At 58.5% G+C, this 56,778-nt stretch carries 54 protein-coding genes and 1 pseudogene (1 of these 55 cut by a window edge); 43 read left to right on the top strand and 12 right to left on the bottom strand.

The window, feature by feature from the left end; translation table 11 throughout:
• Window positions 1-1,059: 1,059 nt before the first annotated feature.
• The 6 genes from B7E11_RS02960 (at window position 1,060) to B7E11_RS02935 (ending at window position 10,855) form a co-directional block, all read left to right on the top strand.
• A complete protein-coding gene (locus tag B7E11_RS02960; RefSeq protein WP_080832132.1) occupies window positions 1,060-1,455 on the top strand; it encodes a hypothetical protein in 396 nt (131 codons plus the stop codon).
• Between the two features lie 27 nt (window positions 1,456-1,482).
• The gene (locus tag B7E11_RS02955) at window positions 1,483-2,703 is read left to right on the top strand and encodes an acyl-CoA dehydrogenase family protein (protein ID WP_240353205.1); all 1,221 of its coding nucleotides are present in this window, start codon (window positions 1,483-1,485) and stop codon (window positions 2,701-2,703) included.
• 155 nt (window positions 2,704-2,858) lie between these two features.
• On the top strand, window positions 2,859-3,527 hold the full coding sequence (locus tag B7E11_RS02950) for a response regulator transcription factor (RefSeq protein ID WP_080832131.1): 669 nt from the start codon (window positions 2,859-2,861) through the stop codon (window positions 3,525-3,527).
• Window positions 3,528-3,766: 239 nt separating this feature from the next.
• Window positions 3,767-5,779 carry a sensor histidine kinase gene (locus tag B7E11_RS02945; RefSeq protein WP_080832130.1) on the top strand — a complete coding sequence of 671 codons (2,013 nt, stop codon included), beginning with the start codon at window positions 3,767-3,769 and terminating at the stop codon, window positions 5,777-5,779.
• A 587-nt stretch (window positions 5,780-6,366) separates the two neighbouring features.
• Window positions 6,367-9,780 carry a glycoside hydrolase family 44 protein gene (locus B7E11_RS02940; RefSeq protein ID WP_080832129.1) on the top strand — a complete coding sequence of 1,138 codons (3,414 nt, stop codon included), beginning with the start codon at window positions 6,367-6,369 and terminating at the stop codon, window positions 9,778-9,780.
• Between the two features lie 265 nt (window positions 9,781-10,045).
• Entirely contained in the window at window positions 10,046-10,855 is an 810-nt protein-coding gene (locus B7E11_RS02935; protein ID WP_080832204.1) for an SDR family oxidoreductase, read from the top strand.
• Between the two features lie 115 nt (window positions 10,856-10,970).
• Here the strand turns inward: B7E11_RS02935 and B7E11_RS02930 are convergent, their stop codons facing one another.
• From B7E11_RS02930 to B7E11_RS02920, 3 genes are all read right to left on the bottom strand, one after another.
• Entirely contained in the window at window positions 10,971-12,569 is a 1,599-nt protein-coding gene (locus B7E11_RS02930) for a hypothetical protein (RefSeq protein ID WP_080832128.1), read from the bottom strand.
• Window positions 12,553-13,275: an ABC transporter ATP-binding protein gene (locus B7E11_RS02925; protein WP_080832203.1), complete on the bottom strand. Its 723-nt coding sequence runs from the start codon at window positions 13,273-13,275 to the stop codon at window positions 12,553-12,555. Before B7E11_RS02925 ends, B7E11_RS02930 begins: the two co-directional genes overlap by 17 nt.
• An 83-nt stretch (window positions 13,276-13,358) precedes the next feature.
• Window positions 13,359-14,213, bottom strand: coding sequence for a pentapeptide repeat-containing protein (locus B7E11_RS02920; RefSeq protein WP_080832202.1), 855 nt, complete (start codon window positions 14,211-14,213; stop codon window positions 13,359-13,361).
• A gap of 191 nt (window positions 14,214-14,404) precedes the next feature.
• Here B7E11_RS02920 and B7E11_RS02915 point away from each other — a divergent pair, with 191 nt between their 5' ends.
• The 6 genes from B7E11_RS02915 to B7E11_RS02890 all read left to right on the top strand — a co-directional run bounded on the left by B7E11_RS02915 (window position 14,405) and on the right by B7E11_RS02890 (window position 17,704).
• On the top strand, window positions 14,405-14,881 hold the full coding sequence (locus B7E11_RS02915; protein ID WP_080832127.1) for a GNAT family N-acetyltransferase: 477 nt from the start codon (window positions 14,405-14,407) through the stop codon (window positions 14,879-14,881).
• 87 nt (window positions 14,882-14,968) lie between these two features.
• Complete coding sequence (locus B7E11_RS02910) at window positions 14,969-15,628, top strand: HD domain-containing protein (RefSeq protein WP_080832126.1); 660 nt, start codon at window positions 14,969-14,971, stop codon at window positions 15,626-15,628.
• A 14-nt stretch (window positions 15,629-15,642) separates the two neighbouring features.
• Complete coding sequence (locus B7E11_RS02905; RefSeq protein WP_139787050.1) at window positions 15,643-16,152, top strand: hypothetical protein; 510 nt, start codon at window positions 15,643-15,645, stop codon at window positions 16,150-16,152.
• A gap of 21 nt (window positions 16,153-16,173) precedes the next feature.
• On the top strand, window positions 16,174-16,623 hold the full coding sequence (locus B7E11_RS02900) for a PH domain-containing protein (protein ID WP_080832124.1): 450 nt from the start codon (window positions 16,174-16,176) through the stop codon (window positions 16,621-16,623).
• 3 nt (window positions 16,624-16,626) lie between these two features.
• Window positions 16,627-17,235 carry a class I SAM-dependent methyltransferase gene (locus tag B7E11_RS02895; protein ID WP_080832123.1) on the top strand — a complete coding sequence of 203 codons (609 nt, stop codon included), beginning with the start codon at window positions 16,627-16,629 and terminating at the stop codon, window positions 17,233-17,235.
• 112 nt (window positions 17,236-17,347) lie between these two features.
• Window positions 17,348-17,704, top strand: coding sequence for a hypothetical protein (locus tag B7E11_RS02890; RefSeq protein WP_080832122.1), 357 nt, complete (start codon window positions 17,348-17,350; stop codon window positions 17,702-17,704).
• A gap of 91 nt (window positions 17,705-17,795) precedes the next feature.
• On the opposite strand, the gene B7E11_RS02885 is transcribed toward B7E11_RS02890, so the two are convergent.
• Complete coding sequence (locus B7E11_RS02885; RefSeq protein ID WP_080832201.1) at window positions 17,796-18,845, bottom strand: NAD(P)/FAD-dependent oxidoreductase; 1,050 nt, start codon at window positions 18,843-18,845, stop codon at window positions 17,796-17,798.
• Between the two features lie 279 nt (window positions 18,846-19,124).
• Here B7E11_RS02885 and B7E11_RS02880 point away from each other — a divergent pair, with 279 nt between their 5' ends.
• From B7E11_RS02880 to B7E11_RS02800, 17 genes are all read left to right on the top strand, one after another.
• Window positions 19,125-19,682 (top strand): GNAT family N-acetyltransferase, encoded by a 558-nt coding sequence (locus B7E11_RS02880; RefSeq protein WP_080832121.1) that lies wholly within the window; start codon window positions 19,125-19,127, stop codon window positions 19,680-19,682.
• 89 nt (window positions 19,683-19,771) lie between these two features.
• Window positions 19,772-20,437 carry a GntR family transcriptional regulator gene (locus B7E11_RS02875; protein WP_176220579.1) on the top strand — a complete coding sequence of 222 codons (666 nt, stop codon included), beginning with the start codon at window positions 19,772-19,774 and terminating at the stop codon, window positions 20,435-20,437.
• 485 nt (window positions 20,438-20,922) lie between these two features.
• On the top strand, window positions 20,923-22,362 hold the full coding sequence (locus B7E11_RS02870) for a 4-hydroxyphenylacetate 3-hydroxylase family protein (protein ID WP_080832119.1): 1,440 nt from the start codon (window positions 20,923-20,925) through the stop codon (window positions 22,360-22,362).
• 80 nt (window positions 22,363-22,442) lie between these two features.
• Window positions 22,443-22,787, top strand: coding sequence for a cupin domain-containing protein (locus B7E11_RS02865; protein ID WP_080832118.1), 345 nt, complete (start codon window positions 22,443-22,445; stop codon window positions 22,785-22,787).
• Window positions 22,788-22,827: 40 nt separating this feature from the next.
• The gene (locus B7E11_RS02860) at window positions 22,828-24,222 is read left to right on the top strand and encodes a UbiD family decarboxylase (RefSeq protein ID WP_080832117.1); all 1,395 of its coding nucleotides are present in this window, start codon (window positions 22,828-22,830) and stop codon (window positions 24,220-24,222) included.
• 92 nt (window positions 24,223-24,314) lie between these two features.
• Window positions 24,315-26,210 carry a 4-hydroxyphenylacetate 3-hydroxylase N-terminal domain-containing protein gene (locus B7E11_RS02855; RefSeq protein WP_245809601.1) on the top strand — a complete coding sequence of 632 codons (1,896 nt, stop codon included), beginning with the start codon at window positions 24,315-24,317 and terminating at the stop codon, window positions 26,208-26,210.
• Between the two features lie 15 nt (window positions 26,211-26,225).
• A complete protein-coding gene (locus tag B7E11_RS02850; protein WP_080832116.1) occupies window positions 26,226-26,996 on the top strand; it encodes a carbon-nitrogen family hydrolase in 771 nt (256 codons plus the stop codon).
• A gap of 44 nt (window positions 26,997-27,040) precedes the next feature.
• Complete coding sequence (locus tag B7E11_RS02845) at window positions 27,041-27,712, top strand: DUF2848 family protein (RefSeq protein WP_080832115.1); 672 nt, start codon at window positions 27,041-27,043, stop codon at window positions 27,710-27,712.
• A 28-nt stretch (window positions 27,713-27,740) separates the two neighbouring features.
• Window positions 27,741-29,189, top strand: coding sequence for an aldehyde dehydrogenase family protein (locus tag B7E11_RS02840; protein ID WP_080832114.1), 1,449 nt, complete (start codon window positions 27,741-27,743; stop codon window positions 29,187-29,189).
• A 23-nt stretch (window positions 29,190-29,212) separates the two neighbouring features.
• Window positions 29,213-30,361, top strand: a complete 1,149-nt coding sequence (locus tag B7E11_RS02835; protein ID WP_080832113.1) for an iron-containing alcohol dehydrogenase family protein — start codon at window positions 29,213-29,215, stop codon at window positions 30,359-30,361.
• A gap of 24 nt (window positions 30,362-30,385) precedes the next feature.
• Window positions 30,386-31,477 (top strand): TRAP transporter substrate-binding protein, encoded by a 1,092-nt coding sequence (locus B7E11_RS02830; RefSeq protein ID WP_080832112.1) that lies wholly within the window; start codon window positions 30,386-30,388, stop codon window positions 31,475-31,477.
• Window positions 31,478-31,516: 39 nt separating this feature from the next.
• The gene (locus B7E11_RS02825) at window positions 31,517-32,035 is read left to right on the top strand and encodes a TRAP transporter small permease (RefSeq protein WP_080832111.1); all 519 of its coding nucleotides are present in this window, start codon (window positions 31,517-31,519) and stop codon (window positions 32,033-32,035) included.
• Window positions 32,032-33,309, top strand: a complete 1,278-nt coding sequence (locus B7E11_RS02820; protein WP_080832110.1) for a TRAP transporter large permease — start codon at window positions 32,032-32,034, stop codon at window positions 33,307-33,309. The genes B7E11_RS02825 and B7E11_RS02820 overlap by 4 nt, the downstream gene beginning before the upstream one ends.
• A gap of 100 nt (window positions 33,310-33,409) precedes the next feature.
• Window positions 33,410-34,837 carry an NAD-dependent malic enzyme gene (locus B7E11_RS02815; protein WP_281256470.1) on the top strand — a complete coding sequence of 476 codons (1,428 nt, stop codon included), beginning with the start codon at window positions 33,410-33,412 and terminating at the stop codon, window positions 34,835-34,837.
• A gap of 162 nt (window positions 34,838-34,999) precedes the next feature.
• Window positions 35,000-35,323, top strand: coding sequence for an ArsR/SmtB family transcription factor (locus tag B7E11_RS02810; RefSeq protein WP_080832109.1), 324 nt, complete (start codon window positions 35,000-35,002; stop codon window positions 35,321-35,323).
• A 4-nt stretch (window positions 35,324-35,327) separates the two neighbouring features.
• Entirely contained in the window at window positions 35,328-35,804 is a 477-nt protein-coding gene (locus B7E11_RS02805; protein WP_080832108.1) for an SRPBCC family protein, read from the top strand.
• A 33-nt stretch (window positions 35,805-35,837) separates the two neighbouring features.
• The gene (locus B7E11_RS02800; RefSeq protein ID WP_080832107.1) at window positions 35,838-36,116 is read left to right on the top strand and encodes a DUF2277 domain-containing protein; all 279 of its coding nucleotides are present in this window, start codon (window positions 35,838-35,840) and stop codon (window positions 36,114-36,116) included.
• Window positions 36,117-36,220: 104 nt separating this feature from the next.
• On the opposite strand, the gene B7E11_RS02795 is transcribed toward B7E11_RS02800, so the two are convergent.
• The gene (locus B7E11_RS02795) at window positions 36,221-36,589 is read right to left on the bottom strand and encodes a hypothetical protein (protein ID WP_080832106.1); all 369 of its coding nucleotides are present in this window, start codon (window positions 36,587-36,589) and stop codon (window positions 36,221-36,223) included.
• Between the two features lie 130 nt (window positions 36,590-36,719).
• Here B7E11_RS02795 and B7E11_RS02790 point away from each other — a divergent pair, with 130 nt between their 5' ends.
• A complete protein-coding gene (locus B7E11_RS02790; RefSeq protein ID WP_080832105.1) occupies window positions 36,720-36,857 on the top strand; it encodes a DUF3658 domain-containing protein in 138 nt (45 codons plus the stop codon).
• A gap of 187 nt (window positions 36,858-37,044) precedes the next feature.
• On the opposite strand, the gene B7E11_RS02785 is transcribed toward B7E11_RS02790, so the two are convergent.
• Window positions 37,045-37,809 (bottom strand): SDR family NAD(P)-dependent oxidoreductase, encoded by a 765-nt coding sequence (locus tag B7E11_RS02785; protein ID WP_080832104.1) that lies wholly within the window; start codon window positions 37,807-37,809, stop codon window positions 37,045-37,047.
• A 281-nt stretch (window positions 37,810-38,090) separates the two neighbouring features.
• Here B7E11_RS02785 and B7E11_RS02780 point away from each other — a divergent pair, with 281 nt between their 5' ends.
• The 7 genes from B7E11_RS02780 (at window position 38,091) to gdhA (ending at window position 44,869) form a co-directional block, all read left to right on the top strand.
• A complete protein-coding gene (locus B7E11_RS02780) occupies window positions 38,091-38,678 on the top strand; it encodes a TetR/AcrR family transcriptional regulator (RefSeq protein WP_240353585.1) in 588 nt (195 codons plus the stop codon).
• Between the two features lie 87 nt (window positions 38,679-38,765).
• On the top strand, window positions 38,766-39,533 hold the full coding sequence (locus B7E11_RS02775) for a MerR family transcriptional regulator (protein ID WP_080832102.1): 768 nt from the start codon (window positions 38,766-38,768) through the stop codon (window positions 39,531-39,533).
• Between the two features lie 208 nt (window positions 39,534-39,741).
• Window positions 39,742-40,377 (top strand): TetR/AcrR family transcriptional regulator, encoded by a 636-nt coding sequence (locus B7E11_RS02770; RefSeq protein ID WP_080832101.1) that lies wholly within the window; start codon window positions 39,742-39,744, stop codon window positions 40,375-40,377.
• A 16-nt stretch (window positions 40,378-40,393) separates the two neighbouring features.
• Window positions 40,394-40,876: a DUF4188 domain-containing protein gene (locus B7E11_RS02765; protein ID WP_080832100.1), complete on the top strand. Its 483-nt coding sequence runs from the start codon at window positions 40,394-40,396 to the stop codon at window positions 40,874-40,876.
• A 132-nt stretch (window positions 40,877-41,008) separates the two neighbouring features.
• Window positions 41,009-42,274, top strand: coding sequence for an EAL domain-containing protein (locus B7E11_RS02760; RefSeq protein ID WP_080832099.1), 1,266 nt, complete (start codon window positions 41,009-41,011; stop codon window positions 42,272-42,274).
• A gap of 188 nt (window positions 42,275-42,462) precedes the next feature.
• Window positions 42,463-43,446, top strand: coding sequence for a diaminopimelate dehydrogenase (locus tag B7E11_RS02755; RefSeq protein ID WP_080832098.1), 984 nt, complete (start codon window positions 42,463-42,465; stop codon window positions 43,444-43,446).
• A 46-nt stretch (window positions 43,447-43,492) separates the two neighbouring features.
• A complete protein-coding gene (gene gdhA / locus B7E11_RS02750) occupies window positions 43,493-44,869 on the top strand; it encodes an NADP-specific glutamate dehydrogenase (RefSeq protein WP_080832097.1) in 1,377 nt (458 codons plus the stop codon).
• 7 nt (window positions 44,870-44,876) lie between these two features.
• On the opposite strand, the gene B7E11_RS02745 is transcribed toward gdhA, so the two are convergent.
• A complete protein-coding gene (locus B7E11_RS02745) occupies window positions 44,877-45,668 on the bottom strand; it encodes an exodeoxyribonuclease III (protein WP_080832096.1) in 792 nt (263 codons plus the stop codon).
• Between the two features lie 302 nt (window positions 45,669-45,970).
• Between B7E11_RS02745 and B7E11_RS02740 the strand changes: the two genes are divergently transcribed.
• The 3 genes from B7E11_RS02740 (at window position 45,971) to B7E11_RS02730 (ending at window position 51,583) form a co-directional block, all read left to right on the top strand.
• Window positions 45,971-46,363 (top strand): hypothetical protein, encoded by a 393-nt coding sequence (locus tag B7E11_RS02740; RefSeq protein ID WP_080832095.1) that lies wholly within the window; start codon window positions 45,971-45,973, stop codon window positions 46,361-46,363.
• Between the two features lie 299 nt (window positions 46,364-46,662).
• A complete protein-coding gene (locus tag B7E11_RS02735; RefSeq protein ID WP_080832094.1) occupies window positions 46,663-49,710 on the top strand; it encodes an S-layer homology domain-containing protein in 3,048 nt (1,015 codons plus the stop codon).
• 412 nt (window positions 49,711-50,122) lie between these two features.
• Complete coding sequence (locus tag B7E11_RS02730; RefSeq protein WP_080832093.1) at window positions 50,123-51,583, top strand: CAP-associated domain-containing protein; 1,461 nt, start codon at window positions 50,123-50,125, stop codon at window positions 51,581-51,583.
• A gap of 98 nt (window positions 51,584-51,681) precedes the next feature.
• Here B7E11_RS02730 and B7E11_RS02725 read toward each other — a convergent pair whose 3' ends face one another.
• The 4 genes and pseudogenes from B7E11_RS02725 to B7E11_RS02710 all read right to left on the bottom strand — a co-directional run bounded on the left by B7E11_RS02725 (window position 51,682) and on the right by B7E11_RS02710 (window position 54,150).
• Window positions 51,682-51,870 (bottom strand): hypothetical protein, encoded by a 189-nt coding sequence (locus B7E11_RS02725; protein WP_080832092.1) that lies wholly within the window; start codon window positions 51,868-51,870, stop codon window positions 51,682-51,684.
• Window positions 51,867-52,730, bottom strand: a complete 864-nt coding sequence (locus B7E11_RS02720) for a hypothetical protein (protein ID WP_080832091.1) — start codon at window positions 52,728-52,730, stop codon at window positions 51,867-51,869. Before B7E11_RS02720 ends, B7E11_RS02725 begins: the two co-directional genes overlap by 4 nt.
• 41 nt (window positions 52,731-52,771) lie before the next feature.
• Window positions 52,772-53,257 (bottom strand): annotated as a pseudogene (locus B7E11_RS02715) (RNA polymerase sigma factor); the annotation flags it as partial.
• A gap of 116 nt (window positions 53,258-53,373) precedes the next feature.
• Window positions 53,374-54,150, bottom strand: a complete 777-nt coding sequence (locus B7E11_RS02710) for a 3'-5' exonuclease (protein WP_080832089.1) — start codon at window positions 54,148-54,150, stop codon at window positions 53,374-53,376.
• 138 nt (window positions 54,151-54,288) lie between these two features.
• On the opposite strand from B7E11_RS02710, the gene B7E11_RS02705 reads away from it, so the two are divergent.
• Genes B7E11_RS02705 through B7E11_RS02695 form a run of 3 tightly spaced genes read left to right on the top strand, consistent with a single transcriptional unit; the run spans window position 54,289 to window position 56,157 of the window.
• Window positions 54,289-54,675, top strand: a complete 387-nt coding sequence (locus tag B7E11_RS02705; protein ID WP_080832088.1) for a GntR family transcriptional regulator — start codon at window positions 54,289-54,291, stop codon at window positions 54,673-54,675.
• On the top strand, window positions 54,672-55,538 hold the full coding sequence (locus tag B7E11_RS02700) for an ABC transporter ATP-binding protein (protein ID WP_080832087.1): 867 nt from the start codon (window positions 54,672-54,674) through the stop codon (window positions 55,536-55,538). Before B7E11_RS02705 ends, B7E11_RS02700 begins: the two co-directional genes overlap by 4 nt.
• Complete coding sequence (locus B7E11_RS02695) at window positions 55,531-56,157, top strand: ABC-2 transporter permease (RefSeq protein WP_080832086.1); 627 nt, start codon at window positions 55,531-55,533, stop codon at window positions 56,155-56,157. The genes B7E11_RS02700 and B7E11_RS02695 overlap by 8 nt, the downstream gene beginning before the upstream one ends.
• A gap of 333 nt (window positions 56,158-56,490) precedes the next feature.
• Here B7E11_RS02695 and B7E11_RS02690 read toward each other — a convergent pair whose 3' ends face one another.
• Window positions 56,491-56,778 carry the 3' portion of a 2,3-diaminopropionate biosynthesis protein SbnB gene (locus B7E11_RS02690; RefSeq protein WP_080832085.1) on the bottom strand. It continues 681 nt past the right edge of the window, so the window shows 288 of its 969 coding nt (coding positions 682-969); the start codon falls outside the window, past its right edge; it ends in the stop codon at window positions 56,491-56,493.

The following is a 56,778-nucleotide window of genomic DNA, read 5'->3' as shown; positions in this document are numbered from 1 at the left end:
AAGCCGCAAGCCGCAAGCCGCAAGCCGACTGCGGTTTGCGGCTTTTGCACTTGCCTGAAAGGTTAGGGTTCTTTCACCCAAACTCCGAACCCAAACTCCGAACCCAAACTCCGAACCCAAACTCCGAACCCAAACCCGACCCCCTCCCTTCTTCGCCTTCGTTGGATTTTATCCAACCGGCAGAGCGAAAAAGGCGAGAGAAGCAGGCTACGCTGGATTTTATCCAACGGGGAATGGGGATTCCGGATAAAAAGCCCCAAAAGGCGTCCCTTGATTGGATGAAATCCAACCGGGGCGGCGAGGAGCCCGAAAACCTCTCTTTTCGCTGGACAAAATCCAACGAAGCCTAATCGGCGGCGGCAACCTAGTATATGGTCTCGAAATAGCGAACGCCGCGCCGCTGGGAGCTGCATGTGGTCCGAAAGGGGGATTCCAACGAGTGGCGGTACCTCTCTTTCCAATTGTAACGTGACGGAATGCGCGAGGGGCAACCGCACCATCCATCCGCTTATCCATGAACCCGTACGATTTTTCCTACAAAATCGCCCCGAGAGGCGGTTCTGCGTACACTTTTGTATGATATTTCGTACAAAACCCCTCGCATTTGCCGCTTCCCGGTGGCAACTGTACGATTTTTCCTACAAAATCGCCCCGCCAGGCGGTTCTATGAACACTTTTGTATGATATTTCGTACAAAACCCCTCGCATTTGCCGTTTCCCGGTGGTATTTGTACGATTTTTCCTACAAAATCGCCCCGCCAGGCGGTTCTGTGCACGCTTTTGTATGATATTTCGTACACCCTCCCCCTTCATCTGGTGCTTCCGTGCCTATGACGGTGCATTTTTTTATCGTACCGTATGATCCGAGCGAAAACGCGAAAACGCGAAAACGCTACTTGGGGACGAACCGCCAGTGTCCCCCTCCACCAGGCCACGTCCGGCGAGTTGCAACCCCCCGTGAATTTGAAGCGTCCATTTAAAGAGCAAATCTATACTGGTTAAAGAGCATATCTATTCTGGCGCGGGATGTGATCGGGGATCGAAAGAGTAAGGAAGATCTTGTTCAGGGTAACCGTCGGGCTGTGGGCAGCCATGGCGTTCGCGGGTTTTTGGGTGTATTTCGGGAAAGCTTATTACCCGGACCTTCCCTACGACGGAGGTTCGAAAAAGGAAGCGATTCAAAAGCTGGAAAATAGCGGAGGCGAGCTGATCGAATTGGCGTCGGACGGCAGCTTCTATTGGCTGGGCCACAAAGGGAACCGGCTGGACGGAAGAAACCGGGTGATCGACCATATGGAAAGCCGGGGATATACATATGATTACGATGAGGGCTCCAGCCTCTTTTTTCAAAAGAACGGGCGGACGATCGTAACGGGAACGAATTGGACGGCAAAATATGTTTTGTACAAAGTGCCGGTCGAGGCCCGCCTTGACGAACGACCGCCGGAGGTGTAGGCTCGAAATCGAATGAGTCCGGCTGGAATGAACGAGCCCTGCGGAACGAAAGGCGTGGTCATGCGGATGAACGTCAGCTTCGCGAAATCGGAAGCGCAGCGGGAGCGTCTCGAGCTGGTCGGAAGACTGGCGGATGAAATGAAGCGGGGCGCTCACGAAACGGATGAGGAAAACGGCTTCAACTTCGGCCATATCGAAAAATTGAAGGAAGCGGGGTATCCGGGCTGGACGGTGCCGGCCGAATACGGCGGAGCCGGGATTACGCTTTACGAGTTCGTGCTGTACCAGGAGCGGCTGGCGCAAGGCGATCCCGCGATCGCGTTGGGCATAGGCTGGCACCTTGGCATCGTCTACGATCTGGCGCACAAAAGGCCCTGGAAGGAAGAAGCGCTCGGCAAGCTTTTCCGGGCCGCGGTTTCAACGGGTGCCTTGACGAACCGGGCGGTTACCGAGAAAACCTCCGGAAGTCCGTCGCGAGGCGGGAAGATGCTTACGTCGGCCGTCGCGACGGCGGAAGGCTATGCGCTGAACGGACGCAAGACGTTTACGACGCTGTCGCCCGTGCTCGATCTCGTCATCGTAACGGCAACCTTGCAGGAGGACGGGACGAAGGCGGACTTCCTGCTTCCGATGTCGACGCCCGGCGTCTCGGTCGATCCGACCTGGAACATGATGGGCATGCGCGGCACCGGAAGCCACGATCTCGTACTGGAGGACGTCCGCGTGCCGGCCGAAGCGCTTGTCCATCGCTACGCGGATTCGGACGGCCAGTCCGCCAGTCCCTTCCTCCTGCATATTCCCGCCTGTTACCTGGGCATCGCGCTGGCGGCGAGGGCGGAAGCGCTCGCCTTTGCCGCGGATTATCAGCCGAATTCGCTGGACCGGCCGATTCTGTACGCGCCGAACATCGGCCAGCTGATCGGGGAGATCGATCTGGAGCTTTCCGCGGCGAGGCACTTCCTCTACTCCGTCGCTTCCCGCTGGGATGAGCCCGTCGCCGATTCTCGGCAGTGGATACCGGAATTGAACGCCGTCAAAGTATTCGCCATCCGGACGGCGCTGTCGGTCGTGGACAAGGCGCTTCGCATCGCGGGGGCTCATGGCCTCGCGTTATCCCACCCGCTGCAGCGGCTGTACCGGGACGTAAGGTTCGGTCTTAGCAATCCGCCGATGGAGGACAGCGCCCTCCGCGTGCTGCATCAGCACGCGATCGCCGAAATCGAGCGGGCGCGGGGGGAGCGGCCCTGAACGGACGGCCGCCCGCCGAATCGGCGGATGACGTCCCGTCACGATTTTTGTCATGGCCGTCACGGGATCGTGAATAGGGCTGTACGGGCAGATGACGGTTTGTTACACTTTATCTAGGAAATGGAGCGAACCGAGAGAGACAAGGTGGCGACGCGATGATATCGATTGTAGTTGCGGACGATCAGCGGCTGCTGCGGGAAGGATTGCAGACGATCCTTCAGATGGAAGAAGGTTTTCGGGTCGCGGCCTTGTGCGAGAACGGCGCGGAAGCGGTCGCCGCAGCCGGGCGGCACCGGCCGGATGTGGTGCTGATGGACATCAAGATGCCGGGGATGGACGGAATCGAAGCGATGAAAACCATCAAGCGCGAGCTCCCCGGCACCGTCGTCCTGATGCTGACCACGTTTGCCGAGGACCAGTTTATTGTCGATGCGATGGCGGGCGGGGCGGACGGCTTCCTGCTGAAAGACATGCCTTCGCGGCAAATCGTGCAGACGATTCGCGAGGCGATGAACGGCGGGGTCATCCTGCCGGCTCCGATCGCTTCGAGGCTCGCCGCCAAGGCGGCCGTCATGTCCGGCGGCAGGAGGGACGCATTCGACGAGGACAAGCTGAAGGAAGCGAACCTTGCATTCACGGAGCGCGAACGGAACATTATTATGCTCATGATCGAAGGCTATGGGAACCGCCAAATCGCCTCTTCGCTCAAGATGGGCGAAGGGACCGTCCGCAACTACGTGAGCGTCATTTACAACAAGCTCGGCACGAGCGACCGGCAGGCCGCGATCGCCATGCTGAAGCCGATGCTGAAGACCTTGCTTTAGCCAGACAGCCTCCCGTCGCGTTCGCCGCGATGCGGGGGCTGCTTTGCCTTGCTCTCCATTCCGCTATCGGAAGGGTGTCTGAACGTCGGCCGTCGTTTAGGTGACGGGAGTCATGATTTTTGTCATATTTGTCATGTTCTGCATGACAGCCTGCTTGTCCGGTGCGGTTCTATGTTAAACTGCATGTATGAAACGCGACGGAGCGGTATGTTCTCCGCGCGAAGGAGCCTGCGGTGGCTATGAAAAAAAGGCAACGCGTTTCCCTTCTGATCTGGTGCCTCTTCTGCGCCATTATTATCTGCGCCTTTCTTCCGGCGCTTCTGGTGGAGCGGCAAGACCGGATGACCGGGGACCGCAAAGCTTTTGTAACGCTTGTAAAGCATTGGGAGATCGCCTTCGGTACGGAAAAACCTTCTCCGGGCGACTGGACGCCCTTGAACGCCGACACGAGGGCCGCTATGGGGCAATATCGGGGGACGGTGTGGCTGCAGCGCAGTCTGCCGGAGCTCGACTGGCGCAGTCCGTATCTTTTTTTCTCCATGATGAACCGGTTTGAAGCGTATCTGGACGGGAACCTGCTGTACCGGTTTAACATGGACGAGAACCGGCGTCATATCAATGGCATGAAAGTGTTTCATCCCGTTCCGGTCAGTCCGCAGGACGAGGGAAAGACGCTGCTGATCCGGACGGAGTGGACGGCGGAACCCTTGTTCGGCAACGATCTGGCGCTTGCCGGCGAGCCGGATCAAATCCTGTATGCGCTCATCAAGGCCGAGCTTTCCTACATCGTCTATTCGATCCTGGGCATTACGGCCGGCATCGTCGGATTGGCGCTGTTCTTGCGAAGCAGGGAGGCGCTGTTCGGCTGGTTCTCTTTGTTCGTTTTGGCCATCGGCTTCAGCTTTTTGCTTTCCTGCCGCTCGTTGCAATGGTTCGTCCAAATGAAGGAGATCTATTACTGGCAGTTGATGCTGGTTCCGATCTCCGTATGGGCCGGCATCGGGTTTTACGGCAATGCGCTTCCAACTGTGGACAAGCGGCTTGTCCGGATCGCGCATGTCGCTTTGACGGTTTTGATTGCCAGCGTCGTCGTCTGCGCGATCGGGTTTCCGGAATGGTACAAGAAGTACACGTTCGCGGGCGTTGCGATTGCGGTGGTGATTATGTTTTCGGTCGTCTCGTGCGTGCTTGCCCTGCAATCCGGGAGGAAGGCCTGGGCCGCGATGAAGGAGGTGCCGCCCGGCATGCTGCTGGAGCGGCAATGGCTTATGCGGGGCTACTGGACGTTTATGCCGTTCGCGAGCCTCAGTCTTATCTCGAACTTGTTTCCCGATCTGCTGACCGTCTTGCTCAACTCGCGGACTTATCTTTACCGCATTATCGAAGGGTTGATGCCGAACAGCCTGTTTCTGTTCATAATCTGCATGGCGATGGTGCTGGTCAGCCGGGTGCGGCGGGTTCACCTGGAGGCGGAGCGCAGCGCGGCCGAGCTTTTGGTCAAAAATCAGGAATTGGAGCACTTCCATCGCAATCTGGAAGATCTAGTCGAGCAGAGAACGGCCGAGCTGGAGCAGGCCAACCGCACTTTGGCCGTCACGCTTCGCGAAAAGGCGGAAACGTTGGCGGAAATGTCGGTGCTGGAGGAACGGAACCGGATCTCCTACGAAATGCACGATGTGGTCGGGCATACGCTGACCGCCGCGATCGTGCAGCTGGAAGCGACGAAAAAGCTGACCGCCCGGGAAGGAAGCATTCAGCAGGAGAAGCTGGAGCTGCTAAGCGAGCTCGTGCGCAAGGGGCTGAACGACATTCGGAAAGCGGTCAGGCTGATGAAGTCTGACGAGGAGCAGCCGCTTCCGCTGGAGGCGTCGCTGCGCGAGCTGATCCAATATACGGAGGATACGATGGAAATCAAGGTGGACAGCGAGATTTCGCTGCCGCCGGAGCTGCCGCTGGGCAAAGTGACGGAGGGCGTGCTGTACCATGCGCTGCAGGAAGGGCTGACGAACGGAATCCGTCACGGGCGCGGCGAACGCTTCCGTTTTACGCTTCGAACGTCCGACGGGAAGCTGATGTTCCGGCTTGTCAACGACGGGCTTCCGTTCGGTTCGGAAACGCCGGGCTTCGGTCTGACCGCGATGATGGAGCGGGTGGAACTGCTGGGAGGCTCGGTCGCGATTCGTTCGTCCGCCGCCCCGGACGGCTCGCCGGCCGGCTGCGAGCTGGCCATCGTCATTCCGCTGTCAGCTTAGGAGCCAGCAGCTTTGATCGGCAGGCAGGAACGCGACCCGGAAAAGAAATGAACGGCCAATACGGCCGCAAGCCGAAAATCGCCGTTTTCGCGGCTCCCTGGCGGGAGGACGCGGAGCGGCTTTTTTTTGCACGAAGGATTGTTTAAAATCTTCACCGCTCGATTCCTGCGACATCTCCCCCATCCGCTCCGACAGCCGGCTCGGCCCTCCGCACGTCCGCTACGGGCTCGGTTGAGTCGTGGCGACTCATCTCGCCCCGCCATGTGCAAACAGCCGCGAGCAGTTGCGTAAAAATGACTCGTCTCGCCGCCTCCGCACGTCCGCTAACGATCCAGATGAGTCGTGGCGACTCATCTCGGCCCCGCCATGCGCATGCTTGAGCGGCCGACGACGGTCGCCTTTGTCGGGGGTAATTTGCTTGTTCTTAGACCGCCGTTTTGGCGCCCTTAAATGCAATCCGAGACATCGGCTCGTCGCAAGCTTATGACTCGGATGACAAAAAAGATGACGGTTTGTAACTATTGCCGCGGCCTGCGTTTTTTTACAATCAACGGGGTACAATCAATCGACGGAATGGAGTTCTGGACATGGGAGAGAGGATCGGGAAAGGAAGACGCCCGGTATGGGCGGTTGCTCTTATCGCGGCGCTGCTGCTGTCGCAATTCGCCATACCGGCAAGCCGCACGTTCGGTTCGCAGGCTGCGGAGTTGAGCGTTTATGCAGACGAACTGGCGGAATCGTTTTATAACTACAGCTGGTCGGGCGTAAGCCTCGAGGAAACGGAGACGGTGTATGAAGGAAGCCGTTCCATACGCTTCGAGGCAAATGAAGGACAGGCAATCTATCTGTACAAAGATCGCGTCATGAATGCCGGCGATTACGGCGAGTTCAGATTTTGGCTGCATGGCGGAGAGAGCGGCGGCCAATCGTTCGCGCTGGCCTTTACGTTGGGCGGACATGAAATCGTCAAGCTCGCTTCCGAAAGCCTGCTGCCGGACGGCGTGCCGGCGGGCGAGTGGACGGAAGTGATCGTGCCGCTTGCGGATGCCGGAGCGACAGGCTTGCTGGACGGCATCCAGATTTGGGGCTCGGGAGCGCAGTCGCCCGTTTTCATCGACCGGATGCGCTTTACCGGCGCGGCCGAACCGGGCGAAGAGCCGGGCGGCGAAGAGCCGGGTGGCGAAAACCCGGGCGGTGAAGAACCCGGGGGAGGGGAAGAGCCCGGAGGCGAAGATCCCGGCGGAGAAGATCCCGGACCGGTTGAACCGATCGAACCGATCGAAGGCGTTTATTTGTACGATGACCGGCTGGCGGATTTTGTCACCGATTACAGTTGGGGCGAGGCAAGTCTGGAGGAAAGCGAAGTCAGACGGACCGGCACGCGCTCCATCCGCTTTACGCCTGACGGCGACGAGGCGCTGTACTTGTATAGCAGCCAACTGCTGACCGTCAACGATTACGAGAAGCTTCGCTTCTGGGTGCACGGCGGAGAGACGGGCGGCCAATCCGTCACGCTTGTGCTAACGGCCGGAGGAGAAGCCGCCGCGACCCTTCCGCTGGAAAATTGGCTGCCCGACGGCGTGCCGGCCGGAAGCTGGGCGGCGGTCGAGGTCGATCTGGCCGAGCTGCAGCTTCCGGCCCGACTGTTCGACGGTTTCCGGCTGATCGGAGGCACCCCCGGGGCGCAGGAGCCGATCTATATCGACGATATTGCGCTTACCTCCCGGAAAGCCGCGCAAGCCGCCGTCGCCGAGCTGCGGCTGAGCCAGCCCCGCCTCGTCATGATGCCGGGAGAGGAACGGCGGATCGAGGCGGAAACGTTCCTCGTGTCCGGCGATACGCCGGTCGTAACGGAGGAAGCGGAATGGTCGGTCGATCGGCCGGAGCTTCTGTCCGTAGAAAATGGAAGGCTTACCGCATTGTCCGAGGGCATCGCCAAAATTACCGCTTCCTACCGAACCTTTACGGCGGAGGGCTATGTTCAGATTACCGGCACGCAGGAGGAGCCGGTGTACGTCGACGCGCTGGCGGAAGGATTCAACAATTTCAGCTGGCACGAGAAAGATTTCGCGAGCGTCGAACAGGCCCGAAGCGGCGTCTCGATCAAGTTCGAGCCGGACGGTTGGGACGGCGTCTGGATTTCCGGGGACGAAAAGCGGGACCTTGAACGCTATTACGGGTTCCGGTTCTGGCTTCATGGCGGCAGCGGCGGCGGGCAGGAGCTGCTGTTTCACGTCTATGACGGCAATCAGTCGCTTGGCGCGGTTCCCGTCGGAGAGCTGCTGCCGGGCGGTTCGATTCCCGCGGGGCAGTGGACCCAGGTGACGGTCAGCATGGCGGATTTGGGACTGGAGAGCGGTTCGTTCGACGGGCTCATCGTGCAGGCGGCCACCGAAGAGGATCAGGAAGCGGTCTACATCGACGATATCGCGCTGCTGGCCAATCCGAACCCGGGACGCTTGCCGGAACCGGAGCTCCCGCAAATTACGGTGACGGTCGACCAGGCGTCGGAGCGAAACCCGATCAGCGGCGATATTTACGGCATCAATTTCGACGATAACCATCCGACCAATTCGACGCTGCCGTTCCCGATCGAGCGTTGGGGAGGCAACCAGACGACGCGTTACAATTGGCAGCTGGATACGGCCAACCGGGCGGACGACTGGTTCTATATCAATTATCCTTACGACAATGACAACCCGCAGGACTTGCCGAACGGTTCGATGTCCGACCGGTTCATTGACCGGGTGCTGGGGCGCGGCGACAACGTGCTGATTACGGTTCCGACGATCGGCTGGACGCCGAAGGACCGGACGGTCAGCTACGGATTTTCGCAGGAAAAGTACGGTTCGCAGCTGGAATGGTCCCCGGATTTGCGGGATGCCGGCAACGGCGTTCGCCCGGACGGCTCGCTCGTCACGGGCAACGATCCGACGGATACGTCGAAGCGGGTCGGCACGGAATTCGCGACCGGCTGGATCCAGCATATCGACGAAAGAACCGATGGGAAAGTGCGCATGTACGCGCTCGACAACGAGCCGGAAATTTGGCATGTGACGCACCGCGACGTCCACCCGGAACCTCCGACCTATGACGAGCTCTGGGAAAAAACGGTTTCGTACGGTTCGGCGATCAAGCAGGCCGATCCGGACGCGCTGCTGTTCGGACCGGTGTCGTGGGGCTGGTGCGGCTACTTCTATTCTTCGGCCGACGCGTGCGCCGACGGACCGGACCGCCAGGCCCACGGCGGCACGCCGTTCCTGGAATGGTACGTGCAGCAGGTAAAAAATCACGAAGCGAATACCGGCGTCCGGCTGATCGATTACCTGGACATCCATTACTACTCGCAGGAGCCCGCGGTTCCGTCCGAAGACGAGAGCCCGCTGGCGGCCAAGCGGCGCTTTCAGGCGCTCAAATCGTTGTACGACGAAAACTTCGTCGATCAATCCTGGATCCAGGAACCGATCCGGCTGATTCCCCGGATGAAGGAAATCATCGCGAACAACATGCCGGAACTGAAGCTCGCGATCACCGAGTACAACTTCGGCAACGGCACGGGCATTACGGCCGGGTTGGCCCAGGCGGAAGCGCTGGCCATCTTCGGCAGGGAAGGCGTCGATCTGGCTACCCGTTTCGGCAACTTCCGGGCCGGCACTCCGATCGAGGATGCGTTCAAGCTGTACCTCGACTATGACGGCAACGGCTCGCGCATCGAAGGCAGCAGCGTGGCGGCGAGCTCGTCGCTCTTCGACGCCGTCGGCGCCTATGCGATCGAAGGGACGGACGGAACGACGTACGTGCTTCTGTTCAACAAGGATACGTTGACGAGGGATGTCGCCGTGAATACCGGACTGGCCGGCGGCGCGACCGGCGAGCTGTACCGGTTCGACGCCAAGCAGCGGCTCGGCGCGATCGGCGGGGCCGCCCTCGGCGCGGACGGGTCCGTTACGCTGGAGCTGCCGAAGCGCTCCGCGACGCTCCTTGTCGTACAGGGAAATTAAATAGGAGATCCAAATAAGGACAACGGCAACGTCCCTTCCGCAATCAAGCGGAGGGGGCGTTTTTTTGCGCAATCGATGGAAGTGAGCGCCGCCGTAGAGGAAATCGTTACGCCGCAGAACACATCACAGGCCAAGCGAACGGGTTGATGACGTTAGTGAAAACTTTCCGTTATAACCAGGACGACTGACTACGAATGTTTGAAAATGGACATAACGACTTATATTCAGGGTAAAGGAACCCAAAGGAGGGAACGGCGTGAACAACTTGGACAACTATCGGCAGGGAGAACCCGGCGAACTTCGGCTGAAAGGCAAAACAGCCGTCATCACGGGGGCGGGATCGGGGATCGGGCGCGCCGCCGCGCTTCACTTGGCCCGCAACGGGGCCGACGTCTGCCTCATCGATCTGAACGACAACCGGACCGAAAAGGCGGAACGGGAAATTCGCGAGATGGGCAGGGAAAGCCTGTTCGTCGACGCGGACGTATCGGATCCGCAGCGGGTAGAGAAGGCGATTCGGACGGCCGTCGACCGGTTCGGCCGCATCGACGTCGTGTTCGCGAACGCGGGCATTAACGGAACGCTCTCCCCGATCGAGGATCTGCAGCCGGAGGACTGGGACAAGACGCTGGCGACGAACTTGAAGGGAACGTTTCTGACCGTCAAATACGCGATCCCCCATATGAAGCAGGCGGGCGGAAGCGTCATCGTTACGAGTTCCGTCAACGGCAGCCGCAAATTTTCCGGTTTCGGCATGGCGGCATACAGCGCCTCCAAGGCGGGGCAGGTCGCCTTTGCCAAAATGGCCGCTTTGGAGCTGGCCCGCTACAAGATCCGCGTCAACGTCATTTGCCCGGGAGCGATCGAGACCCATATCGGCGAAAATACGAATCGCACGAAGCAGGTCGATAAAATCGACATCCCCGTCGAATATCCGGAAGGCAACCAGCCGCTGGAGCACGGGCCGGGGAAGCCGGAGCAGGTGGCGGACCTCGTGCTGTTCCTCGCCTCGGAGCAGTCCAGCCATATTTCGGGGACGGAAATCTTTATCGACGGCGCGGAAACGTTATTGTAGAAAAATAGTTGAAAAAGAAGCTCCCGGACCGCTAGCAGAGCGAAACCGGGAGTTCTTTTTCGCGATATCCGGAAAGCGTCCCGCCGCCGAAGGGCGGGTTTCAAACGCCTTGGCGTCATTTTACCCGGAACGTGCGGTGTCCGTATTTCCGGACGAGGATGAGGGCTGCGGTCAAATAGGCGAGCGATAAAACGAGTATCGCGATGGCGAACGCCTGGGCCGGTCCCCGATAGATAATGCTGAATCCGCTGGCCGACGATACGAGCGAGTTGATCACGTGATAGAACGGATTTTTGGAATTCAGTTCCGTCGTATACGGCTGAAAGATGTAGTACATGAACAGATGATGGACCGAATAAAAGACGGAAAACGACAGAATCAGAATCCACAGCAGGGGAAGATCCCGGTCCATCGGCACCCCGGCGGCCAAGGCGAACAAGGTCAGCGCGCTTCCGAGCGCGGCGGCCGTCAGCAGATTCAGGCCGAGCATCCGGGCAAGGCGGATCCGGAAATGCCGCGTGACGGCGTTCCGGTAGAAGCCGTAGCGCAGCAGGCTGAGATCGCAGTTATAGAACATCGCCCGGCACACCCTTTCTCCGACCGACAGGGCGAACATCGAAATCGCCGTGTAAGGGACAAGCGCCCCCAAGTCCAGCGCGGCGGCATGTTCGCGGTACGCGATTCCGAAAATGACGCCGATCGCGGCCAGCGCGCCGACGATGGCCAGCCGAACGTATAAGGGCTTGTTGACCAAGCTCCGATGCCTGGCGAAAAACAGCGCGTTCAGGTACGCATACCCTTCCTTGCCGTTAAACTTGTCGCTGCTCAGCGCCTTCGGCGAGAAGTCGCTTTCCTTCGTTTTGACTTCGTTTTTCTGCGCGTCCGCCATCATCTGCCCGATATTCAGCAGCGGGTCGTCCCGCTTCGCGGCGGCTTCCACCGCGCCCGCGTAATCGCGGTAGCGCGCGAGCCGAACCGTCGCGTATAAGCCTGCGGCCGCAATCGCAAGCGTTGCCGGCACATTGACGAGCAATGATCCGGTCGGCGGCGCGAACCGGAACAGGATCGGCAAATAGGCGGCCGCGTAGCCGAGGGCGATCGCCAGCCAAACGACCGCGTTGTTTTTGATCAGCACGTGTCCGGTTTTGTCAAACAGCTTCAGGTGAAGAAACTCGACGAACACCCGCCACAAGGCGACCGATACAGCCAGCAGGATACACGGCCAGAGGGTTGCGCCAAGCAGGGAAGCGAACAGAAACAGGGCCGGCACATACGATACGAAAAACAAGACGTACCGGTAGGTCAGCGACGTCCGCATGTAACGGCCGGCCGGCATCCTCATCAGCTTTACCGCGATGTATTTTTCCCGTTTCGGCTCCAGAACGGTGGCGCTGGAGAAGCTGACGACGACGAAGCTGAGCATGGCGAAAATATGGTAAAACAGCAGCAGCCGTTCCTCCTGCGGAAGCGTTTGCCCCCATAAGGCGACCGGCAAATAGACGAGCAGACCCATATAAGCTATTTTCGTCAAAAACGGCCACAGAAGGCTTAAAACGAGCATGACGACGGAAGCCGCCTTTTTCAGCTTCAGACGGGAATAAACGCCGTCCGACACCCGCCCGCCGACGAGCGGAAGCCGCTTGACATAATAGAAAAACCGGTTGGCGGCGGAGGACGTCCGGATCGCGAGCAGCGTATTAAGCGTCCTCAGCATGGCCTTCATCCTTCAGCAGCTCGATGACGCTCCGTTCGAATTCCGGGCTGCGCAGCAGATCGGACGGAACCGACGACAGGCGGCCGTTGTTCAGCACGACAAGCTCGTCGCACAAATCGGAAGCGAGCTGCAAAATATGCGTGGAAAAAATCAAAATATGGTCCTGCTTCATCCCGCGAAGCAGGTTTTTCATTTCCAGCGCGACGATGACGTCGAAGGACGTGAGCGGCTCGTCAAGCAAAATGACCGGCGGCTTCGTGATCAGAAACAGCAGCATTTGCAGCTTGTTTTTCATCCCGTGGGAATAGCCTTTGATCAGGCGGTGCCGGTCTTCCTTGGCGATGCTCATGATTTCGAAATACTCGTCGATGCTTTGGTTCGGCTGCACCTTGTCCCGGTTGATGTCCATGAAAAACCTGACGAATTCGTACCCGGTGAGAAACTCCGGCAAGATCGGCAGCGAGTACACGTATCCGATATCCTGCTCGCGGAGCTCTCTCGTTTGGCCGTTCTCTTCCAGCAGCGCTTTTCCTTCGTCCATCTTCGTCTCGCCGCTCAAGCAATTGAACAGCGTCGTCTTGCCGGCGCCGTTTCGGCCGAGCAGGCCGTAAATGTTGCCTTTCTGAAAGGTGAATCCGGCTCCTTGAAGCACCTTCTTGTCGCCGAATTGCTTGACGACATGGTCCAGGATCAGGCGCCAAATCATCTCCTCCGTTCGAATGCGATACTTCTTTTTACGGGACATCGGTCGATCGGTCGCGTTTATAAGGCGCGATACGCGGGACAACATTACCGTCTCCCGGTATCGGACCAGTGCGGCGGCCGCGCCAGCGACGGCGGCAGCTTCGTGCCGGCATCGCCCTTCGCGGCGTTGAGCTGAGCCTGCGTCAGAAAAAGACTCCCGGTCAAATCGGCTCCCCCGAGATCGGCGTCCCGGAAATCGGCCCCGATGAGGTCCGCCGCCCGCAAGTCGGCCCCTCTGAGGTCGGCCGCGATCAGGTACGCCCCCCGCAAATTGGCGCAGCGCAGATCGGCCCCCTTCAGCTTGGCTCCGATCAGGTCGGCTCCCCGGCGGGCCGCTTTCGGATTCCTCAAAGGCTCCTTGAACCTGCGCCGGGCGTCTTCCCGCGCAAGCTCGCTCGCCTTCAGTAGGAGGACGTTCGTCTCCGCGCGGTGCGCGGAGACGTCCAGCTTCAAGATCGAGCCGGGGTCGAGGAAGGTGAGGCGTTCCGTCGCGTCGAACGCGGCGCGAAGCTCGTCATGGATGGAGCGGGCCGGCTCCAGCGCCAGCGCTTCGGCCAAATACCGAAGCAGCTCGTGCAGCTGAAACATGACCGGAAGCACCTCGAACATTTGCTTGGCCGTTTCCGGCGCCTGCCGCCAGTCTTTTCCTTCATACGTGATTTGCGATACCTTCTGCCCCGCGCCGAAGCAGTCGTAAACCGTGCACCCGCGAAACCCGCGCTGCCTGAGGGTGTCGTGCACGCCGCAGCGGAAATCCGGGCGCAGGTTCGGGCAGGGCTGCCCCGCGTTTTTGTCGATCGCGAAATCGGCCGAGGCCGCGAACGGAAGCGCGACGCAGCACAGGCCGAAACAGTTTTCGCAGTCGGCCTGAAAAGCTTCCGTATACGTTTGCTTGTCCATTTTTACGATACCTTCCGTTTCCTTCGTGTCCATAACTTCATCTTATGATAAATCCGCCACAGATTAAAAGGTGTTTCCTTCCAATGAAACTTGCGGCGGCAAGCGGTCGTCTATTATATAACAGGGATATTTTGGATGGAGCCCGTCGATTAGTCCGACGATTACATCGGATTTTGCGAGGAGGAATTCGAATGAGAACTATCGAAAGAGTCGAAGTTCGCGAGGGCGACTGCTACGGCCGGTTGGCCGGAATCTGGCACCGGGCCGTTCGCGCCACGCACCGTTTTTTGACCGAGGAGGATATCGGGTTTTATCGAAACATCGTGGAAAACGGGGGCCTGGAGGGAGTCGAAATGTGGGTCGAACGGAACGAGTCGAACGAGATCGTCGGATTTATCGGACTTGACGGGACCCGAATCGAGATGCTGTTCGTCGACCCGGAGCACCATGGACAAGGGACGGGCACCCGGCTGATCGAACATGCGGAGAAAATCAAAGGCAGCGCGCTTAAAGTCGACGTGAACGAGCAGAATGAAGGCGCCCGCTCTTTCTACGAACGATACGGATTCGTTCAAACGGGGCGCTCGGAGCTGGACGGGACAGGCCGCCCTTTTCCTTTGCTGCATCTGGAACTGCGGCGGAACGTTACATCCCGCCAGTCGGGGTAAGCGCAGGGTTTGTGCCGCTGCGCCGTTGCCGGTATGATGGGAGTAGGCCGAACCGGCCAACCGAGAGGAAAGGAATTTTACATCGATATGGAAATCCTTGTTGAACATAAACGCATCCTCGAAGAAGCCGAACGCTTTGCCAGGACGGAGCTGGAAAACGATCCGACCGGCCACGACTGGTGGCACGTTCGCCGGGTCGTGCGAATGGCGGAGCGATTGGCGGCGCAGGAGGGGGCCGACGCTTTTATTTGCGCCCTCGCCGCTCTGCTTCACGACGTCGCGGACGAGAAGCTCAACGAATCCAAGGAGAGCGGACTGCGAAAAGCGGACGATTGGCTTGACGGCCAACCGCTGGATGAGGAGAGCCGCCGTCACGTTCTCGAAATTATCGCGACGATGTCGTACAATGCGGGCGCCAATCCGCCGATGCGCACGCTCGAAGGGCAAGTCGTGCAGGATGCGGACCGGCTGGACGCGATCGGCGCGATCGCGATCGCCCGCACGTTCCTGTACGCCGGCTGGATCGGCCATCCGATTTACGATCCCGATCTCCCGCCCCGCGACGCGATGACCCCGAAGGAGTACCGCCGGGACAAAAGCACGGCGATCAACCATTTTTACGAGAAACTGTTAAAGCTGAAAGACAAAATCAATACCGCCTCCGCAAGAGAGATCGCCGAGGAACGCCACCGGTATATGGAGCAATACGTGGAGCGCTTCTTGTCGGAGTGGGAAGGCCGAAGCTGAAAGGGGATACCGTCATGAGCAAGAAAATGACCGCCGCGATCGCAAGCGCGGCCGCAATCGCCGTTCTCGGAGCGGGCCTGGTTTGGGCGCTCGCTTCTCCGGATAAGGCGGCGAACGGGCGAGAAGAGAAGACGGCCGCCGGCGGCGAGACGAGGTCCGTCTCCGCCCCCCATGCGACGGAGGAGTCCGTTATCGAAGCGGGCAGCATCGAAACGATGGACGGTCAGGATTTGTCGATCGGGCTCGGCGGGGAGAGAAGCAACAATTTCGCGATCATCCCGTGGACGAAAGGCGAGACCGTCGAATTTTCCGTCGAGAACGAGTCGGAAAGCAAGCTGGAAATCGGAATCATGTCCGTCGCGACGGAACGGATCTACAGCCGAATCGTCGAATACGGCTCCGAAACCGTCGCCATTCCCGTTCCCGAAGACGGGGAGTATCGCATCTATGTCAAAAATCACGATTCCGAAGCAGCTCGGTTTCGCTTGATCTTGAGCGAGCCGATCGAAGGGCCGCTCGTCTAAACCCTCGAAGGGAGAGTGCGAATGAAGTTTGCGCCGAAAAGGGACCGCTGGATGTCCGCCGTCATGTGGACTACCACGCTGCTCGTCGCGTTCGTCGGGGTGCCTCCGTTTTTGGACGCGAGCAAAGGCATCGTCGGAAAATCTATCGTTTTCGTATTCTGCTTCGGCTTTGCTTTATTTTGCGTCTGGCTGTGGGCAGGCGTTTCCTATTCGCTAAATGAATCGGAGCTGACCGTCCGGGTGGGTCCGTTCGCCAAATCGATCCCGTACGGCAAAATTACGAAAGTCCGGCCGATCCGGTCCGTGCTGTCGGCTCCGTCCGCCACTTCCGTCGAACGCCTTGAAATTTTTTTCGGCAGGTTCGATTCCATTCACGTTACCCCTTTGGATCGGGAAGCTTTTTTGACGGAGTTGAAAAAGCGCTGTCCGCACGCGAGCATTGTCGCGCATGACGGCGGGGAAGGAGCGTGAAACTTGAATTCGTCCTCTTATTGGAACGAAGTGTTTGACCGGATACGGCAGGGCGGAAACGCGAAGACTTCCTCGTGGCTCCGGCGGTATTTGCCGATTCGGGGACGCGATCCGGCCGCGAGCGTGCTGGAAATCGGCTGCGGCCTCGGAAAGGAAACGGCCTTTCTCGTCGATTGCGGGTACCGGGTTACGGCCACGGACGTTTCGGAAACCGCCTTGTCCGCGGTAAAAAGCGCGTTCCCGTCCGCGAACCTTCTCCTGCACGATACGCGCGACAGGTTTCCGTTTCCCGACGAATCGTTCGATCTTGCGGTCGCGAGTCTTTCGCTGCATTACTTCGGTTACGAGACGATGATTCGAATCCTTGCCGATATTCGCCGACTGCTGAAAAACGGCGGCCCGATCCTGTTCCGGCTCAATTCGGCCAACGACGAGGACGCCGGGAAGGAGCATCCGATCGAGAGGTATTTTTATCGCCCCGAAACGTGCAGAGAGCTGTTCGCGGACTGGAGAGAGGCAGCGCTGCGGGAGGTCGCGGAAGATTATTACGGCAAAACGAAAGTGATGATCGAAGGCATGTTCGAAAAGGCGCCGGCGGGACATCATCTCTAATGCGCGGGGTTGGGCATGTTTCCGCCGATTGAAAGTTTAAGAACGCCGTTCTTGCCTTTTGGTTTCCGTTTTATGGGTGAATAACGGGCCTGAACGAAAATGGGGGTAGGGGATGCGGGCAAAATTCAGCCACACCCGAGTGCTTCGAGCGGCGGCGCTTTTGTCCGTCTTCGCCGGTTGTTTGTATAAGCCTTCGGTTATCCCTTTTGCCATGCCGTTGACCGCTCTCGGCCCGGAAATGGCCGAAGGCCAAAAAGCGGCCAAATGGTGGGCGACCTGGGCCATATACGGGGGCCTCGCCGTTTTGGCGGGTTCTTTTTTGCTGAATCTGGCGAAACCGCTGCTCTTCCATCGCATCATGCAGAGTCTGGCACTGTTCGCGCTGATTGGTATTATCGTCGCATTCGCTGCTTTAAAACGAGCAGGAGGGGATTCGTCCGAAGCGAGGAAGATCACCGCAACTCACTAATCGCCTAAGCATGAAAAATAGAGCTCAGGAACATCGAAACAAGGCCGCCTACAGCCGTTAGCGCGTTTGCGGTCCGTCCGGCCGGAGAGACTCAATGCCCGTCATCGTCGACGCCGACGCCGAGCTGCCGGTTCCGCTCTTTGAATTTCGCGTTGTGCGAGGAAACGTAGGCGACCTTTGGCGCCTCGGGGTCGATATACAGCTTGGCGCTGTTGAGCGCCAGCACGGCGTCGTTGAACGTTCCGGCGATCAAATGGACTTTGCTGTCGTGTTTCACGAAGTCGCCGGCCGCGAATACGCCGGGAATGTTTGTTTCCATTTTGCCGCTGACGTGCACGTTCCAATCGCCCATGTCCAGGCCCCAATCCCGGACCGGCCCGAAATTATACCGCAGTCCGTGATTGACGATGACGGCGTCGACGTCCAGCAGCTTCCGTTCTCCCGATTCGATATGGGCGATCGCCGCTTGGTGGATATCGCGGCCGTTCGCGCTGTGCAGCGACTCGATCGCGTACGGCGTCAGCACCGCGGCCGCCGACGACTTCATTTTCTTCACGTTCCGCTCATGTCCGCCGAATTGGTCGCGGCGGTGCACGACGGTCAGACTTGCGGCAATCGGCTCCAGCGCATTCGCCCAATCGACGGCCGAATCGCCTCCGCCGGAGATCAGCACGCGCTTGCCGCGGAATTCCTCCAAGCCCTGCACGGTATAGTGCAGATTGGTCACCTCGAAGCGGTCCGCGCCTTCGATCTCCAGCTTCGCCAGCTCCAGAATGCCGTATCCGATCGCGAGCACGACCGTTCGGGTCCAATGCCGTTCTCCGGTCGCGGAGGTCAGCAAAAACGTGCCGTCCTCCCGGCGGTCCAACGAGACGATTTGCTGCCCGAGCACGATCGTCGGATCGAACGTCTTCGCTTGCTGGACCAGCTGTTCGATCAGCTTGGCTCCCAAAGTCGGCGTAAGGCCGCCGACGTCCCAAATCATTTTCTCCGGATAAATCAGCAGTCTTCCGCCCAGCCGTTCGTTGGCGTCGATCAGCTTCGTTTTCAAATCTCTCATTCCGCTATAGAAGGCCGTATACATGCCGGCCGGGCCTCCGCCGATTATCGTTACGTCAAATAGGTCCAGCTGTTCGCTCACGTGCAGTTTCCTCTCCCCGGGTCGGTCGTCTTTGCCCGCAAACCTCCGGTCCGCATAGTCGTTCCTCATGCTCCCTTCATTTTATTGATAATCATTCTCAATGTCAAACGCGGCTTTCGCCGCCGCGCTTTTGTTCCCGGCAGGATAAATGCGGAACGGCGTTGAAGTTAAAGGAGTTGACAAAAATTGTCGATTTGGGTCGCGATGCAGAAAGGATATGTTTTGCGTATATCCTCGACTGTATCGTGAAGAAAACTATTCGACGAAAAGAGGATACGCATGAGAACCGACTATTGGAAAACGGAACGCCTCCTGCTCCGGGTCCCGACGCCCGCGGACGTCGCTTTGTTCCAGGCGTTCGACGACGAGGTTTCCCGCAATTTGGACATGGTGTATTTGCCCCAATCGGAAGACCGGCAAGCCCGCTGGCTCGAGGGCGAGCTGAAGCCCAAACTGGACGATTCCTATCGCTTGGTCGCCGAGACGCACGACGGCGCGCTTGTCGGAACGATCAATACGTTCGCCTGCCACAGACGAAACCGTACCTTCAAATACGGCATCGCGCTGCTGCCGGAATTCCGGTCGCAAGGCTATGCCGCCGAGATGATCGAACGGGTGGTCCGCTATTATTTTCACGAGCTGAACTACCAGAAGGCGACGCCGCACGTCTATTCGTTCAACCGGGCTTCGATCCGCCTTCACGAAAAAATGGGGTTCGTCCGGGAGGGAACGCTCCGAAGCATGGTCTATTCGAACGGGGAGTACCACGACGAAATTTACTTCGGAATGACCAAGCGGGAGTTCGACGAACGGTACGGGAAATCGGTCTTTTTCTAAGCCGAGGCAGAAAAAATGCTGTTGACTTGAGACAAGTTTTCCCTGTATTGTGTATACATAAAACCAACGAAAGGATGATGGCCGGGTTCATGACGAAGAAGTTCAACCTAAAACCGATTCATAAGCCGACGACCGCCAAGGAAATGGCTTATTCGGAAATCAAAAAAGTCATTTTGAACGGCCATATTTCTTCGGAGGATATTTTTACCGAGGTGCAGATGGCCGAATTGCTCAACACTTCCCGCACGCCGGTCCGCGAAGCGCTCCGGGACTTGATCAAGGAAGGCCTGATCTCGGTCATTCCGCGCAAAGGGATGTCGATCCGGAAGGTGTCCGAGAGCGAGGTCGAGCAAATTTTTTTGCTTCGGTCCACGATCGAAGGCGAAGTCGTCAAAAAAGTCACCCGCGAGTTCGCGCCGAGGCAGCTGGCCCAGTTGAAAAGCATTTGCGACCAGCAGCGGGAGGCGATGCAGGCGGAGGACGATCTGCTGTTCATTCATCTCGATCAAAAGTTTCACACCACTCTGGTGAAGTTTTCGAAATACGAGCTGATCGAACAAATTTTGCTTAACTTGCACAACTTGTCCCAACTGATCGGCCTGAAAGCGATCAAAAAACGAAACCGCATGGAAGAGGTCCTGGAAGAGCACCTGGCCATTCTCGAAAATATGGAGAACGGGAACGAGGAGCAAGCCGTCCTTTCCATGAGCGAGCATTTGCAACGAACGAAGCAGTCGTTATATGTGCAGCCGTAACCAACGATCCGGCTAAAAAAACGGTTCCTCGTCCGCTACATCCGGCTTTTCAGCAAGCGATCGAACGGGAACCGTGTTCGTTGCTCCCCAAGCCCTGCTTATCGTCTTTTATAAAAGCAATGGCACCAATCCGCAAAACCTGCAACCCAAAATCTGCACTCCCTAATTTGCAATCGCCAAGCCCGTATGCTCGTTTTCAAAAAAGCTGACACGCCGTTCGAGATGATCCGACCGATTGATGAGGCGAGAAACCGACCTCTCAACATGAAAGCGATAACTATGACATGACCGGGCGTTAAAGTCTATTTTTTCGACATTTTCCTGGGAATAAAGTAAAGTTTATTGACATGAATCGACGAATGATGCTAGCATAGCAATAACGATAAGACAGGGTTTGGCAGGGGAATTTTACGCGGATTTTGTGCATACACAACACATTACACACAACACAAAGAACACGCTGGAACGGCAAGGAGAGTGAGCGCATGGTCAGAAGCGGCAAGCAGTACGTCGACTCGCTGCGGGACAGCCGGACGATCTATATCGGCGGGGAAAAGGTAAAGGACGTCACGACCCATCCGGCGTTCGCGGGCATCGTGAACACGTTCGCGGGACTGTACGACATGGCGGCGGACCCGGCGAACGGGATGACGTATACGACGGAGGACGGAACGGAAGCGAACAAAATCTTCATGATTCCGCGCAGCCGCGAGGATCTGGCGGAGCGGAGAGCATCGCTGATGAAATGGGCGGAAGCGACGTGCGGCTTCGTCGGGCGGAGCCCGGACCACGTGGCGGGATTTCTCGCCGGGTTCGTCAGCGCGCCGGAGGTGTTCGGGGAGCGGTACGAGAACGTCAAGAAGTTTTATACGTATGCGCGGGACAACGACCAGTTCGTGACCTACGTGATCATTCCGCCGCAAATCGACCGGAGCAAGGCGGCGCACGAGCAGGAAGAGAAGTTTTTGCCGGTCGGGGTGTGCGAGGAGCGGGAGGACGGCATCGTCGTGCGCGGGTCGCAAATGCTGGGGACGAGCGCGGCGGTGTCGAACTACCTGTTCTGCAGCTGCATCACGCCGCTGCGTCCGGGGGACGAGGAGTACGCGGTTTCGTTCGTGCTGCCGATGGACGCGCCGGGGCTGAAGCTGTACGCGCGGCCGAGCTTCGCGGCGGACAAGCCGAGCGTGTACGACTATCCGCTGTCGACGCAGTTTGACGAAAGCGACGCGCTGGTCGTGTTCGACGACGTGTTCATCCCGTGGGAGCATGTTTTCGTGTACCGGGATATCGAAGCGACGCGGGCGCAGTTCCACGGAACGCCGGCGCACGTGATGGGAAACAACCAGGCGCAAATCCGGCTGACGGCGAAAATGAAGTTCCTGATCGGCGTGGCGCGGAAAGTGACGATGATGAACGGAAGCGACAAGTTCCCGCAGGTGCAGGAGCGGTTGGGAGAGCTGGCGTCGCTGGCGGCGCAGGTGGAAGGGATGCTGAAGGCGTCGGAGTACGACTGCGTGATCGACAAGAACGGCGTGGCGCGGCCGAACGCGAGGTACTTGTACGCGGTCGTCGGGATGCAGGACACGCTGTACGCGTCGGTGATCAAGATCCTGCGGGAGCTGGTCGGCGGAGGGGTGCTGCAGGTGCCGTCGTCGTACAAGGAGATGATCGCCCCGGAAACGCGGGACGACATCCGCCGGTACATCCGGTCGCCGGGGGCGCCGTCGGAGGAGCGGATCCGGCTGTTCAAGCTGGCGTGGGACATCATCGGCTCGGAGTTCGGAGGCCGGCACCAGCAGTACGAAATGTTCTACAACGGAGCGCCGTTCGTGGTGAAGGGCTACGCGTTCCGCAACTACGGCTACGACGAGGCCGTCGGGCTCGTCGACCGCTTCCTCGGCAGCTATTCTTTGCCGGAGGCGTAAGTCAATCGTAACGTATTCCGAATCATTCGCAAATGGCATTATCGCCGTTTGAAAATTTTGAATAATGGGAGTGTTTGAACATGGCAAAACCCGAACTGGAATTTACCGCTTATACCGAATTCGAAGAAAAACCGTTTACGAAAGTGGAAGGACTGTCGGAACGGGTCATCGCCAAAGACGAGGACACCGGGGTAGCGACGCGAATCCTCATCTTCGCTCCGGGAACGGACACGACGCCGAACGGCGTGCAGATTCACGACTTTTGGGAAGAGCTTTACATCATCGAAGGCTCCCTTATCGATTTGACGCTCAATCAGGAATTCACCGCCGGCATGGTCGCCTGCCGCCCGCCGGGCATGAAGCACGGTCCGTGGATCGCGCCGAACGGCTGCAAGACGTTCGAGGTACGGTACTACTCCAAGTAAAGCGAAAACAGCCAATTCAACCTATGGGAGTGCCAGCGAAATGAAATCACGCACGCTGAGAACGTGGATCCGGCATATGGACGAAAGCGGCCAGCTTGCGACCGTGGACAAGCCGGTTTCCACGAGGTTCGAAATTTCCGCTTTCACGAAGCAGTACGACGGAAGCAAAGCCGTCTTCTTCCCGCAGGTGGAGGGGTACGGGATGGCGGTCGTCTCCGGCATCGCCAGCACGCGGGCGCAGTTCGCGCAGGCGCTCGGCTGCTCGGAGAATGAGATGATTCCGAAGTTCCTGGATGCCATCGACAACCCTTTGCCTTCCCGGGAGGTCGCGGAAGAAGAAGCTCCGGTCCAGGAAATCGTCATCGACAAGGACATCGATTTGACTTCTTTATTCCCGATTTCGCTTCATCAGGAGAAGGACTCGGGGCCTTATATCACCGCGGGACTCGCGATCGTGCGGGATCCGGATACCGGCATCCAGAACGTCTCGATTCACCGGCTGCAGGTGTCCGGCCCGAACCGGCTCGGCGCCCTGCTCCTTCCCCGGCATACGTACAACGCCTTCAAAAAGAAGGAGGAAAAAGGAGAGCCGCTCGAAATCGCGATCGTCCTCGGCGTCGATCCGGTGCTGATGCTGGCTTCGCAGGCGATCGCTCCGCTCGGACAGGACGAGCTGGAAATCGCGGGCGCGCTCAAGGGGGAGCCGGTTCCGGTCGTGAAATGCAAAACGATCGATGTCGACGTCCCGGCCGACGCGGAAATCGTGCTCGAAGGCAAAATCATGCCGCACGTTCGCGAGCCGGAAGGGCCGTTCGGCGAATTCCCCGCCTACTACGGCCTGCAAAGCGACAAAGAAGTGATCGAGATCGGATGCGTCACGCACCGCAAGGATCCGATCTACCAAACGTGCCTGGCCGGCTCCGACGAGAATTTGCTGCTCGGCGCCATTCCCCGCGAGGCGTCGCTGCTCCGTTCGATGCAAAACACGGTGTCGACGATCCGCAACGTGCATCTGACGATGGGCGGCAAGTGCCGGTTCCATCTGGTCGTATCGATGAAGAAGCGCAACGAGGGAGAAGCGAAAAACGCCATTTTCGCCGCCTTCGCGGGCCACTACGATGTGAAAAAAGTGATCGTGGTCGACGAGGAAATCGATATTTTCGATTCGGATATGGTGGACTGGTGCGTGGCGACGCGGTTTCAGGCCGACAAGGACCTGGTCGTCGTCCATGGCGCGCTCGGCTCGAAGCTCGATCCGTCCACCGACAACGGCGTCGGCTCCAAGCTCGGCTTCGACTGCACGGTGCCGCTCGACGCCGAGCCGATGGACTACGAAGTGACGGTCATTCCCGGCATGAAGGAGTTCATCGCCAAGGGCAAGGTGCTGGAGCGGCTGCCGGACGAGACGGCGAAGCGTTACTTGCAGACCGACTGAGCGTCCGAGCGAGAAGTCGGCTAGCGAGAAGTCGGCCGTCGTCCGGCGCCGGGCGGCCGGAATGCCGGAAAACGCGCAAGGGAGCGACAGGGATGACCGAACCGGGCGTTTTGCCGCCGGAAGCCGTGAAAATTTTGCAGGGCGAGACGATCGTCATGCTGAACGTCCTTGACCGAACGAGCCGATCCGTTTGCTCTACGGCGCTGTCCGGAGTGTACGCGGTCGACGGGAACACCGTCCGGTTCGCGATGGATGCGCGGTCGGAGTTCGTCGGGAGACTGCGCGAGGCCCCTCGCTTGTCGCTGCACTTCATCTGCGACGGCGCGATGCGGATCGCCGCGGGCCGAGCCAAGGTCGAGGCGGCGAATGTCGGCGCGGCATCGGCCAGGCCCGCCTGGATCGAAATGAAAATCGAAGAAGTCCGGGAGGCGGTTTTCCACGGAGGACGGGTGATGTTTCATCCGGAGTTCGCCGGAGACCGGGGAACGGAGCCAATAAATGTATACGCAACACAAAGAACACGCTGGAACGGCAAGGAGAGTGAACGCATGGTCAGAAGCGGCAAGCAGTACGTCGACTCGCTGCGGGACAGCCGGACGATCTATATCGGCGGGGAAAAGGTAAAGGACGTCACGACCCATCCGGCGTTCGCGGGCATCGTGAACACGTTCGCGGGACTGTACGACATGGCGGCGGACCCGGCGAACGGAATGACGTATACGACGGAGGACGGAACGGAAGCGAACAAAATCTTCATGATTCCGCGCAGCCGCGAGGATCTGGCGGAACGGAGAGCGTCGCTGATGAAATGGGCGGAAGCGACGTGCGGCTTCGTCGGGCGGAGCCCGGACCACGTGGCGGGATTTCTCGCCGGGTTCGTCAGCGCGCCGGAGGTGTTTGGGGAGCGGTACGAGAACGTCAAGAAGTTTTATACGTATGCGCGGGACAACGACCAGTTCGTGACCTACGTGATCATTCCGCCGCAAATCGACCGGAGCAAGGCGGCGCACGAGCAGGAAGAGAAGTTTTTGCCGGTCGGGGTGTGCGAGGAGCGGGAGGACGGCATCGTCGTGCGCGGGTCGCAAATGCTGGGGACGAGCGCGGCGGTGTCGAACTACCTGTTCTGCAGCTGCATCACGCCGCTGCGTCCGGGGGACGAGGAGTACGCGGTTTCGTTCGGGCTGCCGATGGACGCGCCGGGGCTGAAGCTGTACGCGCGGCCGAGCTTCGCGGCGGACAAGCCGAGCGTGTACGACTATCCGCTGTCGACGCAGTTTGACGAAAGCGACGCGCTGGTCGTGTTCGACGACGTGTTCATCCCGTGGGAGCATGTTTTCGTGTACCGGGATATCGAAGCGACGCGGGCGCAGTTCCACGGAACGCCGGCGCACGTGATGGGAAACAACCAGGCGCAAATCCGGCTGACGGCGAAAATGAAGTTCCTGATCGGCGTGGCGCGGAAAGTGACGATGATGAACGGAAGCGACAAGTTCCCGCAGGTGCAGGAGCGGTTGGGAGAGCTGGCGTCGCTGGCGGCGCAGGTGGAAGGGATGCTGAAGGCGTCGGAGTACGACTGCGTGATCGACAAGAACGGCGTGGCGCGGCCGAACGCGAGGTACTTGTACGCGGTCGTCGGGATGCAGGACACGCTGTACGCGTCGGTGATCAAGATCCTGCGGGAGCTGGTCGGCGGAGGGGTGCTGCAGGTGCCGTCGTCGTACAAGGAGATGATCGCCCCGGAAACGCGGGACGACATCCGCCGGTACATCCGGTCGCCGGGGGCGCCGTCGGAGGAGCGGATCCGGCTGTTCAAGCTGGCATGGGACATCATCGGCTCGGAGTTCGGAGGCCGGCACCAGCAGTACGAAATGTTCTACAACGGAGCGCCGTTCGTGGTGAAGGGCTACGCGTTCCGCAACTACGGCTACGACGAGGCCGTCGGGCTCGTCGACCGCTTCCTCGGCAGCTATTCCTTGCCGGAGGCGTAAGAAGGGGGCAGCGTCATGAAGGTGGCCAGCATTCAACTGGAGATCAAGGATTCGGAAACGTACGGCGAACGCATCGCCCGCGCCGAATCGTTATGCAGGCAGGCGGCGGGCTCCGACCTGATCCTGCTCCCGGAAATCTGGGCGACCGGCTACTTCTCGTTCGACCGTTACCGGGAGGAGGCGGAAGCGCTGGACGGACCGTTCGTCCGCCGCTTTGCCGGCATCGCCCGCGAGCTGAACAGCTATTTGTTCGCCGGCAGCTTCGTCGAGAAGAACGGAGACGACTTTTACAACACGAGCATCCTGTTCGACCGGAAGGGCGAGCTCGTCGGAACGTACCGCAAAATCCATCTGTTCCGTTACGGCTCCAAAGAAGGCGAGCTGCTGACGAGAGGAACGGATATCGGCGTTTACGATACGGAATTCGGCAAAATCGGGCTCTCGACTTGCTACGACTTGCGCTTTCCCGAGCTGTTCCGGCAGCAGGTGGATGCGGGAGCGGAACTCTTTCTCGTGACGTCGGCATGGCCGCATCAGCGGCTCGCGCACTGGAACTTGTTCAACAGCGCCCGGGCGCTTGAAAATCAGTGCTTCCTCATTTCGTGCAACTGCGCGGGCACGACGCAAGGCGTCCTGCTCGGCGGTCATAGCCGGGTCGTCGATCCGTGGGGCAACCCGGTCGCGTCGGCGGGCGAGCACGAGACGATCGTCAAAACCGAGATCGATCCGAGGGACGTATCCCGGATCCGCGATACGTTCCCTTCCCTGAAACATAGAGTGCTTTGATGGAAAGCAGAAGGTTCATAGAACCCGAGAAGGAGGCAGCTTAGATGAAATTTGCAATCGGGTCCGAACAGATCGAGTGGAGTCCCAAGCGGCTCGTCATCGCCGGATATACGGGGAAAGACCAGGAGACGGTGCGCAAGCACATCGAAGAGCTGAAGGAGATCGGCGTTCCGGCCCCCCGCCAGGTGCCGATGCTGTACGACCTCGCTCCGGAGCTGCTGTCGAGCGCCGGTCAAATCCGCGTCGTCGGCAACGACAGCAGCGGGGAAGCCGAGGTCGTGCTGCTCGACATCGACGGCACCTGGTATGTCGGTCTCGGCAGCGATCATACGGACCGCGTGCTCGAGGCGAATTCGGTGCAAAAGTCGAAGCAAGTGTGCGCCAAGGCCGTATCCGAGGAGCTGTGGCCGCTCGATTCGTTCAAGGACCGTTGGGACGAGATCGAAATGAGGAGCTGGGTCGTCAAGGACGGCGAGACGCGGCTGTATCAGTCCGGCAAGCTCTCCGCTTTTCTGGAACCGGACCGGCTGCTGGACATCGTGAAGGAACGGGGATATTTTTCGCCGGGCATCTGCCTTTACTGCGGAACGCTTCCGCTGGAAACCGAGATCGTGTACGGCGGAACGTTCAAGGCCGAGCTGAGCGATCCCGGGACCGGCCGAAAAATTACGCTGGCGTACGGGACGGAGCCGCTCAAGGACGCGGAAGTCGATTAACGAATCTCGAAAGGGGCTTGTTTCGAACATGAAGGATTGCCCGGTCTACAGCAACTATATCGGCGGAGAATGGACAAGCGCCGCCGCGACGATGGAATCGTACAACCCGGCGACGGGCGAACTGGTCGGCTATGTGCAAAAGTCGACGAGGGAAGACGCGCTGCGGGCGATCGACGCGGCCGAGGCGGCGTTCCGCGCCAGCGATTGGGGCACGAACCCGAAGCGGAGATACGAAGCGCTGCTGGCGCTCGCCCTCAAAATCGAGGAAAACAAAGAGGCGCTGGCCAAGTGGATTACGGTCGAGCAGGGCAAGACGATCCGCGAAGCCCGCACCGAAATCGCCGGCTGCATCGATACGCTGAAATATTTCGCGGGCGCGTCGCGCTCGGTGTTCGGCCGTTCGATCCAGCTGGAGCCGACGAACTTCGGCATCATCGTCAAGGAACCGATCGGCGTCGTCGGGCTGATTACGCCGTGGAACTGGCCGGCGCTCCTGCTCATTCGGGAGCTGGCCCCGGCGCTGGCGGCCGGCAACGCGGTCGTCGTCAAGCCGGCGAGCCTGACGTCGATCTGCTCGATCGAGCTGATCAAGTTTATCGACGAGATCGATTTTTTCCCGAAAGGCATCGTCAGCATCGTCACCGGACCCGGGGCGGAAGTCGGAGAAGCGATGGGCCGCAGCGCCAAGCTCGGCATGATCAGCCTGACGGGCGATACCTCGACCGGCAAGCGCATCCTCGAGATGTCCGCGGTCAATATCAAAAAAGCGGCGCTGGAGCTGGGCGGCAAATCGCCGAACATTCTGTTCGACGATGCCGACTTCGACAAGGCGATTCCGGTGATCGGCAAGTCGATTTTCATCTCGGCGGGGCAAATCTGCATGGCGGGCTCGCGGCTGATCGTGCACGAGTCGATCGCGGACAAGGCGGTAGCGGCGCTGAAGCGGTACGCGGAAAGCCTCGTCGTCGGCAACGGCCTGTCCGAAACGGTGGACATGGGGCCGCTCGTCTCCGCGAGCCAGGTCAAGCTGGTGGAGGAATTCGTGGAGATCGGCCGGCAGCAAGGCCGGATCGTGACCGGGGGCTATCGGCTGACGGGCGAAGGCTACGACAACGGCAACTTTTACGCGCCGACGATCATTGCCGACCTGGCCGCGGACTGCCGGATCGTCAAAGAGGAAATTTTCGGCCCGGTGCTGGCGGTGCAGACGTTCCGAACGGACGACGAAGCGCTGCGGCTTGCCAACGACAGCGATTTCGGCTTGTCGGCGGGCGTCTGGACGACCGACTTCAACCGCGCGGTCCGGTTCGCCAAACGGATCGAGGCCGGCACGGTTTGGATCAATACGTACAACAAAAATTTCCCCGAAGCGGAATTCGGCGGCTACAAGCAAAGCGGACTCGGCCGAACCCGCGGCGTAGACGGGCTGAACGAATACTGCGAAACGAAGCACATTCATTTCGAAGGCGAATTCTAGGCGCCTCGTGAGGAGCGCATAAGATGGAGTTTGAATTTCACATGCCGACGCAAATCCGATTTGGCAGCCAAAAAGCGCGGGAAGTCGGGCAGGTCATGCGCTCGTTCGGCGCCCGCAGATTGATGCTGGTCACCGACCGGGGCGTGCTCGACGCGGGCTTGACCGACGGCGCGGTGCAGGCGCTGAAGGCATCCGGCATCGAATCGGTCACGATCTACTCCGACATCGAACCGGACCCGAGCGTGCAGACGGTGAACCGGGCCGCGGCCGCTTTCCTCGAAGGCGAATGCGACAGCATCGTCGCGATCGGCGGCGGCAGCCCGATCGACGCGGCCAAGGGCATCCGCGTCGTCGCGGCGGGCGGCGGCTCGATTTCCGATTACAACGGCGTCGGACTCGTCAAAGGCACCGGCGGCATTCCGCTGGCGGCCATCCCGACCACGGCCGGGACGGGCAGCGAAGTGACGATGTTCGGCGTTTACACGGACGTGGAGAACGAGGTCAAAATTACGGTGACCAGCTCCCGGATGTCGCCGGACGTCTCGTTTGTCGACCCGGAGCTTACGATGACGTGCCCGCGGCCGATCACTTCGGCCTCCGGCATCGATTCGCTGGCCCATGCGGTGGAGGCGATGTTCAGCACCCGGGCCGTCCCCGCATCGGACGGGCTGGCGGCGGAAGCGATCCGCCTGATCGCTTCGTCCCTGAAACCGGCCTGCGAGACGGGCGGCCGCGCGGCCCGCACCTCGATGTCGCACGGCAGCCTGTTGGCCGGCATGGCGTTCAACATCGCCCATCTAGGCATGACTCACGCCATCAGCAGCGCGTTGTCGGGCAAGTGCCACGTCTCGCACGGCGTCGCCATCGGACTGCTGCTGCCGACCGTCGTCGCCTTCAACGCGAAGGCGAGCCCGGAGCGCGCAGCGAAAATCGCGAGCCTTCTGGGAATCGAAGGGGGCTCGGACGAGGAGCGAATCCGCAGGCTGGGTCCGTTCCTGACCGAGCTCGCGGCGGAGATCGGGCTTCCGACCCGCCTGAACCAGGTCGGCGTCAAACGGGAGCAACTTCCGGATATCGCGCGCGACACGTTCAAAAGCCGAATGCTGCAATATAATCCGATCCAGCCCACCGTCCGGGAAGTGTCGGACCTGCTGGAAGGATTGTATCAATAAAATGTGGAGAGAGAGTGATGGTAAATGAAAAAGAAAGTAAAGCTCGGGATGGTCATGACTCTGATTGCGGCATTGCTGGCGGCTTGCGGCGGCGGAAATAGCGGGTCCAACGCGTCGGAATCCCCGGCGGCTTCTTCCGGCAGCTCCTCCCCCGCGGCGTCCGCGAGCGGCGAGACGTCCGGCGCTTTCGCCGATCCGGTCACGTTCAAATTCGCCAACATCACCAAAGAAGGAAATGCGTACAGCAACGTCGGCGTCGACATGGACACCTATTTGAACGAAAAAACCGGCGGCCGCGTCTCGTTCCAGCAATTCCCGGGAGGCCAGCTCGGCAACGAGGCGGATATGATGCAGCAGCTCAACACGGGCGCGCTGGACTTCGCCGTGATCACGACGGCGCAATTGAGCAACTCGTCCCCCGACTTCGGCGCCTGGCTGATGCCGTTCCTCGTCGATAGCCATCAGCAAGCCTATGAGCTGTGGACGTCCGACGAATCGATGGCGCTGTTCGATTCGCTGACGAGCGAAAACGTCGTCGGCCTCGGGTACGCGTCCGCCGGCTTCCGTTATCTTCTGGCCACGAAGCCGATCGAGACCGCCGCCGATCTGGCGAACATGAAGCTTCGCACGACGCCGAGCCCGACGATTCTCGACTTTATGAACGGACTGAAAGTCAGCCCGACGCCGATGCCGCTGACGGAAGTGTACATGTCGCTGCAAACCGGCGTCATCGACGGCGTCGATATCGACACCCAAAGCCTGATTACGGAAAACCTGACGGAAATCGCGAAGCATATGACGCCGAGCAAACACATGTATTGGGCGGCCGCGATTCTTGTCAACAAGGACCGCTGGAACGGATTTTCCGAAGAAGAAAAGCAGCTTGTACAGGAAGCCGTCACGGTCGCCATGGAGAACAACGTCAAATTCAACGAAGAAACCGAAGCGAAGCTGAACGAAACCGGCGCCGCCGATTACGGGATCACGATTCATCAATTGAAGGACCCTTCGGAATTCGATGCCGTCGTGCAATCCGTTTACGACAAATGGACGGCGCAATCGGATAAAATCGCCAAATTCGTCGAGAAGGCGCAAGCGATTAAAGCGCAAGGGTAACCGCAAGGAAATTCAGTCTAGTCAACGGAGGTCGTCTTCATGAACGGATCCAAACGGAACCCCTTCGCTGTCCTCATCGAGTTCTTAGACAAAGTTTTGGTTTGGCTCGGCATCGTTCTGGGAGCCTCCTTGACTATCAACATGATTGTAGCCGTCCTGTTCCGATACGTGCTCGGCCGCCCGATTTTCTGGGCGGACGACGTATCGTTGTATTTGTTCTGCTGGCTGACGTTTATCGGCAGCGCCTTGGCGGTGCGAAGAAAAGAGATGGCGGCCGTAACCATTTTACTCGAAAAGCTTCCGCCGCTCCTAAGAAAGATAGCGGATATTTTGATCGAGCTTTGCGTTTTGTTTTTTGTCGTCATTATGTTCTACTACTCTTATAAGTGGATTGCCAGCCCGAGCGTGCTTCAGCAAATCTCGCCGACGCTTTCGGTCAAGCTGTGGATCATTTATCTCGCGCTTCCGATTTCGATGGTTTGCATGGCGATTTTCACGATCGAATCCATCGTCAACAAGCTGCGGCCGTCCGGTTCGAAGGAGGGAACCCCCGCATGATCGCGCTGATCGCTTTTATCGTCTTGCTGCTTGTGGGCGTTCCGATCTCCTTCGTTCTCGGAATCACGACGATCGTATATATGATGACGGAAGGCAACATGGCGCTGCTTCTGTCCGCGCCTTCCAAACTGTTCAACGGGCTGCAAAATTTCTCGCTCGTGGCCATTCCGATGTTCGTCCTGCTTGGCGAACTCATGAATCGCGGGGGCATTACCGAGCGGCTCATCCAGTTTGCCAAAGTGCTGCTCGGCCATTTCCGCGGCGGACTCGCCTACGTCAACGTGGCGGGCAACGTGTTTCTGGCCTCGATCATCGGCTCGGCCACGGCGCAATCGGCGGTCATGAGCAAAACGATGGTTCCGGTCATGGAGAAGGAAGGCTATCCGCGCGGCTTCAGCGCGTCGCTTACCGCCTCGGCCTCGATCATCGGCCCGCTCATTCCGCCGAGCATGCCGTTCATCGTTTACGGCGTTACGGCGGGCGCGTCGATCTCCAGCCTGTTCCTGGCGGGGATTATCCCGGGCATCCTGTTTGCCCTGGCGTTCGGCGCCTATATTTTCTTTGTCGCCAAAAAGCGCGGGTACCCGAAGTCCGAGCGGGCAAGCATGAAACAAGTGTGGCAAAGCGCCCTGTACGTTCTGCCGGCTCTCTGCATCCCGCTCGTCATTCTGATCGGCGTCACGAGCGGCATCTTTACCGCGACCGAATCGGCGGCGGTGTCGGTGTTCATCGCGCTCATTGTCGGCAGTCTTTTTTATAAGGAATTAAAGTGGGGGCACGTTCCGGGAATTATATTGCGGACGGCGATCACGTCCGCTTCGGTGACCTTTTTGCTGGCGACGTCGGACCTGTTCGGATGGATGCTGAACTTCGAGATGATCCCGCAGGCCATTACGGATGTGTTCCTGACGGTCGCAAACAACGAATTCACGTTTCTTTTGCTTCTGAACGTCCTGCTTCTGGTCATCGGCACCGTTTTCGAAGGGCTCCCGGCGCTCATCATTTTGACGCCGATCCTGCTGCCGGCCGCCGTCAGCTTCGGGGTCGATCCGGTGCACCTGGGCGTCATCATGAACATCAACCTGACACTGGGCCTCATCTCCCCGCCGGTCGGCTCGGTGCTTTTCGTCACGGCGGCGAACTCGGGCATCAAGGTCGAAACGCTGGCCCGAAACGTAATGGGACTATTAGTCTTTTCCTATGTGATATTGCTGATGATTACGTACATGGATTGGACGTCATTGGCGCTTCCGAAGCTGTTCCTCGGAAACTGAACTATCGTCATATGAGCTTTTTGTCGGGCGGACTCTCCGGAGTCCGCCCGACGGAGCCTTAAGGAGTTTTGGAACGGACACGATCCTAGGAGGGAACAACATGCCCGCCACATTAACGGGAACCCCGTCGCATCGCATGATCCTGCGAATCGGGATGGATCACGCCATTATTTCGTTCGGCATGCTGGCATCGCTGATCGGGGAATTCGGCGGCGATATCGTCGCCATCGACGTCATTCGCGCGGACAAGACGTCCACCGTTCGCGACATTACGGTCGCGATCGCGGAGCCTCGTTTTCCCGCCATGATCGAGAGTTTGAAGTCGGTAAACGGGATCGAGCTGATCCATGTGTCGGATCCGACGTTTCTGCTGCATTTGGGCGGGAAAATCGAAATGCAGCCGAAAATGCCCGTGCGCAACCGCGACGATCTGTCGAAGGTGTATACGCCCGGCGTGGCGAAGGTGTGCACCGCGATTCACGAAAGCCCGGGCAAAGCGTTCACGCTGACGATGAAGCGCAATTTCGTCGCGGTCGTCTCCGACGGCACGGCCGTGCTGGGGCTCGGCGATATCGGGCCCGCGGCCGCGATGCCGGTCATGGAAGGCAAGGCGATGCTGTTCAAGCAGCTGGCCGGCGTCGACGCCGTGCCGATTTGCCTGGATACGAAGGATACCGAGGAGATTATCCGGACGATCAAGCACATTGCTCCGGCCTTCGGAGGCATCAACCTGGAGGACATCAGCTCTCCGCGCTGCTTCGAGATCGAGGAGCGGCTGAAGCGGGAACTCGACATTCCCGTTTTCCACGACGATCAGCACGGGACGGCCGTCGTCGTGCTGGCCGGCCTGTTCAACGCGCTGCGGCTCGTCGGCAAGGAGATGAAGGACGTGCGCATCGCGGTGCAGGGCATCGGGGCCGCCGGCGTGTCGATCATCAAAATGCTGCTGGCCGCGGGTGCCTCGCGCATCGTCGCGGTCGACCGCTGCGGCGTGCTGAACCGGCGGCAGGTTTACGACAACCCGATGTGGAACTGGGTGGCGCAGCATACGAACGCGGAGGGGATCGGCGGCACCGTAACCGACGCGTTGGCCGGCGCCGACGTCTTCGTCGGCGTATCCGGGCCGAACTCCGTCACGGTCGACGACGTGAAGGGAATGGCCGCGGACGCGATCGTGTTCGCCATGGCGAATCCGAAGCCGGAAATCGAGCCGGAGCTGATCGCGGGCCATGCCCGGGTCATCGCGACGGGGCGAAGCGATTATCCGAACCAGATCAACAACGTGCTGTGCTTTCCCGGCATTTTCCGGGGGGCGCTCGATTGCCGGGCTTCGGACATCAACGAGGAGATGAAGCTGGCGACGTCGCGGGCGATCGCCTCGGCCGTGACGGATGCGGAGCTGAACGAGCAATATATCATTCCGTCCATTTTCAACGACAAAGTCGTCAAGGCGATCCGGGACGCCGTCGTCCAGGCGGCCATCGATTCGGGAACGGCGAGGCGGATTCCGCCGGAGTTTCGGAAGTAATTCGAAGCGGGACTGCCGGAGCTTGCGAACGATATTCGGAGCTTGCAGAACGCCGTTTGTCGCCTGTTTGGAGCGCCGAACTTTGCCCAGAGCAGCGGCGTTCCTCTTTTTTACCCTAATATATAACTTTACAGCAATATACCTGAATGGTAATATAATGACATGAAAAACGACAAGCTATTTGAAGTGCTGGCCGAGCCGAACCGGAGGGCGATTCTCGATTGTTTGCGCATTCGGGAACGTACGGTCGGGGAACTGGTAGCGGCCTCGTCGATCAGCCAACCCGGCGTATCGAAGCATTTGCGCATTTTGCGGGAAGCGGGACTCGTTTCCGTGCGCAAAGACGCCCAGCGGCATCTGTACAGCTTGAGGGCGGAACCGCTGGCGGAGATGGACAACTGGCTGGAGCCCTATCGCCGGTTCTGGTCGGACAAGCTGGACGCGCTGGAAAAGCGATTGGACGAAGAAGCCGAAAGGGAGGAATAGACGAATGCTGGCCGTCATTCAAAAAAACGCGAACGGGTACACCGCCCGCTACGAGCGCCGTTTGAAGCACCCCGTCGCCAAGGTGTGGGCGATGCTGACCGAGAACGAGAAGCTGGCCAAATGGTTTTCCGAGCTCAGCGTCGACGATTTGCGGGAGGGCGGGGTTATCAAGTTCGACATGCAGGACGGCACGTTCGAGGAAATGGAAATTCTCGAGCTGAAGGCGGAATCCGTGCTCGAATATACGTGGGGCGAGGACCGCGTCCGGTTCGAACTCTATCCGGAGCCGGACGGCTGCCGCCTCGTCCTGATCGAGACGATCGCGAAGCTGACGGACCATACGCCGAAGGATATCGCGGGTTGGGACGTCTGCCTGGACGTCATCGAAGCGGTGCTCGCCGGCAGGACGATCGAGTCCAGAAAAAGCGCATGGGAAATCAAGTACGAGCAATACGCCAAACTTTTTGCGGAGCTGGGCTGAAGGCCGGGTTTCCGAACGGGAGGAGGAACGCGCATGTGCCGAAATATTCGTACGCTGTTCAATTTCGACCCGCCCGCGACCGAAGAGGAGGTCCGGGCCGCCGCGCTTCAATACGTCCGGAAGGTGACGGGTTTTACGGCGCCGTCCAAGGCGAACGAAGAGGCGTTTCATCGGGCGGTGGAGGAGATTGCTTTCGCCAGCCAGCGACTGTTGGACGCTCTGGTCACGCAGGCGGAGCCGAAAAATCGGGAGGTCGAAGCGGAGCGCGCCCGCGCCCGATCCGCCAAACGATTCGGCACGGCCGAGCGCTGACATCGCCCGCGGTTTCAACGGGTCGGCAGGAAGACGGCCCGAGGTCCGATGGTCGAGCGTCGGGGAATCGCGGCACCCATCTCCGCCGCGGCATCGCTCCGCCGCTACAACGCCCCCTCCGACTGCACGATTTGCATCGCATGCTCGTAGTCGGCCTCGTCCACGGTCGCCGCCAGCAAAATATCGCGCCCGGCGGTCCGGTTATCCGGCCTTCCGTAGCTGACGCCGCCGACTCCGGCGTCCGGCTTGGCGCCGAGGGTGTCGAATCCCTCGCCGGGCGTCATCTTTGGGAGCCCGGCGGATTGTCCGGAAATCGCATTCCTCGCGGCATCCGAGTGCTCGGCTCCGTTGCCGGCATAGCCGTCGAACCGTTCGATCGCATATTCGCCTAGGCGCAGCGCCTTTAGCTTTTCCAAAGCCTGCTTGGCTTGATCGGGCGTATGAAAATAGGCCAGTATCGTCTTCTCCGACATCGTAAGGGTTCCTCCAAATCCGATCGGCCGACCGGTCCTTGATGCCACGTAGTATAGACCGGCCCGCTATCCGGTATTCGTCCGGGGGGCGGGATCGGTCTTTTCATTTTGATTTTATTTAACCAAATGGTTGAATAGCGAGCAGTGCATCGGGGACGGGTACTTCGAGTACCGGCTCCGGGAATTGGTTTATCGCGGCGTTCTCGAAATCAAGGGAGTCCCGCGGGCGATGCGATATTACAGCGTCCGGTTGAAGAGCGACGCATAGCGCCGCGTGGCAATTGCCTTTAGCGGAATAACGCGGGGAGAAACGCCTTATACGCAATAAAAGCAAAGGCCGAGCCGGTGCGCGATCGCGCACCGGCTCGGCTCTCCGCGGTTGCATATAAGCCGTGGCTGCCCAACTCAACCCTCCAAGCGCATCTTGCGGCAGGTCGAGGCGGTCGCCCGCCGCCTTATTGATTGATCATGCCGCCGTCGACCGTGTACAAAGACCCGGTGACGAAGGAGGCTTCGTCGGACAGCAGGAAGTTCATGACCGCCGCCACCTCGTGAGGCTCGCCGTACCGCCCCATCGGCGTAGCCGCTTCGTTCGCTTTTTTGAACGCATCGGCGTCGCCGAAGTTTTGCTCGATTTGGCGCATCATGCGCGTATTGATCGTGCCCGGAAGCACCGCGTTGACGCGAATGCCGAGCGGCGCGAGTTCGTTGGCGGCGACCCGGGTAAGGCCGATGACCGCGTGCTTGGACATGATATAAGGGGACATCCCGGGAGCGCCCATCAAGCCGGCAAGCGAAGAGGTGTTCAAAATCGCGCCCGACTTTTGTTTTTTCATGACGGGAATGACGTGCTGGAGGCCGAGGAAAACGCCGCGCACGTTCACGTTGTAAACCAGGTCGAGCGCTTTGACGCTTTGCTCCTCGATCAAACCGGAAGGGCCTTCGATTCCGGCGTTGTTGGCGAAATAGTCGATCGTTCCGAACTTCTCCAACGCTTTGCTTACGTAGTTTTGCACGTCCTCTTCCTTGGAAACGTCGGCGGCTACCGCCAGGGAATTGGAATCGTTCAGGTCGAGCTCCCCTATCGTTTTTTTCACCGCATCCTCGTTCAAGTCGACGAGGACGAGATTGACGCCGCGCTCCGCGAAACGGCGGGCCAGCTCCTTGCCGATGCCTCCGGCCGCGCCCGTAATGACCGCTGTTTTTTGCGTTTGGCTCATTGTATGTTCGCTTCCTTCGTTATGGATTGAAAAACGGGAAATCCGACGCCGTTCCGAGCGCCGAGCTTCTTCCTAAGGGTAACTCCGTTTCGGGCGTTCGGACAATCATCAACCCGTCACAGAAATGTCACGTATTCAACAAAAAGGATTTCCTGTGTTAAGTTAAAGAGAGAAATTGAACATGGGGCCATGGACTTGCCTAGAATGCGCCTGGCGGAACGAACTTATGCGGCCGGGAGGCAAGCGGGCGAATTGTCGCGCGAGGAGGCGGGCTGTTGGCGATGGATGAGCATTTGGATCGGCGAATCCGCAAAACCCGGCAAGCGTTAAAAGAGGCGCTCGTTGCGCTCATTCTGGAAAAAGGCTACGATGCCGTGACGATTATCGATATCGCGGACAGGGCGGATTACAACCGCGGAACCTTTTACAATCATTACGCCGGGAAGGAAGAGCTGCTAAGCGAAATCCACGGCGAATTTTTGCGCCGGACCGGGGAGTCGCTGCTTGAGCCGTACAAAGGAATGGAGCGGGTTGCGGCGGCGGACATTTATCCTTCGATTTTGCTGTTATTCGAACATATCGAAAAGCATAAAGACGAATTTACGGCGCTGCTGTCCGTCGACCGCAAGCTGGCGCTCGAGCTGAACGACGCCCTGCGGGAATCGATGCGAAGGGATATGCATATCGAAATGGAACCGGGCGCGGCGTCCGTCGATTACGAAATCCTGCTAAGCTATCAAATGTCGGCAACGGTCGGCGTCATCATGCATTGGGCGGAAACCCGGTTCAAATATTCGGCGCGCTTTATGGCGGAACAGCTGCATTCGCTCGTGAACGGGCGCATCGCCTTCATCCAATTCAAACGGTAATGGCGCAGCATTTTTTCGGCGAAAAAATCGGGTATTGACCTTGACGCTGCGTCAACGTGTACGGTTAGGTTGTCGGGAGGTGAAGGCATGGAATATACGGTGCAGAAGCTGGGGCAACTCGCGGGAGTCAGTACTCGAACGCTGCGGTATTACGACGCAATCGGCATCCTTAAGCCGGCAAGGATCAATTCGTCGGGATACCGGATTTACGGTCAGGCCCAGGTCGACAGGCTGCAGCAAATTCTTTTTTACCGGGAACTCGGGTTCGGCCTGGACCGCATCAAGCAAATCGTGACGGATCCCGCTTTTGACCCGGCGCAAGCGCTGCAACAACATCGCAAGCACCTGCTCGACAAGCGAAAGCAGTTGGACGCGTTGATCGCGAACGTGGAAAAAACGATTGCTTTGTCCGAAGGGAGAATGACCATGAGCGACAAGGAAAAATTCGAAGGATTCAAACGCCGAATGATCGAGGATAACGAACAAAAGTACGGAGCCGAAGTCCGCGCCAAGTACGGAGACGAAACGGTGGATCAATCCAATCAAAAGCTGATGAACATGACGCCGGAGCAACACGAAGAGGTGACCCGCCTGGCGGCCGAGGTGCAAACGACCCTCGCGGAAGCGTTTCGAACGGGCGATCCGGCCGGGGAGCTCGCACAGAAGGCGGCCGACTTGCACAAGCGGTGGCTGACCTATTACTGGAGCGGGTACAGCAAGGAGGCGCATGCCGGAGTCGCGCAAATGTACGTGGACGACGAGCGGTTCAAAGCGTACTATGACGAAAAACAGCCGGGCACGGCCGAGTTTTTGCGGGATGCGATCCTCGTTTATACGGGGATCGGAAAGCCCTGAGCGCGGAAGCGGGCGACCCTGGCAAAAGCGGAATGCAAAGCATAATGGAAAGCAGATGAAAAGCATGGAGCCTTGCGAGCGGACGTCGTCCGTCGCGGGGCTTTTTTTGCATGGGTCCTCCGCGGATTCCGTTCGCTCCTGCACCTTGATTAAATTATTTACTTATGTTAATTTATTTATATAAGTTAACTGAAAGTTGAGGATAACGATGAAGTCTGACATTCCGCTGCGGGAAATCAAAAAAGCGCGCAACAAGATCGCGCTGTATGAAGCCTGCTTGACGCTGATCGCGCAGAAAGCTTCGCTCCGGGAAGTGATGCTGGAAGACATCTGTCGGCTGGCCGAAGTGTCGCGGGTTACGTTTTTCAAATTTTATCAACGGAAGGAGGATCTGCTCGTTTATTTTATGCGCGTTTGGCTGACCGAGCGGATCGCGGAAATCGAGACGAACGGGATGCGCGGATTCGAGGCCGTTCGGCATTTGTTTCGAAAGGCGGCCGAAGTGTCGCGGGAACGGCCAAGCATCATGGCGAGCCTGGTTTCCTTTTTGGCGGAGACGAAAATGCACCCCTGCATGCCGGAGATGAGCGCGGCGGAAATCTGTCTGCTGTTTCCCGAATATGAGGAAATCGGCGCCCGGACGCCCCATATGCATCGTTTGTTTTACCGGTGCATGGAAGAAGCCCGGGAGGAAGGGCGGCTCAACCGGAATACGACGCCGGACACGGCGGTAAAGGTGCTGTTCACCGTGTTTTACGGCGCCTTTCTGACGGCGCAGGCGTATGGCGAGGACGATTTCGAGACCATATACGAAATCCATCTTCGATGGATCGAAAACGCGTAGACGAGGAGAATGTACCGTGAGCAAAGTCGTTCCGGGGCGTTATACCGCCCGGATGGAAGGTTCATTTGCCGTGTTCATGATCGGTATGCGGGTCAACAAACTGTGGGCGATTCCTAAATGGTGGCCGGTGTTCGCGGCGATGAACCCGATGCTGCGGGAATTGTACGCCCACCCCGAGCTTGGCTTTTTAAGCAGCACTTTTCATCTGTCGTGGAGAGGGCTGACCCTCGTCCAATACTGGAAATCGTTCGAGCATTTGGAGAAGTACGCTCGCGAGGCTCCGAACCATCTGAAGGCGTGGCGGGATTTCAACCGGAAGGTCGGTGCGAGCGGCGTCGTCGGGATCTACCATGAAACGTATTTGATCCCCGAAGGCCAGTACGAATGCCTGTACAGCAATATGCCCGTTTTCGGACTCGCCAAGGCGGGGAGCCACGAGCCCGCGACCGGAAGGCGGGAAACCGCGAGCGGAAGGCTGGAGCGTACCGACGGGCCGTGAAGAAATAACCAGAAGATTGTCGATTCATGGCGTTATTTTTGAAAATATAGGCTATTCATCCCTCCAATCTTCCTATAAAATCTAGATAAGAACGTGGACGTGAAGTTTTCTGACATCCGCAAGGAGGATACGATGAACGCTTATAGAAGCCATGAAGAGATGCCCGCCATTCCTCCCGAGGATCGAATCGCGGCGTATTACCAGCCTATCGTAGCGCTCGATACGCGGCGGATTTTCGGATACGAAGTGCTGGGAAGGGAGAGAACGGGGGATGGCGTCCGCAGTCTCGGGCCCTTTTTCTCGGATGAACGCGTACCGGTCGAAGACCAGGTTCGGGTCGACCGGTTGCTGCGGGAACAGGCGATCGCGAAGCTTGGGGAAACCGCCGAGCCCCCGTTTTTGTTTTTGAATTTGAAACCCTCGTGGATTTATCGGCACTATCATTCCTCCGGCGAATTGCATACGCTCCAGCTGCTCGAGAAATACGGTATTTCCCCTTCGAAAGTGTGCATTGAAATTACGGAAGAAGAATTTCGGGGGTCGATGACCGAGCTGAACGAGGTGATCGACGAATACCGGGCGCAGGGCTGCCGAATCGCCATCGACGATGTCGGCTCCGGATTCAGCAGCTACGACCGGATCGCGCAAATTCAGCCGAACCTGTTGAAGGTCGACATCCACATGATGAAAAAAAGCGCCAGCCACCAAGGTTATTTGGGCGTGCTGCGGTCTTTTTCGACGCTGGCGGAACAGATCGGAGCTTCGCTTCTGGTCGAAGGCGTGGAGACGCGGCAGGATTTGCAGCGGGCCATCCAGATCGGGGCCCGTTATGCCCAGGGGTATTTGTTCGCTCCGGCGGAAGCGGAGTTTCGTCCGAAAGACGATTTTGCCCAAGTGATCGGAGAGGAGCTGGAAGAGCACAAGCGAAAGCTGCAAGCCTCCGAACGAATTTGGCTGCAAAAAGGGAAGCGGCTCTTTATGTCCATTGCCGAAACCGGAACCCGGGAACGCCTCGAAGAGACGGAGGAGGTGCGGAGAGACGGAGCGCTTTCGAACGAAGCGTCCGAACGGTATGACGAGGCGATTTCCCGCTGGCTTCCGGATCTCGACGAAGATTGTCTCCGCGTTTACTTGTGCCGGGACAACGGCATCCAGCTTTCCTCCAATCATTCGCGGAGCCCGGAAGGAACCTGGCGGATCGAAAAGGACTTCCGCGGCTCGGATTGGAGCTGGAGGCCGTACTTTATTCCGCATTTGTCGCATGCGGAACCGCGGACGGAATCGAAGATTTCGACCAAGTACGCGGATTTGGATACCCATGCCTGGATTCGCACCGTATCGCTGCCGATCGGCCGGGAGCTCGTCTTGTTTTTGGATATCGTAGACCGTACGATTTGACCGCCCAGGGCGTTCGCGCGAACAAACCGGGATTCCTCTTTTAGGGGAATTCCGGTTTTTTTGTCGTTTATCCATATACTTTTTGATGAATTTATTAGATTTTAACAACAAAATGATTTATTATTTGTTTAGTTTTTATAAGAATCTAACAACAAAGAAAGTCAGGCACTGACTTGGGGAGGCCATTCATGGGCAAGACGATCAAAATCGGCATCGTAGGATACGGGAACCTGGGCAAGGGCGTGCGCCAGGCGATCGGACAAAATCCGGACATGGAACTCGCGGCCGTGTTTACGAGGAGAGAGCCTGCCGGGCTGCAAGCGGGGGAGAACGTCCGCTTCGAGGCTTTCTCGGCGATCGAGTCTTATATAGGGAACATCGACGTCATGATTTTATGCGGCGGATCCGCTACCGATTTGCCGGAGCAAACGCCGCATATCGCCCGCTGGTTCCATACCGTCGACAGTTTCGACACGCACGCGAAAATTCCGGAATTTTTCGAGACGGTAGACGCCGCGGCTCGACAGGGCGGCAAGCTGAGCATTATTTCGACGGGCTGGGATCCGGGGCTGTTTTCGCTGAACCGGCTGCTGGCCGAAGCGATTCTCCCGGAAGGAAAGGAATACACGTTCTGGGGCAAAGGCGTCAGCCAGGGACATTCCGACGCGATTCGGCGCATCCCCGGCGTGAAAGCCGGCGTTCAGTATACGGTGCCGGTCCCGGAAGCGATCGAGCGCATCCGCTCCGGCGAGACCCCCGATTTGCAAACGCGGGAAAAGCATTCGCGCCATTGCTACGTCGTAGCGGAAGACGGCGCGGACAAGGAGCGCATTCGCGAAGCGATCGTGACGATGCCGAACTATTTCGCGGACTACGATACGACCGTGACGTTCGTTTCCGAAGAGGAGCTGAAAGCCGAGCATGGCGGCATGCCGCATGGAGGCTTCGTCATCCGCAGCGGCACGACCGGAAGCGGCACGAAACAACGGATCGAGTTCGGCCTGACGCTCGGAAGCAACCCGGAATTCACGGCCAGCGTGCTGGTCGCGTGCGCGCGGGCGGGCTTCAGGCTCGGCGAGCAAGGGGCGGTCGGAGCCAGAACGATTTTCGACTTGCCGCTCGGCTTGCTGTCGCCCAAGTCGCCCGAGCAATTGCGCCGGGAACTGCTGTAACGGTTTCGATTCACATTCAGGAAAAACAAAGGAGCGCCGCATTCTAGTGACAACGTTAACTTCCGCGCAAGCGCAAACGTCTGCCGAAAGCTACGTGCAATCGGTCTATGAAAATGTCGTCCGTCGGAACCCTCACGAGGCCGAATTCCACCAGGCGGTCAAAGAAATTTTCGATTCGCTCGTTCCCGTTTTCGCCGTTCACCCGGAATATATCGAACATAACATTTTGGAACGGATCGCGGAACCCGACCGCGTCGTTACGTTTCGCGTGCCTTGGGTCGACGACGAAGGGAACGTTCGGGTCAACCGCGGATTTCGCGTTCAGTTTAACAGCGTGCTCGGTCCCTACAAGGGAGGAATCCGGTTCCATCCGTCCGTCAACGCGAGCATCGTCAAGTTCCTCGGCTTCGAGCAAATTTTCAAAAACAGCTTGACCGGCCAGCCGATCGGCGGCGGGAAAGGCGGATCCGACTTCGATCCGAAAGGCAAATCCGACGGCGAGGTCATGCGGTTTACCCAAAGCTTTATGACGGAGCTGTACAAGTACATCGGACCCGACACCGACGTGCCGGCCGGCGATATCGGCGTAGGGGCCCGGGAAATCGGATTTATGTTCGGCCAGTACAAGCGGATTCGCGGCGGCAACGAAGCCGGGGTGCTTACGGGCAAAGGCATCGGCTACGGGGGCAGCCTGGCGCGGAAGGAAGCGACCGGTTACGGCTGCGTCTATTTCGTGCAGGAGATGCTGGCCTCCCGGGGCTTAAGCTTCCGGGACAGCACCGTAGTCGTGTCCGGATCGGGCAACGTTTCGATTTACGCGATCGAAAAAGCGCAGCAACTGGGCGCCAAAGTCGTCGCCTGCAGCGATTCAGACGGCTATATTTACGATCCGGACGGACTGGATCTGGAGACGATCAAGCAGCTGAAGGAAGTGGAGCGCAAGCGCATCAAGGAGTATACGCTCGCTCGCCCGCAAGCGGTTTATACCGAGGGTTGCTCGGGCATCTGGTCCGTTCCGAGCGACATCGCGCTGCCTTGCGCGACGCAGAACGAAATCGACGAGCAGGCCGCTTTGCTGCTGATCGAAAACGGAGTCAAGGCAATCGGCGAAGGCGCCAACATGCCTTGCAACCTGGAGGCAATCGGGGCGTTCCAACGCGAGGACGTCCTGTTCGGGCCGGCGAAGGCGGCCAATGCCGGAGGCGTGGCCGTCTCCGCCCTGGAAATGGCCCAAAACAGCATGCGTTTGGCCTGGACGTTCGAGGAAGTGGACGCCAAGCTTCACGAGATCATGCGGAATATATACGGCAGATGCGTCGACGCGGCCGAACGTTACGGCTATTCCGGCAATCTGGTCGTCGGCGCCAACATCGCCGGGTTCGTCAAAGTGGCGGACGCCGCGATCGCGCAAGGCGTCGTCTGAACTCCGTTTATACGGGGCCGGCTTCCTTCTCCGGAAGGGAACCGGCCTTTTCCATAATCAAATAGACCGGACAATGATCGCTGCCCAGCACGTGGGCGTCGATGCCGGCATCGACGAGCCCGGGACGGAGCCGTTCCGAAGCCAAAAAATAGTCGATGCGCCAGCCGACGTTCCGTTCCCTTACCTTCGGCATATTCGACCACCAGGTGTAGGCGTCCGTCCGATCGGGATAGAAATGACGAAACGTGTCGACGAATCCGCCTTTCAGCAGCAGCGTCATCTTTTCCCTCTCCTCATCCGTAAAACCGGAGTTTCCGCGGTTGGATCGCGCGTTTTTCAAATCGATTTCGCAATGGGCGACGTTGAGATCTCCGCAGACGACAACCGGTTTTTCGGCGTCCAAAACTTGAAGATAACGCAAGAAGCGATCCTCCCACTCCAGCCTGAGCGGAAGCCTGGAAAGGTCCCGTCTCGCATTCGGCGTATACACGTTGACGAGATAAAAGCCTTCGAACTCCAGCGTCAGGACCCGCCCCTCGGGCTCCGAATCCTCCTCCAGCCCGTAACGCACGCTCAGCGGCCGCATTCTCGTAAAGACGGCGGTGCCGGAGTAGCCTTTTTTCTCGGCATAGTTCCAATACTGCGCATAGTCTTCGCCGATTTCCAACCGGATTTGCCCCGCTTGCAGCTTCGTCTCCTGAATGCAGAAAATATCCGCATCCGCCGCTTTGAAATAATCGTAAAAGCCTTTGTTGACGCAGGCCCTGAGCCCGTTCACGTTCCAGGATACAAGCTTCATTCGACGGCTCTCCTTGCTTTCTATCGTTGATTGCTATCGGGATGTCCTATGTAAGTATACAAAATTTTTTGCCGCAAGCGGTTGACAAAATGTTCTAGAAGAGGATAGAATCAACCTGCCGGAGTAAATGATAATGATTATCATTATTATTTAAATCGGCGAGATTCCATCGTCGACGGGAGGAATGCTTCAAATAGGGACACAGGCTTGAACGCAGTCGTGCATCTGGTAAAGACAGGCTTTGTCGGATAGGTCGAATAGCAATCAAGCGTACAAATCCAAAAATCGAGGAGTGTTTGATGATGGCAAAAGCGATGAAAAAACCCTTGTCTTTGATGTTGATGGCGCTTCTGGCGCTCGTTCTGGCGTTCCCGGTCTCCGCGGCCAGCCAGGAATATGTATTCTACTACGAAGGCGAATATCATGCGCACTCGAGCTCGTTCATCAACGGTCCCGCAGACGTTACGGGAAATACGGTGACGATCACGCTTGCCGGAGATTACTTCCCGTATCTGTATGCCGACGACGGCAATGGCAACTATGTGCTGGCGTCCCGAACGGTATCCGGCGGGAATACGACGTTCACCTTTACGAATTCAGACCCGAGCGAGAACATCCCCGTGCAGCTGTTCGTTTCCGTCACGTATCCGGGCGGAAGCCATAACGCCTTGTACGATCTCGAGATCGTTTGGTAAAAACCCGCGATAAGGAAGCGGCCCGGTCCTCCCGGCCGCTTTTTTCATTATCGCGAGCGAAAAAATAGATTGACAACAAAAGTTGGTTAAATATAGAATGTTGTTTGATTATAAATGATAATGATTATCATATTCATTTAGATGATCTTTATCGTTCCATCGTCATCGGCGGTCTATCAACAAATCGAGGGGGGCTGCTTCGAATCGAAAGAACGGAAATGCGCGGAGTGCTATGCGGGGTAGGCGTTAGTGTAAAAAAGTCCATTTGACAAATTTTTTTTAAAAGGGAGCGTATAAGCTTGAACTCGATAATCAAGAAAGTCGCGGCCTTGCTGATGGCCTGCGCGCTCGCGTTGCCGCTCGCCTGGGCGGGGCAAGCCGGCGCAGCCGCGGCCGTCACGGTGCCGGACGGGGAGTATGCCGTAGAATTCAAGGTGCTGAAGGACAATTCGGAGGAGACTTCCGTCGCCAACGGGTACATAGAGCCGGGATCCGGCAAGCTGATCGTCAGCAACGGAACGATGACGTTTGTCAGCACGTTCAACAACTACGACTGGTTTCATTACTGGGGATATTTGACGCCCGGCAAGACGAAAAGCTCGAGCCCGGACGATTATACGCCGAGCCAGGTCATTTCCGCCGAGGACGCCGTCGTTGCGGGAAGAGGGGCGACCGGCGCGGAGAAGCTGGTCGAAAATTACTATGGCACCGTGAGCATGCCGGTTTCCGACATTACCAAGAAACTTGAAATTTTAATGCATATCAAGATCGAAGATTTGTATTTAGCCGGAACTCCGTTTCTATACGACTATTGGTACAACGCCCAAATCTGGATCGACACGTCCGGCTTGCCGCTTGTTCCGGTCGGCGGGGGCGGGGGCGAAGTCGTGCAAGAGGCTTCCCTGGAGCAGTTGAACCAACAAATTTCCGTCGCGCAGACCACCTACGATACGACGACGGAAGGCTACCTCGAGGGCCAATATGTACCGGGTTCCAAGATTTCGCTGCATTCGGCCATCGTTTCGGCTCGGGAGACGGCAAACGATTCCGGAGCGACCGCGGAACAGATCACCGAAGCCTACAATGCCCTGGTTGCCGCTTTGGCAAACTATGAACGGTTGAAGATTGAGATCAACCGCGAGGGGCTGGGGCGGTTGATCGGGGAAGCGACCGCGTATTCCGACAGCATCATAGTGGCCGGCACGGCGACGGGCACGTCCGGGAGCAAGCTTGTCGTTTCGGAGGGAGAAACGTTCAGTTCCGCCGCGAACGCTTTAAAAACAGCCCTCACTTCGGCGAACAACGTATATGCCAACGCTTCGGCGACCCAGTATCAGGTGGATATTGCCTACGCAACGTTGAGCGACAGACTGGTCAACGCAAAGAAATTTAAGGCGATAAAGGAAACGGTTCGTATGGCGGTTCTGGACAGCGTTCCGGCCACCGACGTTTCCGCGCTTTCCCCCTATTTTTCGGATACGGCCGACCTTCTTCGCATGGATTATTTGGTATATGAACAGTTCACATGGAAAAAGGCTTCCCGCATCGACAAAAGCTCGATTTCCTACTATCGTCCGCTTAGCAATGGAGAGTTCGGGTTTTCGACCTCCAAGTACAGTCCTTTGGAAGTTCCGGGCGATTATGAAGACGACACATGGCGGACCCAAATCACGGAAAACGGAAACGGCGGCGTGTACAACACGAGCGGACTCGTTTATATGACCTTCGCGACGAATGAGGATCCGTCCGTCCTGCATTCCGTTTACTTGAGTTTCAACGTCGACCGGCTGAATGCTTTGGCCGCGAAGGCGAATGAGGCCCAGGCCTTGCTGGACGGATCCTCCGAAGGAACCGGTGCGGGCCAACATTCGGCGGATGACAGGGCTGCCTTGCAGGCGGCGATCGACAGCGCCAAAGCCGTTGCGGATAATCTCGGCTCGACCCGATTGGAAATTTCCGCAGCTTCGGCCGCTTTGCAATCGGCCGTAGACGCGTTCCAGGCCAATCAGGCTCGAAGCGTGTACTTCTCGGCCGTTCATGCGGCGAACGCAACGTTCTCCGCCATGGACAGCTATTTATTGAAGCCGGCTGTCTTCTCGACGGTTAACGGCGCAACGTATGCGAACTTGACCATCAAGGACAGCTCGATCATTCCCTCGTTCAAAGTGAAGCAAAACGGCGAATATGAGGATGCCACGGTCGTAAGTTCGAATGAAGAAGCGGATACGCGGGTCGTGACGTTTAAAGTGGAAAATCCGGGGGCGCTGGTTGACGCCCAGGTCGTCATCGCGCAAGGGTCTTACCAGGCGACGCACGACATTCGGCTGAATTTCAACAATGTCGACAACACTCTGTTGTCGCAGGAGGTACTGGCGGGAACGGCCGCGCTGCGGACGGCCCAGGCGGGAACCGCGCCGGGCCAATATCCGGCGGAGGCGATTGCGGCCTATAAGGCGGCGATCGATGCGGCCGGCGCCGAAGCGATCAAGCTGAACGGGACGCAGGAGCAAACCGATGCCATGCTGGGGGCCCTGCAGAAGGCGAAGGCCGCGTTCCGGGCGTCCGTTGTGGGCGAGCCGAATCCGGGAACCGAGCCGGGGCCGGGTACGGAGGAGCCGGGTACGGAGGAACCGGGAACGGAAGAGCCGGGAACGGGAAATCCGAATCCGAACCCTGACACTGGCACTCCGCCGATTCCGATCCCGATCCCGGGGAACGCGACTGGCGATTCGGAATCCGAGAACGGCACCGATGCCGGTACGGAAACCGATCCGGGTACGGGCGGCGGCGCAACCCAACCGGCGGTTACGTTCAGCGATACCGGCGGCCATTGGGCCGAAGCGTCCATCGCGAAAGCCGTCGAATTGGGCATCGCTCAAGGCTTCGAGGACGGCACCTTCCGTCCGAACGGCGTCGTCACGCGCGCGGAAATCGCGGTTTTTCTCAGCCGCGCCTTGAAATTGAGTGCGGAAAGTTCGACGACGGGACTGTCCGATCTGGGCCGAATTCCGGCCTGGGCAAGAGAGCACGTGGCCAACGTCGCGGGAGCCGGCCTGATGAAAGGGTATGCCGACGGAACGTTCGGAGCGAACGACACGATCACGCGCGCGGAAATCGCCGTCATCGTCGCTCGGGCGTTGAATCTGACGCCGGTTGAAAATCCGGAGTTTGGCTTTGCGGATGCGGATCGAATCCCCGCATGGGCGAAGGGCGAAGTCGCGGCCGCGGTGGAGGCCGGACTGATGCAAGGCAAGGATAACAACCTTTTCGATCCGAAAGCGAGTTTGACTCGCGCCGAGGCGCTGACGTTGATCATTCGCGTTTTGGAAGCCCTGGATCAAGCCTGATTTTCATGGGAAAAACGGCGGCAAGCGCTCTTCGGGCGCGGTGCCGCCGTTTTTTTGTCATGGAGGACGTGCGAAAGCATTCGGGCAGCGGAACATTTCTCGAACAACATCTCCCCCATCCGCATCGAAAGCCGGGCCGGCCCTCGGCGGATCCAGTTGGATCGTGGCGACTCATCTCAACCCTCCAAACGCCTGCAGCCGTGCGCAGTTGAGTAAAAATGACTCCTCTCGCCGCCTCGGCACGTCCGCTAACGCTCCAGTTGAGTCGTGGCGACACATCTCAGCACGCCATGCCAGCCATGCGCTTTCTATGGATAGCATTATTCTGCAACGAAAGGCAGGAAAATGACGAGAAATGGCGAATTTTTGAACTTGGAAGATTTGCCAAACTACATCCTAGGAGGACAACTTTATGCATCGACGAATTAGCAAACTGGCGTTGGCACTTCTATTGTTCCTTGCCGCGACAGTTACAGCGACGGCGCCGAAGCCGGCTTCGGCGGCAGGCGTTTCCTTCAAGGACGTAGCCGCGTCGCATTGGGCTTACGCGGCCATCGGCCAAGCCGCAGAAAACGGTTGGGTCGACGGTTATACCGACGGCACGTTCCGTCCGGCGCAGCTTGTGACAGAAGCCGAATTTCTTAAGCTGCTTCTGGGAGCGGCGGTCCCCGGCGAGCTGACGCTGCAGCAAGCGGGCGAAGCTTGGAGCGCGCCTTATTACCGCTATGCGGAGGAGCGCGGATTCCCGTTGGCCGCGGAGGGGGCTGTATTCGACCGAGGAGGAGCGGCACAACTTATCGCAGCGTTGAAAGGGGAGAATTTAGGTCGTACCGAGGCCGTGCAGTATTTGCTGGATAACGGCCTTTCCAGCGGCATCGACTCCGCGACGGTAGAGGGCTACCGGATGACGAACCGGCTGAGCCGGGCGGAGGCCGTTCAATTTATCGCCAACGTGTTGGCGGGAGAAACCGGAGGCACGGGCGGCGCGGGTTCCGAGCCCGTGGCGTCGTCGGACGCTCCTTATCGCCTCCGGGGCGTCGGAATCGGGGATACGGAAGCGGCGGTCATCGCGCTGTTGGGCGAGCCGAATCGGCGGGATCCGAGCGAATACGGCTTCCAGTGGTACATTTATAACCAAAATTATGCGCAATACGCTCAAATCGGAATCAGCGGGGGAAAAGTCGTCGCGCTGTTCTCCAACGCGAATGTATGGGAAAGCGACGACGGCATCGGCATCGGGACCGCGAGCTCGGTCGTCACCGGCAAGCTGGGCGCCGCCAAAAGCCTGTCGGATCTCAATACGAATATGAACGTGAATTTGGCAAGCGCCACCTATCCGAGCTATGAGAAGGATGGGGCCGTCCTTACGTTTATGTTGGACGATTTCAACAGCCGCAAAGTCATGGGCATCTATATCGTCGAGCAGGCAACCGCCGCGGCGCGAAGCGGAACCTACGGCAACGTCAGCAAAGCCGTGCTGTCCGCTTACGAGCGCGAGATTTTCGATCTGACGAACGTGGCCCGCGTGCAAGCCGGTCAAAAAGCGTTCGCATGGGACGACAAAATCGCCGCTACGGCGCGCAACCACAGCACCGATATGGGCGAGCGGGCTTTCTTCGCCCACGAAAATCCCGACGGCGAAAGTCCTTTCGACCGAATGGACGCCGACGGAATCGTTTATTCGGCCGCAGGCGAGAACATTGCCGCCGGGCTGCCGAACGCCATTTTCGCGCACGCGGGATGGATGAATTCGGAGGGCCACCGCAAAAACATTTTGAACGATAAATACGAACGGCTCGGCGTCGGGAACGCCTATTCCGCCGACTACGAATATAGAATCTACTACGCGCAAAACTTCTATACGCCCGGTTGACGCGATCGATCGAATTCGGGCCCGGAGGAACCTGTCGTCGGACGGGCGCCTCCGGGCCCGTTTTTTGGGGCGGAAAATCCCGGCGGTCGCGCCCGCATTTAAAGGTTTTTCGTCAGCGCCATGAACTTCACTTTGTCGTCCGCGAAATAAAGGCTGAACGTCGTTTCGCCCAGAAGGTAACTCCACTCGCTTTCCAACTGCAGGTTTGGACTGCCCAGGAGCTCGGCGGCGCGCTCCCGCCCGGTTCCGACGGAAACGCCTCCCGGCGTCGAGACATTGTCTTTCATGAACACGATCGTTCGGGGCAATTCCAAAATGCCCTGCTGCTCGAATACGCGGGATTGTCCGAACCTGGCGGTGTCCGGATCGTGGTAGGGGATCTCCTCGTCGGGCTCCAGATGGGCCAGCAGTTCGATCTCCCAGGCCGTGTAATCTTTCCCCCGATTTCGAACGCCTCGGGGCTATGCCCGATATCGTTCGACACAATTGCGCTTAGCCGGCCCCGTTCCTCCCGATTCGCTCTCATCATCTCGCCCCACTGGCCCCAGGGAGAATCCGGTTTGTACAACGCGTGCATAAGGGTTAGCGTTTCCGGGTATGCAAAAAACAGCGAATCGCCGATCCGGAACATATTTTCATTGAAATCGTAAGGGACGGCATATGCGCTCCCGTCTTTCACCCGAAAGCTGAATTGATAGGGGTAATCCCTCGCCGTAAGCGGCCCATAAGTCGTTCTGCCAAGATGAAACGTCAGCAGATCCGGCATCACGACCCCATACTCCGCATCGGATAAAGTTCGGTACTCGTCCTTCTCGTTGGCCGTTTCGTAGATTCGCAGTTCCGTCACGTCGTTGACGTCGAAGGGCAGCTGGCCGAACGGGGTCCCTTTGGAAATGTCGACCGTCAGCAGCTCCCCGGCGAACGGATGGGCCTTCACCGGGATTCGCGCGTATCCGCTCGCGGCGGGATTGACCGTTCCCGGTTCTCCCGGCGTCCAGAGGAGACTCGCCCCCCAAACGGCCGACGCCGCAAAGACGAAAGCCGCCGCTCCGCCCCAGGCGAGCCGGCGACGCTTGCTGCGCGCCGCCGGAACGCTCCCCGCATGCGCCGCCCCTTTTCGCCCGGCAAGGCTCTCGATCCGGTTCATATGCTCGTCCGTAAACGTCCGCTCCCGAAAAGGTTCTCCTTTCAGTCGTCCGTACCAATCCGGGTTTCCTTCATTACATAGGCCATGTCCTCCTTCCATCGATCGGCCATTCGCCGCCTGGCTCTGGCCAGCCTCGACTTGACCGTTCCTTCCGAGATGCCCAGAACGCCGGCGATTTCCTTCATGTTCAATTCGTACTTCGCATGCAAAATCAGCACTTCCCTCCACTTCAGCGGCATGTCCAGCACGGCGGTCCAGATTTCGTCCGTCAGCTCTCGTTCGAGCGCCTCGCGTTCGGCCGAAGGGCTGACGCCATGGCGGGCCGTTCGGTCGGTCAGCGTAACCTTGCGCACGAAAGCCGCCCGCAAATAATTGATCGCCACGTTCCGGATAATCGCCAGCAGCCAGGTGCGCACGCTCGACGTCCCCCGAAACGTCCCGATCGCCCCGAACGCTTTGAGAAATACATCCTGGGAGACGTCGTCGGCGAAATCGCAACGCAGTTCGGCGATCGGTTCCCTTTTCCGGCATAAAAAAACCGCCGCCCGGCCGTCGGCAGCAGGTTGCGGTTGAAAGCGACTTCAAGTTGTCACATGGAAGCCTTGCATAGAAGCGTTCGGCCGAGGCGTGGCCGACCTTCCGCTTAGTCGCGTTTTTCGCCGGACGGCGAAGGTTTTTTCTCCAATTCCGCTTCGAACACATCGCGCAGCTCGGCCAGCTTTTTCGCGTTGTCCGCCGGGATTTTGCCCTCCAGAAACTGCTTGACGACGATGTCCCACTGCGGAACGGTTTTCCGGGCGCGCAGGGAGCGGACGGCGCTTTTGACGAGCCTTCTTTCCTTGGAGTTGGTGTACAGATCCTTGTATTGCTGCTTGAATTCGAAATCCAGCTCGGAAAAAATTTTCCGGAACACCTCGGCCGTCATTTTCGCGTCGTCCAGCGCCCGGTGGGCCGAGCCTTCCGCCGCGATGTTCAGGTCCTGCAGGGCGGCTTCGACGCTGACGTCGTTCGTTACTTTTTTGTAGCGCAAATAGCCTTTGAGCAGGTCGAAATAATGGGCGGCGAGCCAGTAGGAGTCGTCCAGCTTGTGCATGCGCGTATCGAGCACGATGCGCTTGAAATCCTCGCCGCCCCAGGTGACGAACAGGCACTCCCCGCCGCGGTCCAGCCATTTCCGGAAATCCGCGATCACGTTGGGGAAGCCGTCGGCCCGGTCGATATCCTCCTGGGGAATGCCGGTTTTTTTCTTGATGAAGGAGTTCAGCTTCGAAAAGTACACCGGCTTGATCAGCGCCGAAAATTCGTCCGTGATCGCAAGCGCGGCGTTCAAACGGACGGCTCCGATCTCGATGACTTCCATCGGCAGTTCGCTGGCGAACTTGCGGCCGTTGAATTCGATATCCAAAACAATATAGTCCACGTTCAAACCTCCGTTCCGAATCCCCATGAATCCCATTTTAACAGAGTTCGGCGGAGAAAAGAAAATCGGGGCCGGCTTTGACATTTTCATGTTTATAGTGTATATATATAATATACACACTATAAACAAAGGTGATTTATGAAAATCATCCTGTCCAACGCATCCGACGAGTCGCTGTACGCGCAAATCGTCCGGCAAATCCGCGACGCGATCATCGGCGGCGAGCTGCTGCCGGGGCAGCCGCTGCCTTCGATCCGGCAGTTGGCCAAAGATTTGCAGATCAGCGTCATTACGACAAAGCGCGCATACGAGGAATTGGAAAAGGAGCGGCTGATCGACTCGGTCGTCGGCAAGGGCTCTTTCGTTTCCGGCGCCAATCCGGCTTTTCTCCGGGAGAGGCGCGTGCGGCAGCTCGAGGAGAAAATGGCGGAAATCGTCAAGGAAGGACGAGCTCTGCAGCTCAGCTTGCAGGACCTGCAGGAGCAACTGGCGCTCCTGTTCGAACAGGAGGAGGAGGAAGCATGAATGTGATCGAGACGCGCGGATTGAGCAAGCAATTCGCCCGATTCGCGCTCAAGGACGTCTCTTTGGAAATCAAGCAGGGCTTCATTACCGGATTGATCGGACCGAACGGAGCGGGCAAAAGCACCTTGATCCGCCTGCTGATGGGCATGGCGGTGCCGGGCGCGGGGGAGATCCGCATTTTCGGGAAGCCGATGCCCGCCGACGAGGCCGCGATCCGGGAGCGCATCGGATTCGTGTCGGAGGAATGCAATTTTTACGAGCATTTGTCGATTGCCGCCATGAAACGGGTGATCGCCCCGTTTTACGGTCGTTGGGACGACAAGCGCTTCAACGATTATTTGGAGCGGTTCGAGCTCCATCCGAAAGCCAAAATCCGGAGCTTGTCCAAAGGAATGAAAATGAAGCTGTCGCTCTGCTTCGCCTTGTCCCGCAGGGCCGATCTTCTGGTCATGGACGAGCCGACGGCCGGGCTCGATCCGGTGTTCCGCCGGGAACTGCTGGACATTTTGGCCGACCTCATGCTGGACGAGGGGCATTCGATTTTGTTTTCCTCGCATATAACGACGGACCTCGACCGAATCGCCGACTATATCGTTTTTATCCATCAGGGAAAGCTGGTGTTCAACGAATCGCGCGAGCGGGTGTTCGAGAAATACGCCCTGGTCAAAGCTGCGCCCGAGCTGCTGGATCGGGACGTGCGGAAGCTGTTCGTCGGAATCCGGGAAACGGCGATCGGCTTCGAGGGGCTGACGGAACGGCGCGAAGAGGCGCTGCGGCTGTTCGGAAAATCGGCGGTTCTGGAAAAGCCCACGCTGGAGGATATTATGTTTTTTACGGCAAAAGGGGGGCGGCAGCATGATTAATCTGATTCGCAAGGAAATTTTCGTGCTCAGCTATTATCATTTGTTCGTCCTTTTGTACGTCGTGTTTTTTGGCGTTCTTTTTCTGTCGAAGCAATCTCCGGCGCTGATTTCGGCCCTCCCGGCCATGATGCTGATGATGTTCGCCTCCAATCTCGAAATGCGCAACAAGAGCGCCCTGTTCGTCGGAAGCTTGCCGGTGCGCCGGAAGCAGATCGTGCTGGCCAAATACGTCTGCGTGCTGATCTATGCCGCGGTCGGGCTTGTTTTGAGCGTCCTCGTGATGCTGCTGAACAAGTACGCGTTGGGCCGGGAGATGGCATGGTCGTTCGAGCTCGCGGCGGCGGCCGTCACGGTCGATCTCCTGTTCTTTTCGCTATACTTTCCGATCTACTACCGGCTCGGGCAAAAAGGCGCGCAATTCGTCGTCTACATCGTGATTTTCCTGATGGCCTTCGGCATTGTCCTCTTGACGAACGAGGGCGAGAGCATGGGCGCCGTACCGTTGGGACGACTCTCCGCTGGCTTCGGTTCGCTGCTGCCGGTCGCGGGACTTGCGCTGCTCGCGGTTTCTTACCGGGTGTCGGCCGCGATTTTTCAGAAAAAGGATATCGACGTTTAAAAGGGAGCTTGCGAAACGAGAAGCCGCCTCGCCCGGTTCAGGGGCGAAGGCGGCTTTTTCCCGTCAAACGCATACAGCCGCACGCAGTTGAGTAAAAAAGACTCATCTTACCGCCTCCGCACGCATGCTAAAGATCCGGTTGAGTCGTGGCGACTCATCTCAACCCACCGAATCCACACGGCCATACGCATTTGAGTAAAAAAGACTCATCTTACCGCCTCCATACGCATGCTAACGATTCGGTTGAGTCGTGGCGACTCATTTCGACCCGCTATGCGCATGTTTGCGGCGGTCGATCGCGATGGCGGGCGCCTTTGTCCGACGCGCCGGCGGCTACCCGTCCAGAAGGCGCCCGGCGTAGTTCCGCAAGGCCAATTCGTAATACCGGCGGGCGATGCCGATATCGAAGGCGGCCATTCCCATCGGGTTGAAAAACACGGGCTCGTCGGCGGCAAATCGGCCGAGCGCGTCTTCGTGCAGCACTTGCTTGAGCGTGACCGTATCCCGCTCGCCCAGTCCGAACGCCTGATGCAGGCGCTCGATGTCGGTGTTTTCCCGGCATACCTCCCGCCAGTCGTCGACGACGACGGCGGCGAGCGACCGGACGCTGTGCGGCATATA

Origin of the sequence: Cohnella massiliensis (assembly GCF_900169535.1) — a bacterium.
Taxonomy (GTDB): domain Bacteria; phylum Bacillota; class Bacilli; order Paenibacillales; family Paenibacillaceae; genus Cohnella; species Cohnella algarum.
This window is presented reverse-complemented; position numbering and strand designations above follow the sequence as displayed.

What these genes read in the sequence shown, in the direction of transcription:
- B7E11_RS02930 (WP_080832128.1), bottom strand. Translation starts at nt 12,569, where the DNA reads ATGCTGAGGACGCTTAATACGCTGCTCGCGATCCGGACGTCCTCCGCC.
- B7E11_RS02900 (WP_080832124.1), top strand. Translation starts at nt 16,174, where the DNA reads ATGAAGTTTGCGCCGAAAAGGGACCGCTGGATGTCCGCCGTCATGTGG.
- B7E11_RS02950 (WP_080832131.1), top strand. Translation starts at nt 2,859, where the DNA reads ATGATATCGATTGTAGTTGCGGACGATCAGCGGCTGCTGCGGGAAGGA.
- B7E11_RS02940 (WP_080832129.1), top strand. Translation starts at nt 6,367, where the DNA reads ATGGGAGAGAGGATCGGGAAAGGAAGACGCCCGGTATGGGCGGTTGCT.
- B7E11_RS02905 (WP_139787050.1), top strand. Translation starts at nt 15,643, where the DNA reads ATGAGCAAGAAAATGACCGCCGCGATCGCAAGCGCGGCCGCAATCGCC.
- B7E11_RS02730 (WP_080832093.1), top strand. Translation starts at nt 50,123, where the DNA reads ATGCATCGACGAATTAGCAAACTGGCGTTGGCACTTCTATTGTTCCTT.
- B7E11_RS02695 (WP_080832086.1), top strand. Translation starts at nt 55,531, where the DNA reads ATGATTAATCTGATTCGCAAGGAAATTTTCGTGCTCAGCTATTATCAT.
- B7E11_RS02925 (WP_080832203.1), bottom strand. Translation starts at nt 13,275, where the DNA reads ATGATTTGGCGCCTGATCCTGGACCATGTCGTCAAGCAATTCGGCGAC.
- B7E11_RS02945 (WP_080832130.1), top strand. Translation starts at nt 3,767, where the DNA reads ATGAAAAAAAGGCAACGCGTTTCCCTTCTGATCTGGTGCCTCTTCTGC.
- B7E11_RS02870 (WP_080832119.1), top strand. Translation starts at nt 20,923, where the DNA reads ATGGTCAGAAGCGGCAAGCAGTACGTCGACTCGCTGCGGGACAGCCGG.
- B7E11_RS02830 (WP_080832112.1), top strand. Translation starts at nt 30,386, where the DNA reads ATGAAAAAGAAAGTAAAGCTCGGGATGGTCATGACTCTGATTGCGGCA.
- B7E11_RS02785 (WP_080832104.1), bottom strand. Translation starts at nt 37,809, where the DNA reads ATGAGCCAAACGCAAAAAACAGCGGTCATTACGGGCGCGGCCGGAGGC.
- B7E11_RS02865 (WP_080832118.1), top strand. Translation starts at nt 22,443, where the DNA reads ATGGCAAAACCCGAACTGGAATTTACCGCTTATACCGAATTCGAAGAA.
- B7E11_RS02720 (WP_080832091.1), bottom strand. Translation starts at nt 52,730, where the DNA reads ATGAACCGGATCGAGAGCCTTGCCGGGCGAAAAGGGGCGGCGCATGCG.
- B7E11_RS02880 (WP_080832121.1), top strand. Translation starts at nt 19,125, where the DNA reads ATGAGAACCGACTATTGGAAAACGGAACGCCTCCTGCTCCGGGTCCCG.
- B7E11_RS02860 (WP_080832117.1), top strand. Translation starts at nt 22,828, where the DNA reads ATGAAATCACGCACGCTGAGAACGTGGATCCGGCATATGGACGAAAGC.
- B7E11_RS02875 (WP_176220579.1), top strand. Translation starts at nt 19,772, where the DNA reads ATGACGAAGAAGTTCAACCTAAAACCGATTCATAAGCCGACGACCGCC.
- B7E11_RS02915 (WP_080832127.1), top strand. Translation starts at nt 14,405, where the DNA reads ATGAGAACTATCGAAAGAGTCGAAGTTCGCGAGGGCGACTGCTACGGC.
- B7E11_RS02755 (WP_080832098.1), top strand. Translation starts at nt 42,463, where the DNA reads ATGGGCAAGACGATCAAAATCGGCATCGTAGGATACGGGAACCTGGGC.
- B7E11_RS02910 (WP_080832126.1), top strand. Translation starts at nt 14,969, where the DNA reads ATGGAAATCCTTGTTGAACATAAACGCATCCTCGAAGAAGCCGAACGC.
- B7E11_RS02760 (WP_080832099.1), top strand. Translation starts at nt 41,009, where the DNA reads ATGAACGCTTATAGAAGCCATGAAGAGATGCCCGCCATTCCTCCCGAG.
- B7E11_RS02705 (WP_080832088.1), top strand. Translation starts at nt 54,289, where the DNA reads ATGAAAATCATCCTGTCCAACGCATCCGACGAGTCGCTGTACGCGCAA.
- B7E11_RS02810 (WP_080832109.1), top strand. Translation starts at nt 35,000, where the DNA reads ATGAAAAACGACAAGCTATTTGAAGTGCTGGCCGAGCCGAACCGGAGG.
- B7E11_RS02955 (WP_240353205.1), top strand. Translation starts at nt 1,483, where the DNA reads ATGAACGAGCCCTGCGGAACGAAAGGCGTGGTCATGCGGATGAACGTC.
- B7E11_RS02800 (WP_080832107.1), top strand. Translation starts at nt 35,838, where the DNA reads ATGTGCCGAAATATTCGTACGCTGTTCAATTTCGACCCGCCCGCGACC.
- B7E11_RS02795 (WP_080832106.1), bottom strand. Translation starts at nt 36,589, where the DNA reads ATGTCGGAGAAGACGATACTGGCCTATTTTCATACGCCCGATCAAGCC.
- B7E11_RS02835 (WP_080832113.1), top strand. Translation starts at nt 29,213, where the DNA reads ATGGAGTTTGAATTTCACATGCCGACGCAAATCCGATTTGGCAGCCAA.
- B7E11_RS02845 (WP_080832115.1), top strand. Translation starts at nt 27,041, where the DNA reads ATGAAATTTGCAATCGGGTCCGAACAGATCGAGTGGAGTCCCAAGCGG.
- B7E11_RS02700 (WP_080832087.1), top strand. Translation starts at nt 54,672, where the DNA reads ATGAATGTGATCGAGACGCGCGGATTGAGCAAGCAATTCGCCCGATTC.
- B7E11_RS02745 (WP_080832096.1), bottom strand. Translation starts at nt 45,668, where the DNA reads ATGAAGCTTGTATCCTGGAACGTGAACGGGCTCAGGGCCTGCGTCAAC.
- B7E11_RS02820 (WP_080832110.1), top strand. Translation starts at nt 32,032, where the DNA reads ATGATCGCGCTGATCGCTTTTATCGTCTTGCTGCTTGTGGGCGTTCCG.
- B7E11_RS02840 (WP_080832114.1), top strand. Translation starts at nt 27,741, where the DNA reads ATGAAGGATTGCCCGGTCTACAGCAACTATATCGGCGGAGAATGGACA.
- B7E11_RS02775 (WP_080832102.1), top strand. Translation starts at nt 38,766, where the DNA reads ATGGAATATACGGTGCAGAAGCTGGGGCAACTCGCGGGAGTCAGTACT.
- B7E11_RS02815 (WP_281256470.1), top strand. Translation starts at nt 33,410, where the DNA reads ATGCCCGCCACATTAACGGGAACCCCGTCGCATCGCATGATCCTGCGA.
- B7E11_RS02770 (WP_080832101.1), top strand. Translation starts at nt 39,742, where the DNA reads ATGAAGTCTGACATTCCGCTGCGGGAAATCAAAAAAGCGCGCAACAAG.
- B7E11_RS02855 (WP_245809601.1), top strand. Translation starts at nt 24,315, where the DNA reads ATGACCGAACCGGGCGTTTTGCCGCCGGAAGCCGTGAAAATTTTGCAG.
- B7E11_RS02725 (WP_080832092.1), bottom strand. Translation starts at nt 51,870, where the DNA reads ATGAAAGACAATGTCTCGACGCCGGGAGGCGTTTCCGTCGGAACCGGG.
- B7E11_RS02850 (WP_080832116.1), top strand. Translation starts at nt 26,226, where the DNA reads ATGAAGGTGGCCAGCATTCAACTGGAGATCAAGGATTCGGAAACGTAC.
- B7E11_RS02825 (WP_080832111.1), top strand. Translation starts at nt 31,517, where the DNA reads ATGAACGGATCCAAACGGAACCCCTTCGCTGTCCTCATCGAGTTCTTA.
- B7E11_RS02920 (WP_080832202.1), bottom strand. Translation starts at nt 14,213, where the DNA reads ATGGACAAGCAAACGTATACGGAAGCTTTTCAGGCCGACTGCGAAAAC.
- B7E11_RS02780 (WP_240353585.1), top strand. Translation starts at nt 38,091, where the DNA reads ATGGATGAGCATTTGGATCGGCGAATCCGCAAAACCCGGCAAGCGTTA.
- B7E11_RS02890 (WP_080832122.1), top strand. Translation starts at nt 17,348, where the DNA reads ATGCGGGCAAAATTCAGCCACACCCGAGTGCTTCGAGCGGCGGCGCTT.
- B7E11_RS02805 (WP_080832108.1), top strand. Translation starts at nt 35,328, where the DNA reads ATGCTGGCCGTCATTCAAAAAAACGCGAACGGGTACACCGCCCGCTAC.
- B7E11_RS02740 (WP_080832095.1), top strand. Translation starts at nt 45,971, where the DNA reads ATGGCAAAAGCGATGAAAAAACCCTTGTCTTTGATGTTGATGGCGCTT.